Annotated in this window: 52 protein-coding genes (1 of these 52 running past the window's edge); 29 read left to right on the top strand and 23 right to left on the bottom strand. The window is 40.9% G+C overall.

The window, feature by feature from the left end; all coding sequences use genetic code 11:
- The 9 genes from CAP51_RS16775 to CAP51_RS16735 form a co-directional block, all read right to left on the bottom strand.
- Positions 1-419 carry the beginning of an HlyD family secretion protein gene (locus CAP51_RS16775; protein WP_420535133.1) on the bottom strand. Its footprint begins 712 nt before the window's first position, so the window shows 419 of its 1,131 coding nt (coding positions 1-419); the start codon lies at positions 417-419; its stop codon lies beyond the left edge, outside the window.
- Between the two features lie 14 nt (positions 420-433).
- A complete protein-coding gene (locus CAP51_RS16770; protein ID WP_087621910.1) occupies positions 434-1,933 on the bottom strand; it encodes a TolC family protein in 1,500 nt (499 codons plus the stop codon).
- Between the two features lie 162 nt (positions 1,934-2,095).
- The gene (locus CAP51_RS16765; protein ID WP_087621909.1) at positions 2,096-2,686 is read right to left on the bottom strand and encodes a tetratricopeptide repeat protein; all 591 of its coding nucleotides are present in this window, start codon (positions 2,684-2,686) and stop codon (positions 2,096-2,098) included.
- Positions 2,683-3,276 (bottom strand): methionine biosynthesis protein MetW, encoded by a 594-nt coding sequence (gene metW, locus CAP51_RS16760; RefSeq protein WP_087621908.1) that lies wholly within the window; start codon positions 3,274-3,276, stop codon positions 2,683-2,685. The genes CAP51_RS16765 and metW overlap by 4 nt, the downstream gene beginning before the upstream one ends.
- A 3-nt stretch (positions 3,277-3,279) precedes the next feature.
- Positions 3,280-4,434, bottom strand: coding sequence for a homoserine O-succinyltransferase MetX (gene metX, locus CAP51_RS16755; RefSeq protein ID WP_087621907.1), 1,155 nt, complete (start codon positions 4,432-4,434; stop codon positions 3,280-3,282).
- A gap of 86 nt (positions 4,435-4,520) precedes the next feature.
- Positions 4,521-6,215 carry a 2-isopropylmalate synthase gene (gene leuA / locus CAP51_RS16750; protein ID WP_087621906.1) on the bottom strand — a complete coding sequence of 565 codons (1,695 nt, stop codon included), beginning with the start codon at positions 6,213-6,215 and terminating at the stop codon, positions 4,521-4,523.
- A 345-nt stretch (positions 6,216-6,560) separates the two neighbouring features.
- On the bottom strand, positions 6,561-7,661 hold the full coding sequence (locus tag CAP51_RS16745) for an alpha-hydroxy acid oxidase (RefSeq protein ID WP_087621905.1): 1,101 nt from the start codon (positions 7,659-7,661) through the stop codon (positions 6,561-6,563).
- A gap of 2 nt (positions 7,662-7,663) precedes the next feature.
- The gene (locus tag CAP51_RS16740; RefSeq protein ID WP_087621904.1) at positions 7,664-8,347 is read right to left on the bottom strand and encodes a Fe2+-dependent dioxygenase; all 684 of its coding nucleotides are present in this window, start codon (positions 8,345-8,347) and stop codon (positions 7,664-7,666) included.
- Positions 8,348-8,419: 72 nt separating this feature from the next.
- Positions 8,420-10,660, bottom strand: a complete 2,241-nt coding sequence (locus tag CAP51_RS16735) for a TonB-dependent receptor (protein ID WP_087621903.1) — start codon at positions 10,658-10,660, stop codon at positions 8,420-8,422.
- A gap of 783 nt (positions 10,661-11,443) precedes the next feature.
- On the opposite strand from CAP51_RS16735, the gene tig reads away from it, so the two are divergent.
- From tig to CAP51_RS16715, 4 genes are all read left to right on the top strand, one after another.
- Entirely contained in the window at positions 11,444-12,778 is a 1,335-nt protein-coding gene (gene tig, locus CAP51_RS16730) for a trigger factor (RefSeq protein ID WP_087621902.1), read from the top strand.
- Between the two features lie 206 nt (positions 12,779-12,984).
- Entirely contained in the window at positions 12,985-13,590 is a 606-nt protein-coding gene (gene clpP, locus CAP51_RS16725; RefSeq protein ID WP_087621901.1) for an ATP-dependent Clp endopeptidase proteolytic subunit ClpP, read from the top strand.
- A 28-nt stretch (positions 13,591-13,618) separates the two neighbouring features.
- On the top strand, positions 13,619-14,932 hold the full coding sequence (clpX, locus tag CAP51_RS16720; protein WP_087621900.1) for an ATP-dependent protease ATP-binding subunit ClpX: 1,314 nt from the start codon (positions 13,619-13,621) through the stop codon (positions 14,930-14,932).
- A 142-nt stretch (positions 14,933-15,074) separates the two neighbouring features.
- Positions 15,075-15,869: a DUF2846 domain-containing protein gene (locus CAP51_RS16715; RefSeq protein WP_087621899.1), complete on the top strand. Its 795-nt coding sequence runs from the start codon at positions 15,075-15,077 to the stop codon at positions 15,867-15,869.
- Between the two features lie 75 nt (positions 15,870-15,944).
- Here CAP51_RS16715 and CAP51_RS16710 read toward each other — a convergent pair whose 3' ends face one another.
- On the bottom strand, positions 15,945-17,471 hold the full coding sequence (locus CAP51_RS16710) for a fumarate hydratase (RefSeq protein WP_087621898.1): 1,527 nt from the start codon (positions 17,469-17,471) through the stop codon (positions 15,945-15,947).
- Between the two features lie 158 nt (positions 17,472-17,629).
- Between CAP51_RS16710 and CAP51_RS16705 the strand changes: the two genes are divergently transcribed.
- The 3 genes from CAP51_RS16705 (at position 17,630) to CAP51_RS16695 (ending at position 20,253) form a co-directional block, all read left to right on the top strand.
- Positions 17,630-18,271, top strand: coding sequence for a class I SAM-dependent methyltransferase (locus CAP51_RS16705; protein WP_087621897.1), 642 nt, complete (start codon positions 17,630-17,632; stop codon positions 18,269-18,271).
- Entirely contained in the window at positions 18,268-18,963 is a 696-nt protein-coding gene (locus tag CAP51_RS16700) for a glutamine amidotransferase (protein WP_087621896.1), read from the top strand. The genes CAP51_RS16705 and CAP51_RS16700 overlap by 4 nt, the downstream gene beginning before the upstream one ends.
- 201 nt (positions 18,964-19,164) lie before the next feature.
- Positions 19,165-20,253, top strand: coding sequence for a DUF475 domain-containing protein (locus CAP51_RS16695; RefSeq protein WP_087621895.1), 1,089 nt, complete (start codon positions 19,165-19,167; stop codon positions 20,251-20,253).
- Between the two features lie 142 nt (positions 20,254-20,395).
- Here the strand turns inward: CAP51_RS16695 and CAP51_RS16690 are convergent, their stop codons facing one another.
- From CAP51_RS16690 to CAP51_RS16675, 4 genes are all read right to left on the bottom strand, one after another.
- Positions 20,396-21,172, bottom strand: coding sequence for a hydroxypyruvate isomerase family protein (locus CAP51_RS16690; protein ID WP_087621894.1), 777 nt, complete (start codon positions 21,170-21,172; stop codon positions 20,396-20,398).
- Between the two features lie 58 nt (positions 21,173-21,230).
- Complete coding sequence (locus tag CAP51_RS16685; protein ID WP_087621893.1) at positions 21,231-22,097, bottom strand: NAD(P)-dependent oxidoreductase; 867 nt, start codon at positions 22,095-22,097, stop codon at positions 21,231-21,233.
- A gap of 85 nt (positions 22,098-22,182) precedes the next feature.
- Positions 22,183-22,977: a crotonase/enoyl-CoA hydratase family protein gene (locus CAP51_RS16680; protein WP_087621892.1), complete on the bottom strand. Its 795-nt coding sequence runs from the start codon at positions 22,975-22,977 to the stop codon at positions 22,183-22,185.
- Between the two features lie 132 nt (positions 22,978-23,109).
- A complete protein-coding gene (locus CAP51_RS16675; RefSeq protein WP_087621891.1) occupies positions 23,110-25,923 on the bottom strand; it encodes a response regulator in 2,814 nt (937 codons plus the stop codon).
- Positions 25,924-26,100: 177 nt separating this feature from the next.
- Between CAP51_RS16675 and cysM the strand changes: the two genes are divergently transcribed.
- The 4 genes from cysM to CAP51_RS16655 are packed head-to-tail and all read left to right on the top strand — an operon-like array spanning position 26,101 to position 31,643.
- On the top strand, positions 26,101-27,024 hold the full coding sequence (cysM, locus tag CAP51_RS16670; protein ID WP_087621890.1) for a cysteine synthase CysM: 924 nt from the start codon (positions 26,101-26,103) through the stop codon (positions 27,022-27,024).
- Positions 27,025-27,052: 28 nt separating this feature from the next.
- Complete coding sequence (locus CAP51_RS16665) at positions 27,053-27,874, top strand: 3'-5' exonuclease (protein WP_425426836.1); 822 nt, start codon at positions 27,053-27,055, stop codon at positions 27,872-27,874.
- Positions 27,875-27,909: 35 nt separating this feature from the next.
- Positions 27,910-29,304: a 23S rRNA (uracil(1939)-C(5))-methyltransferase RlmD gene (gene rlmD / locus CAP51_RS16660; RefSeq protein ID WP_087621889.1), complete on the top strand. Its 1,395-nt coding sequence runs from the start codon at positions 27,910-27,912 to the stop codon at positions 29,302-29,304.
- Positions 29,305-29,330: 26 nt separating this feature from the next.
- Entirely contained in the window at positions 29,331-31,643 is a 2,313-nt protein-coding gene (locus CAP51_RS16655; protein WP_087621888.1) for a RelA/SpoT family protein, read from the top strand.
- A gap of 383 nt (positions 31,644-32,026) precedes the next feature.
- On the opposite strand, the gene CAP51_RS16650 is transcribed toward CAP51_RS16655, so the two are convergent.
- The gene (locus CAP51_RS16650) at positions 32,027-32,797 is read right to left on the bottom strand and encodes an SDR family oxidoreductase (RefSeq protein WP_087621887.1); all 771 of its coding nucleotides are present in this window, start codon (positions 32,795-32,797) and stop codon (positions 32,027-32,029) included.
- A 74-nt stretch (positions 32,798-32,871) separates the two neighbouring features.
- On the opposite strand from CAP51_RS16650, the gene mazG reads away from it, so the two are divergent.
- From mazG to yjgA, 9 genes are all read left to right on the top strand, one after another.
- Positions 32,872-33,654: a nucleoside triphosphate pyrophosphohydrolase gene (gene mazG / locus CAP51_RS16645; RefSeq protein WP_087621886.1), complete on the top strand. Its 783-nt coding sequence runs from the start codon at positions 32,872-32,874 to the stop codon at positions 33,652-33,654.
- Positions 33,626-34,084, top strand: a complete 459-nt coding sequence (locus tag CAP51_RS16640; RefSeq protein ID WP_087621885.1) for a ComEA family DNA-binding protein — start codon at positions 33,626-33,628, stop codon at positions 34,082-34,084. Before mazG ends, CAP51_RS16640 begins: the two co-directional genes overlap by 29 nt.
- A 101-nt stretch (positions 34,085-34,185) precedes the next feature.
- On the top strand, positions 34,186-35,646 hold the full coding sequence (gene pcnB, locus CAP51_RS16635; protein WP_087621884.1) for a polynucleotide adenylyltransferase PcnB: 1,461 nt from the start codon (positions 34,186-34,188) through the stop codon (positions 35,644-35,646).
- Between the two features lie 5 nt (positions 35,647-35,651).
- A complete protein-coding gene (gene folK / locus CAP51_RS16630) occupies positions 35,652-36,143 on the top strand; it encodes a 2-amino-4-hydroxy-6-hydroxymethyldihydropteridine diphosphokinase (protein ID WP_087621935.1) in 492 nt (163 codons plus the stop codon).
- Between the two features lie 63 nt (positions 36,144-36,206).
- Positions 36,207-37,013, top strand: a complete 807-nt coding sequence (gene panB, locus CAP51_RS16625) for a 3-methyl-2-oxobutanoate hydroxymethyltransferase (protein ID WP_087621883.1) — start codon at positions 36,207-36,209, stop codon at positions 37,011-37,013.
- A gap of 2 nt (positions 37,014-37,015) precedes the next feature.
- Positions 37,016-37,861, top strand: coding sequence for a pantoate--beta-alanine ligase (gene panC, locus CAP51_RS16620; RefSeq protein WP_087621882.1), 846 nt, complete (start codon positions 37,016-37,018; stop codon positions 37,859-37,861).
- Between the two features lie 30 nt (positions 37,862-37,891).
- Entirely contained in the window at positions 37,892-38,743 is an 852-nt protein-coding gene (rapZ, locus tag CAP51_RS16615) for an RNase adapter RapZ (protein ID WP_087621881.1), read from the top strand.
- Positions 38,740-39,009 (top strand): HPr family phosphocarrier protein, encoded by a 270-nt coding sequence (locus CAP51_RS16610; RefSeq protein ID WP_087621880.1) that lies wholly within the window; start codon positions 38,740-38,742, stop codon positions 39,007-39,009. The genes rapZ and CAP51_RS16610 overlap by 4 nt, the downstream gene beginning before the upstream one ends.
- Positions 39,010-39,012: 3 nt before the next feature.
- Positions 39,013-39,546, top strand: a complete 534-nt coding sequence (gene yjgA / locus CAP51_RS16605) for a ribosome biogenesis factor YjgA (RefSeq protein ID WP_087621879.1) — start codon at positions 39,013-39,015, stop codon at positions 39,544-39,546.
- A gap of 184 nt (positions 39,547-39,730) precedes the next feature.
- On the opposite strand, the gene CAP51_RS16600 is transcribed toward yjgA, so the two are convergent.
- A complete protein-coding gene (locus CAP51_RS16600; RefSeq protein WP_087621878.1) occupies positions 39,731-41,383 on the bottom strand; it encodes an acyl-CoA synthetase in 1,653 nt (550 codons plus the stop codon).
- 320 nt (positions 41,384-41,703) lie between these two features.
- Here CAP51_RS16600 and CAP51_RS16595 point away from each other — a divergent pair, with 320 nt between their 5' ends.
- From CAP51_RS16595 to infC, 3 genes are all read left to right on the top strand, one after another.
- A complete protein-coding gene (locus tag CAP51_RS16595) occupies positions 41,704-42,297 on the top strand; it encodes a LysE family translocator (protein WP_087621877.1) in 594 nt (197 codons plus the stop codon).
- A 228-nt stretch (positions 42,298-42,525) separates the two neighbouring features.
- Entirely contained in the window at positions 42,526-44,448 is a 1,923-nt protein-coding gene (thrS, locus tag CAP51_RS16590; protein WP_087621876.1) for a threonine--tRNA ligase, read from the top strand.
- Positions 44,449-44,453: 5 nt separating this feature from the next.
- On the top strand, positions 44,454-45,005 hold the full coding sequence (infC, locus tag CAP51_RS16585; protein WP_087621875.1) for a translation initiation factor IF-3: 552 nt from the start codon (positions 44,454-44,456) through the stop codon (positions 45,003-45,005).
- Positions 45,006-45,132: 127 nt separating this feature from the next.
- On the opposite strand, the gene CAP51_RS16580 is transcribed toward infC, so the two are convergent.
- Positions 45,133-45,597 (bottom strand): Hsp20 family protein, encoded by a 465-nt coding sequence (locus CAP51_RS16580; protein WP_087621874.1) that lies wholly within the window; start codon positions 45,595-45,597, stop codon positions 45,133-45,135.
- Positions 45,598-45,855: 258 nt separating this feature from the next.
- Positions 45,856-46,326, bottom strand: a complete 471-nt coding sequence (locus tag CAP51_RS16575) for a hypothetical protein (RefSeq protein WP_087621873.1) — start codon at positions 46,324-46,326, stop codon at positions 45,856-45,858.
- 133 nt (positions 46,327-46,459) lie between these two features.
- Here CAP51_RS16575 and CAP51_RS16570 point away from each other — a divergent pair, with 133 nt between their 5' ends.
- The 4 genes from CAP51_RS16570 to rplT all read left to right on the top strand — a co-directional run bounded on the left by CAP51_RS16570 (position 46,460) and on the right by rplT (position 48,203).
- Entirely contained in the window at positions 46,460-46,789 is a 330-nt protein-coding gene (locus CAP51_RS16570; protein ID WP_087621872.1) for a helix-turn-helix domain-containing protein, read from the top strand.
- Between the two features lie 103 nt (positions 46,790-46,892).
- The gene (locus CAP51_RS16565; RefSeq protein WP_087621871.1) at positions 46,893-47,510 is read left to right on the top strand and encodes a glutathione S-transferase N-terminal domain-containing protein; all 618 of its coding nucleotides are present in this window, start codon (positions 46,893-46,895) and stop codon (positions 47,508-47,510) included.
- Between the two features lie 124 nt (positions 47,511-47,634).
- Positions 47,635-47,832, top strand: a complete 198-nt coding sequence (gene rpmI / locus CAP51_RS16560) for a 50S ribosomal protein L35 (RefSeq protein ID WP_087621934.1) — start codon at positions 47,635-47,637, stop codon at positions 47,830-47,832.
- Positions 47,833-47,843: 11 nt separating this feature from the next.
- Positions 47,844-48,203, top strand: a complete 360-nt coding sequence (gene rplT, locus CAP51_RS16555) for a 50S ribosomal protein L20 (protein ID WP_087621870.1) — start codon at positions 47,844-47,846, stop codon at positions 48,201-48,203.
- A gap of 41 nt (positions 48,204-48,244) precedes the next feature.
- Here rplT and CAP51_RS16550 read toward each other — a convergent pair whose 3' ends face one another.
- From CAP51_RS16550 to CAP51_RS16540, 3 genes are all read right to left on the bottom strand, one after another.
- On the bottom strand, positions 48,245-49,402 hold the full coding sequence (locus CAP51_RS16550; protein ID WP_087621869.1) for a hypothetical protein: 1,158 nt from the start codon (positions 49,400-49,402) through the stop codon (positions 48,245-48,247).
- A gap of 181 nt (positions 49,403-49,583) precedes the next feature.
- Entirely contained in the window at positions 49,584-50,798 is a 1,215-nt protein-coding gene (locus tag CAP51_RS16545; RefSeq protein WP_087621868.1) for an Mrp/NBP35 family ATP-binding protein, read from the bottom strand.
- Positions 50,799-51,211: 413 nt separating this feature from the next.
- Positions 51,212-51,676: a hypothetical protein gene (locus CAP51_RS16540; RefSeq protein WP_087621867.1), complete on the bottom strand. Its 465-nt coding sequence runs from the start codon at positions 51,674-51,676 to the stop codon at positions 51,212-51,214.
- Positions 51,677-51,997: 321 nt separating this feature from the next.
- Between CAP51_RS16540 and metG the strand changes: the two genes are divergently transcribed.
- A complete protein-coding gene (metG, locus tag CAP51_RS16535; RefSeq protein WP_087621866.1) occupies positions 51,998-54,055 on the top strand; it encodes a methionine--tRNA ligase in 2,058 nt (685 codons plus the stop codon).
- 64 nt (positions 54,056-54,119) lie between these two features.
- Here metG and CAP51_RS16530 read toward each other — a convergent pair whose 3' ends face one another.
- Complete coding sequence (locus CAP51_RS16530; RefSeq protein ID WP_087621865.1) at positions 54,120-55,193, bottom strand: NAD(P)-dependent alcohol dehydrogenase; 1,074 nt, start codon at positions 55,191-55,193, stop codon at positions 54,120-54,122.
- Positions 55,194-55,364: 171 nt separating this feature from the next.
- Here CAP51_RS16530 and CAP51_RS16525 point away from each other — a divergent pair, with 171 nt between their 5' ends.
- Positions 55,365-56,309, top strand: coding sequence for an AraC family transcriptional regulator (locus CAP51_RS16525; RefSeq protein WP_087621864.1), 945 nt, complete (start codon positions 55,365-55,367; stop codon positions 56,307-56,309).
- A gap of 149 nt (positions 56,310-56,458) precedes the next feature.
- Here the strand turns inward: CAP51_RS16525 and CAP51_RS16520 are convergent, their stop codons facing one another.
- A complete protein-coding gene (locus CAP51_RS16520; protein ID WP_087621863.1) occupies positions 56,459-57,082 on the bottom strand; it encodes a LysE family translocator in 624 nt (207 codons plus the stop codon).
- Between the last annotated feature and the right edge of the window lie 589 nt (positions 57,083-57,671).

Raw genomic sequence — 57,671 nt, 5'->3', positions numbered from 1 at the left:
TGCAAAGCTGCTTGTGCCTGTTGTTTTTTTGCTTCAATTTCAGGACTACTGAGTTTAATCAGTAATTGTCCTTGTTTGATGGGTTGACCTTCCTGAACATAGATGGCTTCGATACGGCTTGGTACTTTGGTGCTGATATGAATGGTATCGGCTTCGACACGACCTTGCAGACTCACAGTTTTGGGCTGATAACTTTTCCAGAGACCAAAGGCAATCAGACCGAGCAATGCGATCAATAAAATCGCCAGTGCGATTTTTATCTTGGTGTTTTTCTGTGGATTGTCGGAATTGTTATCCTGCTCATTCGATGTTTCAGCTTTCTGTTGTGATGTTGCATCATGGTTCTGATCTGCATGCGATGCATTATCAGATGATGGCGGATTGAGATGTTTGGAATCAGGGGTGTTGGGATCAGTCATCATGCTTCCTCATCTTAATTGCCAATATAGTCGGTATTATTTTGTTGAACATAGGTTTTAAACTGGGTAATTGAACCGTTGCTTTGCAGTAATGTGGCCAAAGACATGACATATTTATAGGCATTTAATGCGATTTCACTTTTAAGGGTGTGAATCATGTTTTCCGCATCAATGACCTGTGTGGCTGTACCCATATCTTCCTGAAAGGAAAGGGTTTGTATGCGCAGATTTTCTTGGGCAGCGAGCATATTTTCCATGAGTAACTGATGGGATTGCTGAGAATCCTGTAACTCGCTATAGGCTTTATAAATGATATTGGACATTTCCTGCTTGGTTTTTTCGGTCAATAGTTCGGTGGCATAGCGTTGTAATTCGGCAGCCTGTACCTGTTTACTTTTATTGATACCGGAAAACAGATTGTAGCTGGCAACAACGCCAACGATCCAGTTATGTTTGTCATCCAGACCATATTCACCAAAGGCAAAAATTTTCGGTTTTTGACTGGCACTCTGTACTTTGACTTTTTCATTGGCCAGTTCGGTGTCCATGCGTAATTTCTGGATCAGCGGAGATTGATCGGCAAAACTCGCCAACAGGCTATCGAGTTGATGACTTTGTGTTTTATTAACAAATAAAGGTGTACTCAAGGCACTAATATTTTCATCCTGTAACAGGTTTTTCAGTTGGAAATAACTGGCAGCATAGTTACTTTGTGTGGTTTGAAATAGTCGTGCGGCATTATTACGTGCCACATTAAATTGCATACGCTGACCTTTGCTGATAAAGCCTTGTTGCTCGAATTTGATGGCATTATCCAGATGCCGTTGCATGGCATTTAGATTTTCCTGGCTGGCAAGTAAAAGTTGTTGTTGCAGTTGCGTATAGAAATAACTTTGAACCAGTTCAAAACGCTGTACATCCTGCTGCTGGGTAGTACTTAACGCACTGCGTCGGGCATTAATCTGCGTAACCTGTTTGGCACTCTGGGTTAAACCACCGGTATAGATTGGCATGGTCATGGAAATGGTTGGACGAAAGACTTCATCGTCTAGGGTTAAATTGGCATAGTTGGGCAGTTGGCCAATGCCGTCATGAATAATATTATTAATGCCAGATTCTACCGGATCCAGAATATCGGATGGGACACCGATATTTTCCAGTTCGGACATACGGTCACTTAAACGCTGCGATAATTGATCTTCTATGCTTTGTTTAAAATTATCCAGTGGTACATCCGTCTGGCTATGAAATTTATAAGCACGTGCGTTTAGGTCTATGCGTGGTAAGCCCAAACCCTTAACCGCTTCGGCTTCGAGTTGTGCGGCCTGTTGTAGGGCAGTATTTGCCTGAGCTGTATAGGAATGCTGGAGAATCTGCTGTTCTGCCTGAGCATAGCTATACTCCTGAGCATAAGCAGCCGGATAGATGAGCAGTCCGATGCACAACCCCAGTAAAGTCGGTAGTCGATGTTGCAGGTTTGGCCGATGTTGTTGCTTTTTTTCTTCAATAAACATATACATTGCTCACCAAAAACATAGTGATGAGTATAGTTGAACTAGGCTAAAAGTTCTGTAAATTCTGCTTACTAGTGGGACAAAAAAGTCATAAAACATCATTAAAAAAGCCGGTTATCTGTAGTAACCGGCTTTTGATCAAGCAATTTTAAGTCATCAGACTTAGTCGTCAGATTGAATCCAGCGATCAGAACGCTCACGGGCCAGACGCATCTCATTGGTATTGAGGTTGGCTGCCAGTTGTACGATTTTTTTCTCGGACATATCTTTAACCCGGAAATCGAGCATGCCATCGCGAGTAGATAGTTCATACCATTGATAGGCATTTACATAATTTTTGGCGCGTTCTTCAAGCACAGCAAGATTATAGCTGGCACGGTTGTCACCTAGTTTGGCTGCTTTCATCAAATAGGTTTTTGCCGCATTTAAGTCCTGTTTGACACCAACACCGCTGGCATACATTTGTCCAACATTCAACTGAGCAGAGGGAATGCCCTGATCAGCAGCTTTTTTGAACCATGCAAACGCTTGTGACTGATCCTGCTTTACACCCTGACCATTTTTATAACGGTTACCCAGAAAGAATTGTGCAGAACCCTGACCAGATTGAGCAGCTTTTGCCAATTGATCAATCGGCATGGTGGCATATTGTGCAACGGTGGTACTGCTTGATGGTTGTTGATTAATTAATTCTGCATGCGCAGAAACAGCAAAAACACTCATCAATACGGTACTTATGGCTAGTTTTTTCATAAGGCACTTACTCGATAAATAGCAATTTCACCAAAAAGATTTGGGATATATTTCATCATTAAGCTGGCTTCCTGATTATCGTTTACAGCCAGTCGATTAATGATACGAATTTGATTATCTTTGCATAACGCTTCAAAGTCTTTGAAGGTACACAGATGAATATTTGGCGTATCATACCACATATAGGGTAATGCGTCTGAAACAGGCATTTTACCCCGTAACGCAAGATAGGATCTTGTTTTCCAGTGTGCAAAATTTGGAAATGTAATAATTGCTTCACGCCCAACTCGCACCATATCACGCAATAAAACGTCCGGTGCATCTACAGCTTGCAAAGCTTGTGCCATTACTACATAGTCGAAACTCTGATCGGCAAACTGTTTTAGCCCTAGATTAAGGTCTTGTTGAATAATATTCAAGCCCCGACCAATCGCAATTGCAATTTTTTCTTGATCAATCTCGAGTCCATAAGCATGAACATTATGTTTACGCTGCATATGTGACAACAATTCACCATTGCCACAGCCAAGATCCAGCACACGGGAATTGGGTTTAATCCATTTTTCTGCAAGTTGTTGATCTATACGCATGGTTTAAACCTCGCTCGCAGTATTTGGTTGCAGGGTACTGGTCAAAAAGTTATGTAAAGTTTTGACATACAAGGGAATTGGAAACAAAAAGGAGTCGTGCCCCTGTTCTGCTTCGATATCCATATAACTCACTGGTTTATGATTGGAAATCAATGCATTGACGATTTCTTGTGAGCGTGAAGGGGAGAAGCGCCAATCGGTGGTAAAGGAAATCACCAGAAAACGACATTTGGTTTGTGCCAATGCTTCAGGTAAATTTCCATCAAATTCACGCGCAGGATCAAAATAATCCAGTGCTTTGGTCATAATTAAATAGGTATTGGCATCAAAATTTCGACTAAATTGCTCACCCTGATAGCGCAAATAACTTTCAACTTGAAACTCGACATCAAAACCGTACATAAATTTGCCCGATTTTAGGTCACGACCAAATTTTTGTTTCATGGCTTCTTCGGACAAATAGGTAATATGTCCAACCATACGGGCTAGAATTAAGCCTCGTTTTGGATAACTGTCATGTTCCAGATAACGACCATGATAAAAATCCGGATCTGACAGGATCGACTGGCGTGCGACTTCGTTAAATGCAATATTTTGTGCAGTTAGTTTTGGGGCACTGGCAATGACTACACAATTTTTTAATGCATCGGGATAATCTACAGCCCACTGCTGTGCCTGCATACCACCGAGTGAACCACCGACCACGGCATGCCAGACATCGATTTCCAAGCGTTCGGATAGCATTTTTTGGGTTTTAACCCAGTCCCGTACAGTCACCAGAGGGAAGTCTGGACCATAGGGTCGGTTGTCATTTTCGGGATTGGGTGAAATAGGACCAGTCGAACCATTACAGCCACCAATATTATTTAGTGCCACCACATAAAAAATGTTGGTATCAATGGCTTTACCCGGCCCGATACAGGCATCCCACCAGCCTGGTTTTTTATCATCAGCATGATGAAAACCCGCCGCATGGTGATGTCCAGATAATGCATGACAGATTAAAATTGCATTGGAGTGATCGGAATTTAACGTTCCGTAAGTTTCCACCATGAGTTCAAAACGTGGCAGTATTCGTCCACATTCCAGTTGTAATGGCTGCTCAAATGTAAATTTTTGTGGAGTCACAACACCCACAGAGTCTGCTGCAAAGCTCAACGCTCACCCTTACCTTATTTCTGAATAGCGAAAGGATACCAACAAGTGACATCCGTTGGTATCCTTTCAGATAGCAAAAGCGAAAATTAAACGGCTTTTGCGATGTGTTCTGCTTCCAAAGCACCTTTGATAATCAAACGATTGACACAAGCCAGAATCGCTTCAATCGATGCAGTGACAATATTGTCATGAATACCGACACCAAAACCGCTGATAGCCTGTCCCTGAACCTGTAATTCAATCATGGCCAATGCTTTGGCATTTGCCCCATTACCAATACTTTTCTCTTCATAGTTTAACACATCTATCGGCAGAGCGATGGCATTTAAAATGGCAGAAATCGGACCGTTGCCTTCGCCAGTTAAATGACGGATTTCATCACCAGCTTTAACTTCAAACTGCACCGTTTGCTTGCCATTATGATCAGCCAGACGATAATTTTTGACCTGATAATAGTTTTGACCGGTATAGACATAACTTTGGGTAAACAAATCCCAGATATGTTCTGCACTGATTTCTGTGCCGTTGGCATCGGTATATTGCTGTACCACCTGACTAAATTCGATCTGCAAACGACGTGGCAAGACCACACCATAATTGGCTTCTAGTAAGTAGGCAATGCCACCTTTACCGGATTGGCTATTGACCCGAATCACAGCATCATAGCTACGGCCCAGATCTTTGGGATCAATCGGCAAGTAGGGCATATCCCAAACTTCCTGATCTTTTTGGAATTCAAAGCCTTTTTTGATTGCATCCTGATGCGAACCGGAGAATGCGGTAAATACCAGATCGCCTGCATATGGATGACGTGGATGCACAGGCAAGCCGGTACATTCTTCAACAGTGGCAATGATTTCATTGATATTGGAAAAATCCAGATGCGGTGCTACACCTTGGGTATACATATTCAGGGCAACAGCTGCCACATCAACGTTACCAGTACGTTCGCCATTACCGAACACACAACCTTCAACCCGATCAGCACCGGCCATGATCGCCAGTTCTGCTGCGGCAATACCACAGCCGCGGTCATTATGCGGATGCACTGAGATAATCACACCGTCACGACGCTCAAGATTGCGGTGCATCCATTCGATCTGATCGGCATAGACGTTCGGGCTGGCAACTTCAACTGTTGCAGGCAGATTTAAAATCACTTTTTTCTCTGGACGTGCATCCCAGATTTCAGTCACTGCATCACAGATTTCTTTGGCGACTTCCATTTCCGTCGCGGTAAAACATTCTGGGCTATACTGGAAGATCCAGTCGGTTTGCGGATACTGTGCTGCATATTCCTTAACTTTTTCTGCCGCATTCACAGCCAGTGCTTTTGCTCCGGCAATATCGACATTTAAGACTTTATTACGGAAGGTTGGGGAGTTGGCATTATAAATATGCACAATGGCACGTTTTGCACCAATTAATGACTCGAATGTGCGTGCGATCAAATGATCCCGCGCCTGTACCAAAACCTCAATATAGACATCATCTGGAATATGATTTTCTTCAATCAATTTGCGGGTAAAATCAAAATCGATCTGCGATGCTGAAGGAAAACCAATTTCGATATGTTTAAAACCGATTTTAACCAACATTTGAAACATTTTGAATTTCTGTTCAATATCCATCGGTTCGAAAATCGCCTGATTGCCGTCACGTAAATCGGTGCTCATCCAGATCGGTGCTTCGGTAATTTCTTTATCTGGCCACTGGCGATCAGGCAAGTTGACGCGCTGGTACATGCGGCGGTATTTGGTGCTTGGATCTTGTAACATCATGAGAATTGCTCCGTGTCCCCTCCGTATGCAAATTGTCGAAGGTAACATATATCTTTATAAAAGGGTTAAAATATAAAACTGATTATCAAGGGTGCTTTAAAAGCCAATCAATAGTGTTATATGCGCGCAATGCGCAGCATAAGCAGATCCTGCTGTGCTGTAGATGTGTTGGCGGAATAATATAATTTTTTCATCATGCACCCTGTAAAATAAGATGAGTTCAGTAGATACAAGCAACGTATCTTCACTGGGAATAGCATAAATTCTAGTGGAACCAGAAAGGAAATGTTTTCCTAATATTTGCATATTTTTTTGCAGATATGAAAGAATTTTCCGTATATTTTTCTATTTAAGATAAATATAGTCTTGGTTGATCTCATTTATGCTTGCAGTTCCCATCAATGCCATGGTTACTTCAAATTCTTCTTTGAGTGTGCGGATCACATGTGCCACGCCTAATGCGCCCGCAGTTGCCAGACCATAAATATACGGTCTGCCAATCAGTACAGCGCTTGCGCCTAAAGCCAGTGCCTTAAATACATCTGTACCACGACGAATGCCGCCATCTAGTAAAAGCGGATAATCAGCTGGTACGATTTTTTTAATGGTTTGTAATGCGTCGATAGGGCAAATGGTGGTGTCTAATACCCGGCCACCATGATTGGAAATAATCAGACCTGCGACACCCATTGCGAATGCTTTCTTTGCATCGGCAGGATGTAATACACCTTTTAAAATAACGGGAAGCTGCGTCGTTTCGATTAACCAGCGGATATCATCCCATTGCGGTGCAATTTGCATCAGTCCCTGAAATAACTGGCTTTCTGTTGGAGATACTTGTGGAAAGCTGATATGCGTTGGCGTATGTGGATGCTGCATACCTTCGGGTAGCTGGAAAAATGCTTTGCGTTCACGATCACGGATGCCGACGTGCGGTGCATCAATGGTGACAACAATTGCCCGAAATCCGCAATGTTCGGCCTGCTGAATTAAAGGCAAGGAAAGTTCTCTACAACCTTGCCAGTATAATTGAAACCATTTAAACGGATAGTCCTGATTGACTTGCGTCATGGCGGTGTTGCTAAACGTGCTTAAAACATAATTTGCCTGTACAGCTTCTGCTGCCAATGCTGTTGCAGCTTCACCCTGTGGATGAAAAAGTTGTTGATGACCAATCGGTGCCAGAAAAATGGGATGGGGAAATATTTGTCCGAATAAATGTATTTGCGTATTGCCATGCGTTAAATCATTTAAATGCCGTGGAATAAGCTGAATATCCTGAAACTGTAAAATATTTTGTTGGACGCTGATTTCATGCATTGCTCCACCATTGAGATAGCTCCATGTTGCTGCATTAAGATGTTTTTGTGCCTCAATCTGATAATCGGGCAGTGTTTGCAAGTCGGCTGGAATCTGCGTTAAAGGCGCAAGAATTGGATCTGGCATGCTTATAAATCTCCCCATTGACGTAGCAGATTATGATAAATCCCGGTCAGGGAAATGACGCTTTCATGTGTGCTGGTTAATTGGGTTGTGAGTTTTTGAATATTTTGATCCAGTTCAAAAAGCAATCGGCGCTGTTCATCAGATGCAATAAAACTTTGTACCCAAAAGAAAGATGCAACACGCGCACCTTGCGTGACAGGATTGACTTTATGCAGACTGGTAGAAGGATATAAAATTGCATATCCGGCAGCCAGCTTAACTGCTTGTGTCCCAAAGGTATCCTGAATAATTAATTCTCCGCCTTCATATTCTTCTGGATTGGTAAAAAACACAGTACATGACACATCGGTACGCAATGGCTGCTGTGTATCGGGGTGTTTGCGAATTGCATTATCAACATGCGTGCCAAACGTGCCACCATTTTGATAGCAATTAAACATGGGTGGATAAATTGTACGGGGTAAAGCTGCACTAAAGAATAAAGGATGATTGAGCGCAGTTTGACTGATGAGTTGACTCATTTCTTTTGCCGTGGGATCGCTTTCGCCCAACTGTAAATTGTTTTTTAAATGTGCAGATTGATGTCCGGTGGTTCCTTTGCCATCAATCCACTGGGCTTTTTGTAAAAGTTGACGACAATGATTGACCTGATCTAGCGTTAATAAATTGGGGATTTGTATAATCATGTTCGCCTCTATAGATGGATAAAAGCACCTGAATCAAATTCAGATGCCTTTATTTTTTTATCTTAGCTACAATTAGAATTTGTAGTTGATATTAAATACCGCACTTCGTTCTGCACCGACAGTTGACCAGCCACTGTTACGAATATTGGTAAAATATTTCTCATTGGATAAGTTTTTACCAATCAGGTTAAAACTTAAATCCTGATTATAAGTATAGGTTACAGATGCATTATGCAATAAATAATCGTCTGATTCCCCACGAACCGTACTTGTGGCACTCACATCACTTAAATATGTTTTACCCTGATAAGTTAGACCATAACCAATCTTCCATGCCGGATTAAGGGCATAGGTTGTCCATAAACTGCCGGATACTTTCGGAATATTGGTCATTTCCGTGCCTTCTTTATAGTCGGCATCATTGACCGAATCGGCGATGGATTGATCATATTCTCCTTTCATATAGGCGACACTGGCAGAAATATCCCATTGTGGCAGGATTTTTCCAACCGCACCTAGCTCGACACCATCAACATGATTTTTGCCATCCAAGGCGTAAGTTGTGGTATTACTTGGGTCCGAGACACGGACTTTATTTTGTTCATTACGGAAAATGGCGGCGCTTAATAAAATATCCGGATTGGCTTGCCATTTTGCACCGACTTCATAGTTTACCGCTTCTTCTGGATCTACATCACATGTAGTACCTGTTGCACATGTGGCCGATGCAGCATAACTTGTGGGTTTTTGTGCATTGCTGTAGGCAATATAGAGGCTTGAATTTTCAGTCGGTTTAAAAGTTAATCCAGCATTGTAGGATACAAGGTTGTCCTTTTGATCAGAAGTGGTTCGATTTGCCAGAACTTCTGCACCAGTGGTGGTTGAATAACTAAAACTTTTATATTTTGCATCGGTATGGTCATAACGGACGCCTAGATTGAATAACCATTGCGGACCAAATTTCATGGTATCCAGAACATAAGCGGAATAAATATTTAAAGTACCATCGGTAACACCCGTTTTACGAAAATTGGTTGCGCCATGCCAGTAATTGTCTGGATTATACACATCCATATTCGGTTTGCTTAAAGCGTTGCCATTACTATCATATAAATAGCCACCGGATGTTAAGGTATAGTCTTCCTGGGTAAATCCAATACCTGTGACCAGAGCATGTTCGATTAGACCCGTATTAAATTGACTGACTAAGTTGGTATCATTGGTCCATTGTTTGGTTTCGGTATCCCGATACGAACCGCGTGGTCCACTAACAACATATTGACCCGGTGTTGTACAGGAAACACCGGCCGCAGTTAAACCACTGGATAGACAATAAGTACCTTGAGGTGCGGATATGGTGGTTTCTTGATCTATATCACTATAGCGCGTGATAGAGTTTAATTTTAACTTATCGTTGATCTGGCTTTCGATATTAATGGTGGCGATATCGGCGGTAATTTTCTGGTTGTCCAGATTTCGATATCCATAACGATTGCTGGTGGAAATGCCGGAGATAAATTTACCCATATAGTTTGGAATACCATACATGGGGTCATTATCATCTTCCTGATGGAAATAGGAGAAAGTTGTTTTCGTGGCATCATTTATACCAAAAGTAATAGAAGGTGCAATACCCCAGCGTTTCGCTTCTTCTGGACCGCCCGGATACTGGTTTTTATGTCCCATTACATTTAAGCGAGCCGCAACGCTATCATTCACAACGGTATTAAAATCCCCTGTAAAACGCGTGTAATCATCTGTGCCGACACCAACATTGATTTCATTGGCATCTACATTCTTGGGTTTTTTACTGACCAGATTAACCCCACCACTGACCTGACCGGCACCATTTTCGGCAGAATTTGCTCCTTTGGTAATTTCAACTGCTTCATAATTGAATAAATCACTGCGTGTATACAGTGCAGGATCACGTAAACCATCAATTGTTGTGTTATAGCTGGCATCATAGCCACGAAGATTAATTTTATCCCCATAACCACCGCCACCTTCTCCAGCGCCAAAGGTAATTCCCGGTGTTGTCGCAAGTGCATCCTGTAATGAAAGTAGATTTTGCTGTTTTAATGATTCTGCTGTAATGATCTGCGTTGTTTTTGCAGTATTAAGCAAAGATTCTGTTCTTTTTGTTGATGAGGCTTCCTTTTGTAAATAAGGGCTTGTACTTCCTTCTGCTTGTACATCAAGTGTGGGCAATGACACGACATCATCGGTTGCTGCAAATGCTAAATTGGGGAGGGCAATTGCCAAAGCAACAGTCTGGACGGCTTTATTATTGCGAATTTTAGATTTGGCCATGTTGAATACCTTAATAAGGATTGTAGGTGGAAATATTTCATTTTTGTTGCGAAATATTTCGCTTGTATTCTAAATGTTAATGATTTTTGTTTGCAATGTTATTTATATTTAAAGTGGATTAGAAGGTAAGGATAATTTTGTTTGAAAGTAAATTTTTAATTTGAGAAAGCGATTGATATTGACGGAATAAGCGATCTAATTTTTTATCTATATGAATTAAAATACTAAATTTATTGTACTGAAGTTTGCTTTGCCGAATATATCAATAAACTAATCGCTCTAACTTATTTATGCGCATATCTGTTAGAGATCAAATGTAAAATTTTTTATGGGTCAGTTTGGGGCATTTAAGGAGGAAATTTTTATTGTATAAAAGCATCATGTTCGGGTGTTTTATTAGAAACAAGATCAAGAATGAGAACTTCTGACTTTGTTCTGGGCATATGAGTGATCTGATTCAAAATTTGAGAGAGGGCATAAAGCTAAGATACAGCGATGCCAAACAGGGGAATTTATATATAGTAAAAGGTTAGGGTTGAATTAAATTTTTCCTGTGTTGTTACGATGATGAACCAAAATAATAAATATCTGAATATCAATAGAAAACTCTATATGGCGAATAAAAAGAGTATGACAAAATACCATGATCTTTTATAAACAAAGCATGATCGCAATAAAATTTTGCAAGGAAATTTAAGCAAATTTTGTATATCTTGCGATGTTGGCATATAATGTGGCACTTTTTTATTAATACTAACTTTTTGAACATATATAGAGGAAGCCATGCAAGTAACGACTGAAGCGGTTTCGGGCGTTGCCCGTCGTTTAAATGTGTCTGTACCGACGAGCCGTATTAATGAGCAATTTGAAGCTCGTTTAAAACGCACTGCCAAAACTGTAAAGATCAATGGCTTCCGTCCAGGTAAAGTACCATTGAACGTTGTGCGCCGTGAATATGGTGCCGGTATCTATCAGGAAGTGGTCAACGATATTATTCGTGATACAGTTTTTGAAGCAATTCAGCAAGAAAAAATCAATGCTGTCGGTATGCCAAATATCGAAAAAGTTGAAAATAAAGAGGATGCTTTAGTTTATGAAGCAACTGTTGAAATCTATCCTGAAGTAGACGTGAAAGGTTTTGGCGATCTTGAAATCGAACGTCAAACCACAGCGATTACCGATGCCGACGTTGATGTTATGCTTGAAAACCTGCAAAAACAGCGTCAAACATGGGTAGAAACCAAAGGCATGGCGAAAAAAGACATGCAAGTGACTTTCGACTTTGAAGGTTCAATTGACGGTGAAACTTTTGAAGGTGGTTCTGCACAGGATTTTAGTCTTGTCTTAGGTTCTGGTCGTATGATTCCGGGCTTTGAAGACGGCATTATCGGCATGAAAAAAGGCGAAGAGAAAGTGATTGATGTAACTTTCCCGGAAGACTATCAAGCCGAGAATCTTGCAGGTAAACAAGCGCAATTCAAAATCACTGTTAAAAAAGTTGAAAAAGCACAATTGCCTGAAATTGATGCCGAATTCTTACAAATCTTTGGTATCTCCGAGGAAGATGGCGTAGAGAAGTTAAAAGCTGACGTTCGTAAAAATATGGAACGTGAAGTGAAAAATGGTCTGCGTAATCAAGTGAAACAGGCCGCATTTGATGCGCTTGTTGCAGCCAATGAGATTGAAGTACCAGCTGCAATGGTTGCTCAGGAAATTGATCGTCAACGTCAACAAATGGTTCAACAATTTACCCAACAGTTTGGTGCACAAGGTGCCAAAGCATTTGATTCAAGTGTGTTACCGGACGAATTGTTCAAGGAACAAGCTGAAAAATCAGTAAAACTGGGTGTGCTGGTGTCTAAAGTCTTGCAAGATGCAAAACTTGAAGCAGATCAAGAACGTGTAAAAGCGTATATTGAAGATATGGCTTCTTCTTATGAAGATCCACAAGAAGTGATTGAATACTTCAGTAACGACAAGCAACAACGTGCGCAAATCGAAGCTGTGGTACTAGAAGATCAAGTGGTTGATCATATCCTTGATGCGGCAAAAGTCATTGAAAAAGAAGTGACTTATCAAGATTTGTTGAAAGAACAGCAAGCACGTCAACAGCGTTAATTCTGCGTTGAAAAGAAAGAGGTGCAGCAATTGCACCTTTTTTTATGTTGAGAAAATGCTACATCGTTCATGTTTTTTCATGAATATTGTTGTTCTACGCTTGCTGATCAATCTATTCAAAGTTATATTGCAAGACTAATTAGCCGGATGTGGTTTGATGGACTATTGTAGTCATCTGTTAATAATTCTAAGGAAATAATACACTCATGTTGATTCCAGAAATTCAAAATGCCTTAGTTCCAGTCGTTGTTGAGCAATCTTCCCGTGGTGAACGTTCATTTGATATTTTCTCCCGTTTATTACGCGAGCGAGTCATTTTTCTCAGTGGCGAAGTTGAAGACAACATGGCAAATTTAATTGTTGCGCAAATGTTGTTTCTGGAAGCAGAGAATCCAGATAAAGATATCCATGTTTATATCAATTCACCGGGCGGTTCCGTGACAGCGGGTATGGCAATTTATGATACCATGCAGTTTATCAAGCCGGATGTAGTGACCTATTGTATGGGACAGGCCGCTTCAATGGGAGCTTTTCTGTTAAATGCAGGCGCACCAGGTAAGCGTTACTGTTTGGAAAATGCCCGAGTGATGATCCATCAACCTTTGGGTGGATTCCGTGGACAGGCATCAGATATCGAAATTCATGCACGTGAAATTTTGTTTATCAAAGAACGATTGAACCGATTGATGGCACAACATAGTGGTCAGGATTATGAAACAGTGGCACGAGATACCGATCGTGATAACTTCCTGACTGCACAGGCTGCCAAAGAATATGGTCTTGTGGATCACGTTTTGTCAAAACGTCCATAACCCTTAATTATCAAGATTTGGAGTATCTATGTCCGAACCAACCAAAGGACAGAAATGTTGTTCTTTTTGCGGTAAAACTCAATCTGAGGTCGGTAAGCTGATTGCTGGTGAAGATGCATATATCTGTAACGAATGTGTCGATGTCTGTTTAGATCTGGTACAAACCAGCCAGCAAGTCGAATCCGGTGATTGGGCAGCACGTCCGTTACCAAAGCCACATGAAATTCGTGAGGCACTGGATCAGTATGTGATTGGTCAAGACTGGGCAAAAAAAACATTATCCGTTGCTGTATATAACCATTATAAGCGATTAAAACTTGCGCATGGTTCAAAGTCCAAAGATGGTATTGAACTGGCAAAAAGTAATATTTTGCTGATTGGACCGACCGGTTCTGGTAAAACCCTGCTTGCACAAACACTGGCACGCTTGCTGGATGTACCTTTTGCCATGGCGGATGCCACCACTTTGACCGAAGCCGGTTATGTGGGTGAAGATGTAGAAAATATTGTCCAGAAACTTTTACAAAAAGCTGATTACGATGTTGATAAGGCACAAAAGGGCATTATCTACATTGACGAAATTGATAAGATCACCCGCAAGTCGGAAAATCCATCCATTACACGAGATGTATCGGGTGAAGGTGTACAGCAAGCATTATTGAAAATGATTGAAGGTACCGTCGCATCGATTCCGCCACAAGGTGGTCGTAAACATCCACAACAGGAATTTATTCAGGTCGATACTTCAAATATTCTGTTTATTTGTGGTGGTGCATTCTCCGGTCTGGAAAAAATTGTACAGCAACGCCATGAAAAAGGCGGGATCGGTTTTACTGCGGAAGTGAAGAAAAAAGACGAAGCCAAGAAATTGGGTGAGTTGTTCCGTGAAGTTGAACCAGAAGATCTGATCAAGTTCGGTTTAATTCCAGAGTTTATCGGTCGTTTACCAGTGATTGCTACACTGGAAGAACTGGATGAAGAAGCATTGGTACAGATTTTAACTGAACCAAAAAATGCTCTGACTCGCCAATATCAATATCTGTTTGAGATGGAAGATGTTGATCTGGTCTTCGAACCTGAAGCATTACGTGCAGTGGCGAAAAAAGCCCTTGAACGTAAAACCGGCGCACGTGGTTTGCGTTCGATTCTGGAAAATATCCTACTGGATACCATGTACGATTTGCCAAGCAAAAAAGATATTGGTCAGGTTACCATTACCGAAAAGGTGATTACAGAACATGCTGCACCATTGCTAGGTGCCGAGCGATTGCCACAAACCGACGCTCAACATGATGATAAACATGCAGATTTGAAAATTGTAAACAATCAACAATCTGCATAATATTGATTGAGTAAGAAAACGCATGATCCGTTCATGCGTTTTTTATTTGCAAATTATTAATGAAATGTTAATCTCTAACCAATCCACATTGATTGTGGGAATAAAAATACGCTAGAAAAATAGCAACGCTTTGAGGGATGTCATGCGTTATTTAATGATTTTAATCTGCTGTACAGCATTTACTGGCTGTGCCACAACAGGCGATCAGCAAAAAAGTCTATGGTCAGGCTGGTTTAAACATAAAGACACAGTCAAGGAAAAAGTTGAAAATCACTCGACTTTGGCGTCAGTCGATATGCGTAAAGAACCTGGCTTTATGCAGCAATATCATGTGGGTAAATTTTCTGTCGGTGCCTGGGTAAACCAGACGCCCGGACAGCTTTTTCAGCCGGTAAATATTCAGCATCCGGATTCGGCACTGGTATATTTTTATCGGTTGAACAGTCGCTGGAATCAACAGGAAATCATTGCCCCCAATTTTTTTCTCAATGGTGAACGCATTCCCAGTTTATTGAATAATCATTACTACTGGATGGAGTTGCCAGCGGGAAGTTATCGGTTGACCACCAGCCGACCATTAGGTGTCATTCATTTTCAGAAACCTAAAGTTGCCGATTTTTCTGTAGAGGCAGGAAAGACCTATTATTTGAAATATGAAGAACAGTCCTTTAGAGGGTCGCCTGATCCGGCACTAAACTTATTGCATGTCGGACCATTGATGCAAATGCCAACCAAACAGGGTTTACAGGAAATACGCACTACACAACTGAAAACACCAGGTCTAAGTTTTGTCAAATATGATGATCTGAAAAATACATTCTTAACGGAAAGTATTCATGGCAGTACATTGCAGTCGGTCAGTAAAACGCAATTATCCGATAAAGCCCAACCAGTTTTGCAAAAGCCATTTAAATTATGGAATCCGCTGACTTGGTAGATGCGTTATCGGATGCAAGCGCCATAAAAAAGAAAAGCACAATCGAAATTGTGCTTTATCTTCAAGAAAACAGGCTTAAACCGATGCTGCATCCACCACAGCAATTCTTGCGATTTTTTCTTGCCAGATTTTAGGTGCAATGGCGTGAATGGAAGTACCATTGACATCGACGGCAACAGAAACCGGCATATCTTCTACCACAAATTTATAGATGGCTTCCATACCAAGATCAGCAAAAGCCACTACTTCGGCTTCACGTACTGCTTTAGAAACCAGATAAGCTGCACCACCAACGGCCATCAGATAAGTGGCTTTATTGTCCTTGATCGCCTCAACCGCAGTTGGGCCACGATCTGCCTTACCGATCATGCCAAATAAACCTGTATGTTCCAAGACTTTACGGGTGAATTTATCCATACGTGTCGCAGTTGTCGGTCCAGCTGGCCCTACGACTTCATCACCGACCGGATCGACCGGACCGACGTAATAGATGAATTTACCTTTAAGATCAACTGGTAATTCTTCACCTTTATCAATCATATCGACCATGCGTTTATGCGCTGCATCACGGCCGGTATACATGGTACCGCTAAGCAATAAGGTATCGCCCGGTTGCCATGAGTTCATTTCTTCTTGGGTAATGGTGTCTAAATTCACACGTTTGGCGCTGGAAACATCCCAAGTCACGGATGGATAGTCTTCAAGTTTTGGTGCTTGAATATGTGCAACACCTGAACCATCTAACTGGAAGTGAGCATGGCGTGTTGCAGCACAGTTTGGAATCATGCCAACCGGTTTACCAGCTGCATGACAAGGATAATCCTTGATTTTGATATCCAGTACTGTGGTTAAGCCGCCAAGACCTTGTGCGCCAATACCCAGTGCATTCACTTTTTCAAAAATTTCGATACGCAGTTCTTCAATCTTGTTTTGTGGACCACGACGGAGTAATTCATCCATATCGAGTTCTTCCATTAATGCTTCTTTGGCAAGCATCATGGCTTTTTCTGCGGTACCACCAATTCCGATACCCAGCATACCCGGTGGACACCAGCCAGCACCCATGGTTGGGACAGTTTTTAATACCCAGTCGACAATCGAATCTGATGGATTAAGCATGGCAAGTTTAGACTTGTTTTCTGAGCCGCCACCTTTTGCTGCAACGGTAATATCGACTTTATTCCCCGGCACAAGTTTATAGTGAATGACAGCAGGGGTATTGTCTTTGGTGTTTTTACGGCCAAATGCAGGATCGGCAAGAACCGAAGCACGTAGAACATTGGAGTTTTCCAGATAACCCTGACGTACACCTTCATTGACGGCATCGTCCAGACTCATGGTTAAATCGAATTTTACATCCAGTCCAACTTCGAGAAAAACATTGACAATACCTGTATCCTGACAGATTGGGCGGTGGCCCTCTGCACACATACGAGAGTTAATGAGGATTTGTGCAATGGCATCTTTTGCCGCCTGATTTTGTTCACGGTCATAAGCACGGCTCATGGCTTGAATAAAATCTTGCGGATGGTAATAGGAAATAAATTGCAGGGCATCTTTGATCGAAGTGATCAAATCATCTTGTTTGATAATCGTCGTCATATTAAAAAAATCTCTTGTGCGGGCAGATAGCTAGCAGTAGCGATTATACGAGAAATCGATGTAATTGTGGGGGATTTCGTCTATATTTAAGCGAAGGTCTAATAGTGTCATGATGCGATCAACCGAATGCTTTCAGCAACAGCAAAGGATAAATAGCAATGTCAAAAGGTTTAGCCGATCAGGAACATTTAGCGAAAAATATCATCGAGATTTATCGTAAACATGGCCCTGCATGGACAGCATTGCGTGGCAAATTTTTATATGAAAAAGACTGGTTAGACAAGTTCCTTGCTTTATTACCCAAACGGGCGAGTATTCTTGATTTGGGCTGTGGTGCTGCAACAACTCTTGGTACGTATTTGATTGCTCAAGGGCACAATCTTACTGGCATAGACAGTGCCGAATGTATGATTGAGATGGCACAGCAAAACTTTCCTCAGCATATCTGGCTGCATCAGGATATGCGAAGTATTGAATTACATCAAACATTTGATGGCATACTGGCATGGGACAGTTTTTTCCATTTAACACCGGCTGATCAGGAAACAATGTTTGGTCGTTTTGCCAGACATGCCAAGGTCGGTACGGTATTGATGTTCACCAGTGGTACTTCGCATGGTGAAGCAATTGGGGATATGTTTGGCGATGCTTTATATCACGCCAGTCTGGCGCCAGATGAATATGAGGGATTACTTAATCATTATGGTTTTGAAGTGATTAATAGGGTCGCAGAAGATGCAAACTGTGCCGGACATACCGTCTGGTTGGCACAACGATTTGAAATCAGGGGAGAAGAATGAGTACACAATATATCAATGTCATTCAACATTTGGCATTTGAAGATTTAGGTAGTTTTGAACAGGTGTTTCAACAATTGGGATTTGAAATTCGTTATTTTCATGCCGGTGTGAATATTCCTACAGAGATTTATCTTGATCCGGCAATTCTGATTGTTTTAGGTGGCCCAATAGGTGTTTATGAAACAGATATCTATCCCTATCTTCAGGACGAAATTGAGGGTTTAAAGCAACGTATTGCCAAAGATTTTGCAACTTTGGGGATTTGTTTAGGGGCACAATTAATTGCTGCTGCATGTGGTGCAAAAGTTTTCGGTGGGCACTATAAGGAAATTGGTTTTAGCCGGTTGAATTTAAGCGATGCAGGCTTTGCCAGTCCCTTAAAATATCTGGATGGAGTATATGTACTGCATTGGCATGGTGATACCTTTGACTTACCTGATCAGGCACGACATCTTGCCAGTTCAATTTATTATAAACAGCAGGCTTTTGCGATTGGACGCAAAATATTGGCTTTACAATTTCATGTGGAATTGAATCCGGCAAACTTTGAACAGTGGCTGATCGGGCATTGCTGCGAACTGAATCATGCCAAGATTGATATTTTGGCATTACGTGAGGAAAACGTGCGTTATGGTAAAGACTTGGTTGTTGCAGCAGAGAAATTATTAAAGGACTGGCTGGCAAATGTGTAAGTGAATGGACAGTATTGTTTCATCCGCACACACATTTACATTTGTCTCTTATTTTTATCGGTGCGGTGCTTGTATCGCATCATTTTATTGTAGAGCTGTCGCGGGAATAACCAATGAAACTGAAATCATTAGATTGAATGGAGTATGACGTGTATCATGCAAACAAATTTAATTGATAAATTATTCATAGGTTAAAACGCAATGAAACATTTTCGTTTTTCAATTGTCTTTACCATTGTCTGTCTTGGACTTTCGGCATATTGGGGCTATACCCACGGTTTAGATGCTGGTCTATCGACCATGTTTAAAGCATTACTGATTACCGGGATTTTGGCGGTGATGGAGGTGTCATTATCGTTTGATAATGCGGTAGTCAATGCATCGGTGCTTAAAAACTGGGATCCATTCTGGAAAATGCTGTTTTTGACTGTCGGTATTCTGGTTGCAGTTTTTGGTATGCGTTTGATTTTTCCACTGTTAATTGTTGCTGTAACGGCAGATATGGGCATGATTGAAGTGGCCAAGCTGGCGCTGAATGATCCTAAACAGTATTCTGAGCGGTTGATGGCACATCATGCTGAAATTGCAGCCTTTGGTGGTATGTTCCTGTTGTTGGTGTTTTTAAACTTTATGTTTGATGATGAAAAAGATACCCACTGGTTTAAATGGCTGGAAAAAACTTCGGCACATTTTGGTAGTGTTCCTGCAATTTCCGTATTTATTGCCTTGATTGCTTTATTGGTAATGGCTGCAAATGTTGCTGAGGCAGATCGTCTGGTGGTCACTATGGCAGGAATATGGGGCATTGTGGTTTATGTCGGGGTACAAGTACTTGGACATCTACTGGAAGGTTCACAAAAGAATGCAGATGAAGACAGTGATGAACCGACCGCAGCACAAGGCAATGCCGAAGTTGCCAAAGCGGTAATGAAAGGCGGTGTAGGTGGTTTTATTTATCTGGAAGTGTTGGATGCCTCATTCAGCTTTGATGGTGTAATCGGCGCTTTTGCGATTACCAATGATGTGGTGATCATCATGTTGGGTCTGGCAATTGGTGCGATGTTTGTGCGTTCCATGACCATCTATCTGGTTGATAAAGGTACGCTGGATGCCTATATCTATCTTGAGCATGGTGCACATTATGCAATTGGTGCGCTGGCAATCATTATGCTGGGTAGTGGTACTGGTTTACATGTTCCGGAAGTGGTCACAGGCTTGATTGGTATCGTCTTTATCGTCTGGGCGGTGATTTCGTCGATTGCATATCGACGCCGTGAACAAGCAGGATGATGATAAGTTCAGCTTATACATAACTGTATTGTGGATAACTGCTGAGTTATTCACAAACAAGTTAGAATAAGAAAACGCTACGTGCTTCTTGTGCTCGTAGCGTTTTTTTATTGGCATATTCTATTGTGTTAAAAATAGTGGTTTAGATATAACTCTTTAACCAGTCAAAACTATCCTGAGAGTGCTGGCTAGGTTTGTATTCTGCTGCACAATATCCCAGATAGGTACTTTGCTGAATCCAGTCAAAAATTTTAGGATAATTGATTCTGCCAGTGGAGGGTTCATGTCGGTTTGGATAATCCGCAAATTGAATATGGGCAATATGCTGGATATTTTCCTGTAAACCTTCGAGTACATTTTCTCCCATCATTGCCATATGATAACAATCGTATTGCAGCTTAAGTGCAGGATGATTGACCACTTCCAGCATCTCTTGACCTTGAGCAAGATTTTGAATCAAAAACCTTGGCATATCGATATCGTTGATCATTTCGATGGCTGGGGTGATATTTTCATCCTGAAAGGCATCACAAGCGAATTTTAAATTTTCCGCTAGGGTTTGTAGACATGGCAGCAAATCTGCATCTAGCGGTTGTTTACCTGCCAGAATATTAACTGTAGGTACTTTTAGGCTAGATGCATATTCCATGGCATGTTTGACCGCAAGGGCAAATTCGATTTCTTTACCGGGAATTCCCGCTAGACCATTGCCGCCTTGCATCAGATCACCAGCCGGAACATTAATCAGGACCAGATCAAGATCATGCTGATCAAGTTGTTGCTGGATTTGCTCAATGCTTAATTCATAAGGAAATTGAATTTCTACTGCATGAAAGCCTTGCTGTTTTGCCAGTGCAAAACGCTCAATCAGTGGAACTTCGGTAAAGATCATTGAAAGATTGACAGCGAGATTTAACATGAGATTTTCCCTAAGCATTTATGAATTATTTTATTGCAGCAATACAATATCATAAACGCTAGATCGTACTTTTGATACTTAAGATTAACGTAGAAAGATCTTTTTCGGCAAATCCTTGTTGTTGGTGTTGTTGTAACTGGCTTAGGGCATGCGCTGCCATAGGCAAGTTCAAACCTACTTGATCTGCCAGATTAACCGCATTGTTGAGGTCTTTACTGAGCGTTTGTACTTTCCACTGTACCGGTTCAAAATTTTGGCTGGCCATACGCGGTGATAAGATTTGAAAGGGTTTTGAGTCTGCAAAACCGCCGGCCAGTGCAGGTGCGAGCAGATTAGCATCGACACCAGCATTTTGTGCCAGTGCCACAGCTTCGGCAATGAGGGTGCTGCTGGCAGCAACAATTAACTGATTACAGATTTTGGTGGCTTGTCCCGTTCCAGTAGCGCCCATACAGGTGACTCGCTGTGCAAGAGGAGCATATACAGGATGTAATGCTTGAATAAGTTTGGCATCACCTCCAGCAAAGATCACCAGCGTGCCTTGTTCTGCCCCTGCAATGCCACCTGAGACAGGGGAATCAATCCAGTTGACCTGTTTTTCTGATACTTTTTTTGCCAGTTGTGTGGTTGCAGAAACTGATAAACTGGAAAAATCAATACAGATCTGATTTTCTTGCAGGTCGGGCAGAATGTGTTCCACCACGGTCGTGACCGCGGTATCATCAGCAAGACACAACATGACAATTGGATATTGTCCGATATTCTTCAGTTCCAGCGCTTCTGCCCCATAGGCAATGATCGGTTCGCAAGCACTGGCTGTACGATTCCACACTGCTACCTTAAAGCCAACATCAATCAACCGCTTGCTCATGCGACTGCCCATCAGGCCCATACCCAAAAATGCAATTGCTTTATCTGTATTCATGCGTGATTTCACTTTGATTTAATCACTTAATAATGCCATAAAAAACATCACTTAAAGTGATTGAGTCAAGATCATGAGGTAAAAATTAGCCACGATATTGTCGAGGTAAAAAAGTGGTATCTGGTTGTTTATCTTTTTTACGTGCCAGTTGGCTGTTTTTACCTAGTAGCAGACGTAATTGCCAGATTTTTTCAAGACGCAGGGATTTTTGCGGTTGATGTTCCATGGCCTGTAATACTCGTTTTGCTGCAAGTAAGGCATCTGGCGAGCGTTGCAGTAATTCTTCTGCCAAAGTTTGTGCCTGTTGTAAGGGCTGCGGGTTGATATGAGTGACCAGTCCAATGTCTTTGGCATATTGTCCATCAAAAATTCGGGCGGTCATGGTCAATTCCTTGGCCAGATCCAGTGCAATCAAACCTTTTAATGAACGGGTAAGTCCCATATCTGGCACCAGTCCCCAACGGCTTTCCATGATTGACATTTTGGTATCGGGATGACTAATGCGTATATCGGCTGCAAGTGCCAACTGCATGCCTGCACCAAAACAATAGCCTTCAATTGCGGCAATCACCGGTACAGGTAAATCCTGCCAGACCAAAAATGCCTTCTGAAATAGACTTTGTCCCGGCTTTACTAATTCCCAAACTGCATAGGCGCTATTCTTGGGATTATTCAGGTCGCTTAAATCGATGCCTGAACTAAAGATCTGATTGTTTCCAGTGAGAATGACACAACGTACTTTTTTATTTTTTTTCAGTTGTTGTGCTGTTTTGATCAGTTGCCGCAGTAAGGCAAAGCTCATGGCATTGCGTTTTTCTGGTCGGTTTAATGATACGATTGCAATTCCATTGTCTTGAATATTCACGGTAACGATTGACATCATGCCTCCATCAAATCATTATGATTTTTGAATGATGAATCAGCATAGCATGTCTGGATATCAAGGAAATCATGAAATCTGACGCATGGTTCATGGTCTGCTTTTATTGCTCCAGTTCTTTTGTTCCTTGATTTAGTCCTCGGAAAGATAAGGTTGTGCTGCCAGTTTAATTTGTTCCATGGCTTCCAGTAATAGGGCAAAACGCTGTGCGACTTGTTCGATAAATATGTCATCAGCAACTTTTTTCTGTTTACGAAGTTGTGAAACAAATTGTTCAAATTCGCCCGAAATTTCCTGTAGTTTGGGCACACCAATATACCGACTTGCGCCATACAGGCGATGTAGATTGTGTTCAAGTTGCGGGAAATCTTCATCATCAATCAGTTGTTGCATTTCTTGTTGTTCTTTGTCAAAACTTTTGATCAACATTTTTAACAGGTCTTTTGCCAGATCTACTTTATTGGCCGAGAGTTCTATACTCTTCTTCCAGTCTAAAATCATGTCATGTTCATTGGTGTCTATTGCAACCACTTGCGTTGTTGGCTCATGTTCGAGACGGTATTCTTTTTGATTAACATTGGTCCATGTGGTGAAGATCTGGATGAGTTGTTCAAGTTGAATCGGTTTTGTGACATAGTCATTCATCCCAGCTTTTAATAATTTTTCTTTTTCATCTGCCATAGCATGTGCAGTCAGGGCAATGATTGGTAAGGTCGTATGCCGTTCAAGAGAATATTCCAATGCACGAATGGCTTGTGTGGTTTCTATTCCAGACATTACCGGCATTTGGATATCCATAAAAATAAGATCATAGAGCGGTAAATTATGATCGACACATTCCTGAATACGATTTAATGCCATTTGTCCGCTAATGGCTGTCGTAACTTCGATATTGAGCTCATTCAGCAAGGCTTCCAGTACAATCAGATTAGGTAAATGATCATCAACGGCAAGCACATGTAAGCCGCGACCATCAAAGGGTTCGACATAGGTTTTATTCTGATCGGAATAGAAAATCTTTAACAGATTGCTGCGGCTAATCGGTTGATTCAGTGCAATGGCATGATATTTCTGCAATAGGCTTGGATCTAGCAACATTTGATAGCCATAAATCGCGAGATTGCCACTATAACGACTGCGTAATTCCTGTAGCAATGCTTCGGTATCGCCTGAATGATCGACAAATACCCAGCCTTTTTCATCATATTGATTGAATTGTTTAATCCGGCTAAATAAGTCCAGAATAGAACCTGCTTCACTATGTTGCGCACCATATCCTTCCAGATAATGCTTGAGAATATTGGCTGTGGCAGGATGGGAAATATAGCTTAGGATATGGAATTGTGAGAGATCTTGTAGCTGGAGCGGTTGTTCCTGTGGCAATTCCAGTTGTGCAGTAAACCAGAAGGTTGCGCCTTTTTCGGTCGGGTTACGTTCCTGATTATCTTCAAAACCAATTTGTCCATGCATTAAATGCACCAGCTGTTTGGAGATGGCAAGCCCCAGACCTGTACCACCAAATTGGCGTGTAACGGAAGTATCACCTTGTGAGAATGAGGCAAATAATTTTTTACGATCTGTGCCACTTAAACCGATGCCGCTGTCCTGAACGCTACAATGCACAGTAATACGGTTAAATTCATCCTGTTCCAGACGAGTACGTACAATAATGTCACCTTCCGGAGTGAATTTGATGGCATTTGAGACCAGATTGGTCAGAATTTGCTTAAAGCGCAAGACATCGCCAAGTACCGAGATGGGCAAAGCTTCATCATAATAAATGGCCATGTCGATGCGTTTTTCACAGGCAAGTGGGGAGAGCATGTCCATGACATCAAAAATGGCTTCTTCCAGATTAAACTGTGCAACTTCTAGTTCCAGCTTACCTGCATCAATTTTGGAGAAATCCAGTACATCATTGATCAATGCCAGAAGATGGGCTGAAGATTTACGAATGGTTTGCACATACATCAGATTTTCATCATTCAAATGACCACGCCGCAACATCAAATGAATAAAACCATCAATGCTATTCAGTGGTGTGCGTAGTTCATGACTGATGTTTGCCAAAAATACGGATTTGGCTTGATTGGAAGAAATGGCCTGATCGCGTGCCTGTTTATAAGTAATGTTCTGGACTTCCAACGTATCTAGTGTTTTGCGTAAATCATCTTCTGTCTGTTCGGTATGTTCTTTTAATTCCAGAAAACTAAAATGCAAACGTTTTAAGAGTTTGGCGATGTCTTTTTGCAATAATCCCAGTTCACCCGAACTTTTGGTCTGAAAAGGTTTGCCCAGATTGTCCGCGTTCATACGCTGCAATTGCAGACGGATTTCGTACATCGGGGCAATCCAGCGACGGGAATAAAAATTAAGACATAATAAGAGTAATAATAAGGTTAATAATCCGGTAATACTCAGTGCTAGCCATACCCGATAGCGAGCAATAGTCAGTGACTGATTATTCAGTTCGATCAGTAACCAGATGGGGCCATCTTCACTATAGCCGATGCGCATACCATAAATATTGCCATCATTAATATGGATTGGACCGAAGACATTGCTAGTAATCGGAAATTGCGGCCAAGGCAGATGGTGTTTATAGCCCACATAAAGACGGGTGTTGTCATGCATATCAACCAAAGCTGCGCGCATCAGATCGGGTTCATTCAAAATATACTGCAAAATGGCTTGCGCTTGCGGGTATTGATTTGGATGATGTTGAATTAAATCCAGTAAGGTAGAAGAGGTCTTATGATAACGGGTTAAGATGGCTGACGCTGCTGAAACCTGCTGGGCTTGAATCGAGCGAGAGGTTTCTTTTAACACCAGAATTGCACCTGTACATGCCAAAATCATGATCGGCACAAAAATAAGTGCAATCAATTGCCCATAAGCATTTGTTATTTTAAAGCGATGCCAGAAGGTTTCAGATTGTCGTTGCATGGTGCAATATCAACATCATAGAAGCAATAAATGTGAGAATACTAGCACGTATTTCACTTGATCAAGCAAAATCTATTGCAGATGTGGGTATAAATTTCTAAGCGGATTGATGCAGTACGGGGCGTTTTTCTCTACAATAGACAAACTTTTCAGATCGGCAACAATTAAGAGCCAAAAATGAGTAATACATATCCTTTTCAAAACGAGCAATACACCCTTGATTATTACGTCGGTAAAACACCGTTGGTGCGATTACAGCGTTTAAATCAATGTTCGGCGACGGTATTGGCAAAGTTGGAAGGGAATAATCCGGCTGGTTCTGTCAAAGATCGTCCCGCATATAATATGATTATACAGGCTGAACGCCGTGGTCAGATTAAACCCGGCGATACCTTGATCGAAGCCACCAGTGGTAATACAGGTATTGCTTTGGCAATGGTGGCAGCAATGCGTGGTTACCGCATGAAATTGATCATGCCGGACAATATGAGTCAAGAACGTAAAGACGCGATGTTGGCATATGGCGCAGAGTTGATTGAAGTCACTAAGGAACAGGGCATGGAAGGTGCCCGTGATCTGGCTTTACAGATGCAGGCTGACGGTCTTGGACTGGTGTTAAACCAGTTTGGTAATCAGGATAATTCGGAAGCGCATTACCTCACCACAGGACCAGAAATCTGGGAACAAACAGAGGGGAAAATCACCCATTTTGTCAGTTCGATGGGAACCACAGGGACCATTATGGGGGTATCTAAATATCTAAAAGAAAAAAATCCAGATATTCAGATTATTGGTTTACAACCTTCCGAAGGTTCGAGCATTGCCGGGATTCGCCGCTGGCCCAAAGAATATCTTCCAACAATTTTTGATCCGTCCCGTGTCGATCAGGTGATGGATATTGATCAAAAAGATGCCGAAGTGACCATGCGCCAACTCGCCCGTCATGAAGGCATCTGTGCCGGAACCTCATCCGGTGGTGCAGTATGGGCCGCATTGCAAGTGGCAAAACAAAATCCCGATGCCGTGATTGTTTGTATCATTTGTGATCGTGGCGATCGCTATCTTTCTACAGGCCTGTTTTCTGTAAAAGATGAACTGTAAAGACGGCATGTAAAAATCGAGAGATAATATGATGATGTTTGGCTACCCTGTTTTAGTCTTTGATATCGAAACAGTGACTGATGTAAAAGCGGGTAGTCAACTGTATGGGCTGGATTTGCCGCTTGATGATGCACAGCAAGCCTTAAATAAACTGCGTCGGCAAGAGGCTGGCACCGAGTTTCCTCGCACGCCTTTACACGAAATTGTCTGTATTTCCGGTCTTTGGATTGATCAGGATAAATTTCAGTTATTCTCGTGGACCAGAGAAAATTTTTCCGAAATAGAGATCCTGCAAAAGTTTGTCGGGATTTTTGAGAAAAAATCGCCGATTCTAGTGAGCTGGAATGGCGGTCAGTTTGATTTGCCGGTGATTATGTACCGCTGTTTATATCATGGTGTAACCGCGGCCAATCTATTTGAGCAGGGCGACTGGAATCCTCAGAAACGCCATAATAATTACCAGAATCGTTATCATGCCAGACACACCGATTTAATGGATGTGCTGGCGAGTTTTAATATTCGTAATTTTCAGAAACTTGATGATGTGGCACAAATTCTGGGTTATCCCGGCAAACGTGGGTTATCAGGTTATCATGTGGCAGACTATGTAAAACAGCAGCAATGGCTGGATTTAAGCTCTTATTGTGAAGGTGATGTGCTGAATACCTGGCTGATTTATTTGCGCTGGTTGTTGTTACGTGGATTTATCCAGCAGGCACAGCATCAGGACTGGATTCGTCATACGATTTTATATCTACAGCAACAGCCGCAACATGCCGAATTTCTGGAAATCTGGCAACAGACTTGTTTAAGTACGGTATTTACACAATCTGATTTTAACGGAATCTGAATTAAGCTCTTCAATCATTTATTTGGAATATCGCTTTGAAAAAGCATTTACGTTCACAGCCAGCTTTGCAGCCAGTGACGTTATCAATTGAAAATTTATCGCATGAAGGTCGTGGCATTGCTTTATATGGTGCCGAGCAGTCTGATCAAAGCAAAGAGGGTAAAAAAGTTTTTGTACGCTTTGCCTTGCCGCAAGAAACTGTACTGGCCAAAATCACCAGACAGCATAAACGCTTTGAGGAAGCAGATGCGATTGAGGTGCTTAGTGAACCATCACCCGATCGTGTTCAGCCAATTTGTAAACATTTTGGGGTGTGTGGTGGCTGTTCAATTCAGCATATTGCATTAGATAAACAAATTGCATTTAAGCAGGATGTCTTAAAGTCACATTTGCAGCATATTGCGGGCATTGCACCGGATCACTGGTTAGCACCGATTCGTTCCTTAAAAACCGATTATCGTCGTCGTGCACGTTTGGGTGTTCGTTGGCGTGCAAAACAGCAGCAGATGATTGTTGGTTTTCGTGAAAGTAAGTCTAATTATTTGGTGGCAATTGAATACTGTCCAATTTTGGATGAGCGGGTCTCTTCTCAACTTTTAGCCCTGACCGATTGTTTAAAACAGCTAGAAAATAAACAGGCAATTACCCATCTGGAATTTGCGCTTGGTGATGAGGAAGTTGCCTTACTTATTCGACATATTAATAAGCTGTCGCAGCAAGATATTGAAAAATTGTTAGATTTTGTAAAAAAATGCACTTGGCAGCTGTATTTGTTGCCAGATCGATACCAAACGCTACAGCGTATTGATACAGAAACTGCTACAATGCGTTTGCATTATCAATTGCCAGCGTTTGATTTAAAACTGGCATTTTCACCTGTCGATTTTACGCAGGTGAACGCAACTGTAAATCAACAAATGGTGCAGTTGGCATGTCAGTTGCTTGATTTGCAAAAAGGTGAAAGAGTTTTGGATTTGTTCTGTGGTCTGGGAAATTTCTCTTTTGCTTTGGCAAAATGCGTGGGAGAAACTGGACAGGTCGTGGCGGTAGAAGGCGTCGAAGAAATGGTTTTACGTGGTGAGGAAAACGCCAAGTTGAACCAGATCAGCAATGTCAAATTCTATCAGCAGGATTTAGCACAGGATTTCTCGGATCAGGCATGGGCAACACAGGGATTTGATGCACTGCTCATTGATCCACCTCGTGCAGGTGCGGAACAAGTCATGCAATATGTGGTGAATTTTGCTGCAAAAAGAATTGTATATGTATCTTGTGATCCGGCAACATTGGCAAGAGATGCAGGTATTTTAACTCGGCAAGGCTATCGATTGGTTCAGGCCGGTGTGATGGATATGTTTACCCATACCGAGCACGTCGAATCGATTACTTTGTTCGAAAAAATTGTATCCAATGGGTGCAATGAAGTTTAATTGAGCATAACGATAGGGAGGATGGTATGGTCACAGTGCGGGAAGAACTGCCAGGAAGACTAAATCAGCTTTCTGTAGTGACGACTGGGGAACATGCCGCCGAAACGCAGATAGATTTGGTGGCTTGGCTGGATCGTTTAAAACATAATAATGATTTTCAAGATCTGGATTTATTAGAACAAGCATGTCATCTTGCTTTAGAACATGAAATCATTAGTACCATAAAACATCGTAGCAATACTTTTGCGATGGGAATTGGTATGGCTGATATTCTCGCGCATCTAAATGTTGATCAGGAAACACTGGTTGCAGCGGTATTATATCGAAGTGTGCGGGAGGGGCTGACCACACTCGAAGAAGTCGAAAAAGATTTTGGACATCAGGTGTTCCAATTGGTCAAGGGTACTTTGGCCATGGGGAAACTCTCTGATCTGATTGAACAGAACAAGCATCTGGAAGATCATTTTAATAATAATCAGCGCGAGCACCTCACCGGCATCTATAAAATGCTGATTGCGGTGACTGAAGATGTGCGTGTGGTATTGATTAAACTTGCCGAACGTACGTATGTCCTAAGACAATTGCATGATGCACCAAAAGATCGTCAGGAACGGGTGGCGCGGGAAATTTTAACCATTTATGCACCACTGGCGCATCGTTTGGGTATTGCACAGCTCAAATGGGAACTGGAAGATCTCGCCTTTCGTTATCTTTCACCCGATCGCTATAAAGAAATTGCGACTTTACTCAATGAGAAGCGTACCGAGCGTGAACATTATATCCAGACGGTGATTCAGGAAATCAAAACCGAACTGGAAAAAAATGATATTCATGCCGAGATTACGGGTCGGGTAAAACATATTTATTCGATTTATCGCAAAATGCGTAGCAAGAATCTGAGTTTTGATCAGCTCTATGATATTCGTGCGCTACGAATACTGGTGGATTCGGTGCCGGAGTGTTATCACTCGCTCGGTATCGTTCATCAATTATGGCATCATATTCCGCATCAGTTTGATGACTATATCACTAATCCCAAAGCCAATGGTTACCGTTCCTTGCATACGGCAGTGATTGCTGAAAATAAATCGCTGGAAATTCAGATCCGTACCAAAGATATGCATCAGGAAGCCGAGCTAGGAGTATGTTCTCATTTTAATTATAAAGAAGGTGAGAAACGTACAGATCATTCCTTTAACCATCGCTTGCATTCCTTGCGTTCTGTGCTTGAGCTATATCAGGAACGTAAAGATGCACAACCGATCAATACTTCGGATGAGGACGATCACGAAAACATTGAATCTTTACAGGATTTTGAAGAATTTGAAAAGATTTATGTATTTAGCCGTGATGGGGATATCAAGGAGTTACCGCGGGGGTCTACCGCACTGGATTTTGCCTACCATGTACATACCGAAGTGGGTAATCACTGCTATGCAGCACGGGTAAATCAACGCTATGTACCTCTGACTTATGTACTTAAAACCGGTGAGCAGGTTGAAATTTTAACCAAAAAGGATCGTGAGCCAAATCGTGACTGGCTGGTGCATTCATTAGGTTATATCAAAACGGCTAGAGCCAGAGATAAGCTCAGACACTGGTTTAGACAACAGGACCGCAGTAAAAATCTGGAAATTGGGCGTGAAATTCTCAACAAGGAATTGACACGTTTGGCGATTCATCCCAAAAGTATTGATCTGAATGATTATTGCAATACATTCAATGCCAAAACTGGGGAAGATATTTTAATTGGATTGGTAGCCGGTGATATTAGCCTGCATCAACTGATGAATCAGGTCAATCGTCAGATGCATCTAGATGCAGATGAACCGGAACTGGTGCTTAAGCCGGCATTAAATCCACGTGCCAGCCATACCTTATCCGCACATGGCATTCTAATTGATGGACTGGATAATGTGGAATTACACATTGCCAAATGCTGTCAGCCTGTACATGGCGAAGGCATTGGTGGCTATATTACCCTGAATCGTGGGGTGAGTATCCATAAAATTGCATGTCCAGATTATCTACGCATGATTGAAAATGAGCCTGAGCGTGCCGTTGAAGCCGATTGGGAAATGCAACCAACTCGTGGTCAGAGTGTGCAGATTGTGGTTGAAGCTTATGATCGTCGTGGTCTGCTAAAAGATCTGACTCAGGTGATTTTTGCCGATCATGTCAATATTCGTCAGGTCAATACCATTTCGGACAACGATGGCATTGCCAATATGAAACTGTTGATTGAAGTCAAGGGATTGGCGCAGTTGTCCCGCCTCTTGGCAAGACTGGAACAACAACCCGGTATTATTAGTGCAAGACGTTTGGTGCAGGGTAGTTAAATCCTAATCACGCTTCATATTGATGATCACCCACTATATTAACGTGAGTTCGGGATAAGATGAGTAGAGGTAGTCGATTTCGTAGCCACGTCCGCTGCTTGTTCGAGGTGAGCAAATTATTTGTAAGATAATGTTTTTCAATTAATTTGTTCTTTAGCGGTATTTGACCGAGTTTGCAGCGGACAAATGGTTTTGCCTACTTTTCCCGAAAGAAAAGTAGGTCGAACCGAAGGTTAATCCTAAAATATGCCTAATCTTGTAAGACTCCGTCGTGATTCTTTCATTGAAATTAATTTCATTTATACAAAACAATACTTTTATACCGAACTGATGATATATTCGTGGGTGATCTGGTTTTTATCTTTACAGTTTTTCTAATTAATTTATTTACGGCTTAAAAATATATTTGCCCAACGATTGACACATTGCGGGCTGAACTGACTTAAATGAAACATTAGTCGGGTGGAGAAACCGACTGGATGATGCGTTGCCAACAATGGCCATTGACTGGTTGCAGTTTGCCATACGGCTTGAGCCACATCACCTGCCTGTAGATGGACGCCCATATTTTTAATTGTTCCGGCATCCATATTGCTCACCATATCCGTATTCACAAATAATGGCATGACATCGAGAACTCGAATACCATATTTTGCCCATTCAATATCCAACCCTTCCGTAATCCCCCTGACAGCAAATTTACTACTGGAATATGACACCAGATCAGGTTGGCCATAAATGGCCGAGGCGGATGAAAGATTGATAATGCGTGCATGCGCTTGCTGTTTTAAGTAGGGCAAGGCAGCGTGGCAACCATTGAGTACACCTTTCACATTGACATCAATGGTACGATGATGATGGTCAATGTCGGTTGCTTCAAAATCACCTGAATATAAGATTCCGGCATTATTCACCAGAATGTCCAGACCACCTGCCCAATTTACAAAGTCCTGTAATACAGTTTGCCATTGTTGATAATCGCTGACATCAAGATGGCCTGCTTTGGCATTTTCGCCCAGTTCATTGGCAAGTGTATGCGCCTTTGTCTGATGAATGTCGTAAATGCCTACGCGATAACCTTTTTGATAAAATAAGCGGGCAATTGCGGCACCAATGCCTTGTGCTGCACCTGATATAAAAATCCGTTTTGTCATGTGTGATCTCACTTGATCTTTTTATGTAAATCGACCTAGCATAACCCTATATCATGGTCAAAGGTTGAATGTAAATGCAGCAGTTATTACAAATTATGCAAAAATTGCGGGCAGAGTGTCCGTGGGATCGGGCACAAACCCCGCAAAGTTTGACCAGATATGCCATAGAAGAAGCCTATGAAGTCGAAGATGCAATCCGGGAAGGGGATGTGCAACATATCAAGGAAGAATTAGGAGACTTGTTATTACAAGTGGTTTTTCAATCGCAGATGTATGCCGAACAGGACGCATTTAACTTTCACGATGTGGTGGAGGTTTTAAAAGAAAAACTGATTCGTCGCCATCCGCATGTATTTGATGAAAATTTTTCCGCATTGACCGAACAGGAGGTCAATCGCATTTGGCAAAACATCAAACAACAGGAAAAAGCAGCCAGAGGTGAAAAATTTAACAGTAAGCTGGATAAAATTAAGCTTGGGGCAAGTATTACGCAAGCACAAAAATTACAGGACTATGCAGCAAGCTTAAATTTTGACTGGGATCATGTCGATGGTGCCTGGCAGAAATTACAGGAAGAATTACAGGAATTGCAGCAGGCGATTCAAAACAATGACCGGGAAAATATGCATGAGGAATTGGGTGATTGCCTATTTTCTTTGATTAATGTGGGACGTAAACTCAATCAGGATTGTGATTCGGCTTTATTGGCAACCATTTCTAAATTTAGAACACGCTTTGCCTATATTGAACAAAAACTGGCAGAACAGGGGCTTACACCGGAACAATGTAAGCTGGTGCAATTAGATCGTTTGTGGGATCAGGCTAAAAATGATGAAAAACATAGGCAGAATCCTTAATTATTTGCTCTGTATATTGCTTGGTTTGGGGTATGGCGCAAATGGTTTTGCAGATAATAATAGTCGTTATAGTGATTTCGAGGCATGGAAAGCCCGTCAGCAACAGCATGATGACCGGCTAAAACAGGCGGGATCAGTCGCTATCTTGCAGCCAAGGGTGGTTCAGGTACAACCTGTTCAGCCTTTACGCAGTGATAAAACGGTGACAGTACAGCAGTTGGGGACACAGCTAAAATTAAATATTAATACTGCCTCAAGCGATGAAATCGTTGCCAAACTAGAAGGCATTGGACGCAAAAAAGCCCAGGCAATTATTGATTATCGCAACCAGCATGGTGCATTTAAAAAAGTGGATGAGGTCTTAAATGTAAAAGGAATTGGCCCGAAAACACTGGAGAAAAATCGTGACAGAATTCAATTAAGCGACTAGTGTGAATGGTCAAATTGCATAAACAAATTGCCCTTTAGCACAGATAGAGCTATGATTAAGCCATTCTTTCTTAGCTAAATTCCAACCTGGAGCCAGCTTCTTTGCAAACCTTGCGTGCCTCAAAATGTGGATTGTCCATATCCTTACTTCCACCTTCAATATTAGACATTATCGATAGCCTGACCAAAGCAGGATATGATGCATATATCGTTGGCGGCGGTGTCCGTGATTTGATTTTAGGTGAAAATCCTAAAGATTTTGATGCAGTGACCAATGCAACACCTGCACAGATTAAACAGGTATTTGGACGACGTTGCCGTATTATCGGACGCCGTTTTGAGTTGGCACATGTACATTCTGGCCGGGAAATGATTGAAGTTGCCACCTTTCGTGCGCCACCGAAAAAAGCTGTAACCAGTGTTACAGGTATGGTGTTGCGCGATAACAATTGGGGCACCATCGAACAGGATTTTGCCCGCCGCGATTTCAGTATCAACACATTATATTATCAGCCCCGCAAAGGTGTGGTGCTGGATTTTTGTGATGCTTATAAAGATATAAAAAGTAAAAAATTACGCTTACTCGGTGATGCCAAGCAACGTTTTGATGAAGATCCGGTACGTATGCTGCGTACCTTGAGATTTGCGGCAAAGCTCAACTTTAATATTGATCAGGCGATTCTGGATATCTGGAATGTAGAGTGTGCGGCACAGTTGCGCGAAGTGTCACCACATCGGCTCTATGATGAATCGCAAAAAATGTTTTCCATGGGTAAACTGGAAAAATTATTGCCGATGCTTATCCAGTTTAATATCTGGAAGCAGGTACTTGCCGATGTGAAACCTGAAATTACTCCTCTGATTCAACGCGCAGCACAAAATACCGATCAACGTATTGCACAGGGTAAAAGCATTAATTCTGCATTCTTTTATGCAGTGCTGTTATGGCAGCCTTATCTGGAACGTATCGAATTTTATCGCAGTAAAGGTGTAATTGAAGCCGAAGCACGGGCACAGGCAGGGATTGATGTATTAAAACGTCAGGCTACCTGTACCATTATTCCGCGTTTTGCCGAAACTTTTATCCGTGAAGTGTGGGAGATGCAGATTCGCCTGATCTCACCAAAACCGCAACATATTGTTCAGCTTGCCAATCATGCCCGTTTTCGGGCAGGTTTTGACTTTTTGTTATTGCGTGAGCAATCTGGTGATCAAAGCACTCAAGGCATGGGGCAATGGTGGGAAAGTTTTCAGGAATTAGGTAACGATCAGAAAGAAAAAGCCATTGCTGACTATCGACGTCAACAACAAAAAAATCGCCGTAAAGTACCCGATGAGCAAAATGAAGCATTTGTGCCACTGGTTTTGGAAACTCAGGTCAATACGCGTGCAGCACGACGTGCCAAGCAGAAAAATGAAGCTCGGGCGCAAAAGTCAAATCAGCAAAAAACTGTCGCTAACGCTGTGGAGCAGACTTCTGGCGTGACTTCAGATCATCCGATTCTAAAGCGTCGACGTGTACAACGTGACTTGTCTCATGTGGTTTTTGGGCCGACGCAATGACTGAGATGATGCATACCTGCTACATTGGTATGGGCAGTAATCTGGGCGACAGTCGAAAAATTTTACAGGAAGCGATTCGGCAATTGCAAAAACTAGGGACAGTTAAGGTTTCACGCTTATATGCAAGTCCCCCTATGGGGCCACAGGATCAGCCTGATTATCTAAATGCTGTGGTTTCTTTGCAAACCCAGCTAGAACCCTTGTCATTACTTGATGAACTACAACGCATTGAACATGATTCGGGACGTGTACGCTTACGTCATTGGGGAGAGCGTACTTTAGATCTTGATTTGCTACTTTATGATGCGCAAAATATTCAACATCCACGTTTGACTGTACCCCATGCAGGATTGATGCAGCGGGATTTTGTGATTTTACCCTTACTGGATCTGGTGGCAGATTTGCAAGTCAATGGTATTGTGTTAAAGCAACTGGATTGCATCAAACATGCCAGCGCACAAGCGATTGCAGCATCAGACTGGTATGACCCTATCTAAAACAATGTATTTAAACTGCGTAATCAAAATCGCCATTTCTGGCATATTTTAGAGGAAGGCTGCATGATTAGTCTTACAGATCTAAGAAAATTTAAAAGCGAAGGACGCAAATTTTCTTGTCTGACTTGTTACGATGCAAGTTTTGCCAAAGCATTACAACAGGCTGAAATTGATACAATTCTGGTTGGCGATTCTTTAGGAATGACCATTCAGGGACACGATTCGACTTTACCTGTCAGTGTCGAAGATATGGTTTACCATACCCGAGCTGTGGCGCGTAGTAATTCCTATGCCTTGATCATGACTGATTTACCCTTTATGAGTTATGCCACATTGGATGATGCCTTGCAGCATTCCAGACAGGTAATGCAGGCTGGTGCGCATGTGGTGAAAATCGAAGGTGGTGCGTGGTTGGTCGATACAGTACAGGCATTGACCCGTAATGGTGTCCCTGTATGTGTACATTTGGGGTTGACGCCACAGTCGGTTCATGTGTTTGGCGGTTATAAGTTACAAGCCAGAACCCGGCATGCTGCAGATCAGTTACTGGCCGATTGTCAGGCCGTGGTTGAAGCTGGTGCAGCTTTACTCTTACTGGAATGTGTGCCTGCTGCGCTTGCCAAGGAAGTCACGGAAAGATTCGGTGTGCCGGTAATCGGTATCGGGGCAGGTGTTGATACCGATGGTCAAGTGCTTGTCATACAAGATATGTTAGGATTGACCTTTGGTAAAGTCGCGCGTTTTGTGCGTAATTTCATGCAGGAACAGTCAGGGGAACATGCTATTGTAGATGCGATCAAGGCATATCATGCTGCGGTATTGGATCAGACATTTCCTGCCCAAGAACATACATTTCAAGTTGAGCTATAACAATGAAGACTGAAACGACAATACAAGGTTTAAATGCTGCTTTGGCGCCTGCACGTATAGCTCGTAAAACAATTGGTTTTGTGGCGACCATGGGGAATTTGCATCAGGGACATTTGAATCTGGTGCGGGAAGCTAAGAAACTATGCGATCTGGTGGTGGTGAGTATTTTTGTTAATCCAATCCAGTTTGGTCCAAATGAAGATTTTGACAATTATCCGCGTACACTAGAAGCAGATAGCCATTTATTGGCAGATGTCGGTTGTGATGTATTATTTGCGCCAACCATACAACAAATGTATGGTGATCATGAGCGAAAAACCACTGTGAGTGTACACGGGATCACTGATATTTTATGTGGTCAATCTCGTCCCGGACATTTTGATGGTGTTGCGACTGTAGTTACCAAATTATTTAATATTGTGCAACCCAATACTGCATTCTTTGGACAAAAAGACTGGCAACAACTGGCAATTATTCGTGCCATGACCCGTGATTTAAACTTCTCTATTGATATTGTTGGTGTACCGATTACCCGTGCAGAAGACGGTTTGGCACTGAGTTCACGTAATGCATATTTGACGGCCGAACAACGTCAGACTGCACCCGTGATTTATCAGGCATTAACCACTGCACAGCAGCAATTACAGCAACATACAGATTTGCAACAGGTCTTGGCTCAGATTGATTTAACATTGGTTAATGCAGGTTTTGTGGTGGATTATGTCAAGGCATATACACCGGATTTATTGCCTGTGACACAGTTTGATCAAGATATTGTATTATTTATTGCAGCAAAATTAGGTTCTACACGATTAATCGACAATTTACTGGTAAAATTTTCTGACTAAAACAGCGTTGACCATCGGTTTGGTAGCAAAATGAAAAAAATTCTCGTCGTTGCAGGACGTTCTGGCTCGGGGAAAACCTCGGCTTTACAGGTGCTTGAGGATTTGGGTTTTTATATCATTGATAACCTGCCACTGGTACTGGTACCGGAAATCGTTGCAAAACTGAGTAATGACAACGCCATGGAGCTGCTAGCACTTGGTGTTGATATTCGAAGCCTGAATATTGATCAGGTCTCGATTGATGATGTATTAAATGAACTGGAACGGCATGGTGCAGTTGAAGTGGTTTATCTCACTGCTCGTGAGGAAGTACTGGTTTCACGTTATGCATCTTCTCGTCGTCCACATCCGCTTGCCAATAAGTATGAATCTTTAACCGAATGTATTCGGGTTGAGGAGCAGCTACTTTATCCAGTTTATCGCCGTGCAACCTTGACTATTGATACCAGCAGCAAAACCGTACATGAGTTAAAACACACGCTCTCAGTCAAATTAGGACAGGGTGATAACCTCATCGTGATTTTACAGTCTTTTGGCTTTAAACATGGTATTCCGCTTGATGCTGATTATGTGTTTGACCTAAGACATCTGGTCAATCCACACTGGATTAATGAATTACGTCGTTATACTGGTCTGGATCCGCAGATTAAGGAATTTTTGGCTGCCGATGCCATGGTGAATGATATGTACGCGGACATTTATCAATTTGTGGATAAATGGTTGCCGGTTTTTAGTCAGGGGCATCGCCATTTTGTAACGATTTCATTGGGTTGTACTGGTGGTCAGCATCGCTCAGTCTATTTTGTCGATAGACTTGCAGAAGACCTTAAGGCAAAATGGTCGGTACAAGTTTTACATCGGGAAATGAAACACTGGTCATGATTGACACTACTGTAGATGTTATTAATAAATTGGGATTGCATGCGAGAGCTTCGGGAAAACTCATCGAAGTGACCAGTAGATACCGTTCAAATATTCAACTGGGTAAAGGTAAAGAATTGATTGATGCAAAAAATATTATGTCTTTACTCATGCTAGGTGCAGGTAAAGGTACAACTTTGCGCTTAATTATAGAAGGTCCGGATGAGCAAAAAGCTTGTGACGAGATTCTGGCATTATTTGCCGCACGTTTTTATGAGGCTGAATAAATAATGGCTCGTCGTCCCCGTCCTTATAGTGAACAAGATTTTGAAGATGTACAAGATGGTCGTGCCAGTAAGTCTGAACAAAAGCGTCATGTTCAGCGTATGGCTGCACTGGCTGAACAGCTGGCAGCATTACCCAAAAAACAGATTCAGAAATTACCTGTTGATGAACGTTTGATCGATGCGTTTTTAGAACTGGAAAGTATCAGTTCTTTTGAAGCACGCCGTCGTCAGTTTCAGCGTATTGGTAAATTGCTGCGTACAGAAGATGAAACCATGCTGTTAAGTTTTCTGGTGCCAAAACAGGGTGCGAAGAAACAGGCACAATTGTTACGTTGGGTAGACCGTGTGATTGAACAAGGTGATCCGGCAATTAATGAATTCTGTAAACTTTATCAAGCAGCAGATCGGCACACTTTAAGACAGCATGTCCTGCGTTATCAACGAGATACGCAGAAACAGATAGATGAAGAAGAGCTGGCAAAATTACGCCAGAATATTGTGAATTATGTACAGCAAGTGGCACTGATTTCGGAATAAGGTTGCCATATTCCCAATATATCAAATTGAGCTTAATAAAATGGCTGGCTTCACTTGGTGTTATGTCGCTCAAAAACAAGTAACAGCATAGTTTTACTGCAAGATCGCAGGCTTATTTTTTAAGTATATAAGCCTGCGATCAATTTATGCTGAAGTATTTATCTTTGGCTGGACTATACGATATTTAACTGGCTGCAATTGATTCCTGTTCGGCACGTTGCTTGGCCCAATCTCGCAAGATAAATTTTTGTAATTTCCCGGTTGACGTTTTGGGAATTTCGGTAATGATGACATCTTTAGGGACTTTAAAACGGGCAAGCTCCTGACGACAATGTTCAATAATTTCATCTGCTGTGGCATTCATCCCCTGTTTTAATTCAATAAAGGCACAGGGTACTTCTTGCCAGCGTGGATCGGGTTTTGCGACGACAGCTGCCGTTAAAATTGCAGGATGGCGATACAACACTTCTTCTACTTCTAACGATGAGATATTTTCCCCGCCGGAAATAATCACATCTTTGGCACGGTCAGTAATCTTGGCATAGCCGTCAGGCTGGCAAACTGCCAGATCGCCGGTATGAAACCAGCCGCCTTTAAAGGCTTCATCAGTTGCAGCTTTGTTTTTTAGATAACCTTTCATGACAATATTGCCCCGGAACATGATTTCCCCCATGGTCTCACCATCCTTGGGCACAGGTTGCATGGTCTCCGGATCCAGTACTTTCATGCCATCCTGTAATGGATAAGGTACGCCTTGACGTGAATGTAAATGGGCCTGTTCCTCAATGCTTAGATCACTCCAGCCAGCTTGTGAAGCACATAGTGCAGAAGGACCATAGGTTTCTGTCAGACCATAGACATGGGTGACATTAATCCCGATTTTACGCATACCTTCAATAATTGCTGCCGGTGGTGCTGCACCTGCAACCATCACTTCAACCCGGTGATCAAATGCAATTTGTTGTTGTTTTGGCGTATTGATCAGCATCGACAGTACAATTGGTGCGCCGCAGAAGTAATCTACTTTATGTTGGGCAATCAGTTTAAAAATCAGCTCGGGATCGACTTTACGCAAGCAAATATTGGTTCCGCCATTGGCTGCCATGGTCCATGCAAAGCACCAGCCATTACAGTGAAAAAGTGGCAATGTCCATAAATAGGTTGCGCGTGGTGTCATGCCACAGGCAATGATATTGCTGGCTGCATTAATATAGGCGCCACGATGATGATATACCACGCCTTTGGGATTGCCTGTGGTTCCCGAGGTATAGTTTAAGCTGATGGCGTCCCATTCATCCTGAGGTAAATGCCATTCAAAGTCTGGATCACCTTGTTTCAACCATGATTCATATTCATAATCGCCTATCGCAATCTGTTCGCCATCAAATTCTTCATCAAAGACGTCAATCACGATGATGTCTTGCTGGGGAATCAGTTTTAGTGCCTCTAGTGCGACCTGACGAAATTCTGGATCAACCAATAGCACTTTGGATTCGGCATGTTCCAGCATAAATGCAATCGTTTTGGCATCCAGACGGGTATTTAAGGTATTGAGTACTGCACCCGCCATTGGCACGGCAAAATGTGCCTCAATCATCGCTGGAACATTGGCCAATAAAACCGAAACCGTATCGTTTTTGGCAATTCCTAGTTGCTGTAACTGATGGGCAAACTGGCGGCAACGCTGATATTTCTCCCGCCAACTGATATGACGACTGCCATGGATAATCGCGTCCTGATTTGGATAAATATAAGCTGCCCGTTCTAAATAACGTAATGGCGATAATGCAACAAAATTTGCTGCTGTACGCGGTAATTCATCATAGGCACTGACCATGTGCAATACTCCCTGTATTATAATTTGCGATAATGATAAATATCTTTTTAAGCATGGAATCTAGTTAAAGCTAGTCTAATTCTAAGCGAATTGCTTTAATGCTTTAGTCGCAAATTTGTACAAAACAGCGCTTTTAAGTCATTCATTTGGTCTAAAACAGCATCAGCATATCACGCCTGTATTTTAAAAATTATAATTTAACTCAATGAATAATAAATAAATATTTTTTGCAATAAAAAATTTGGTTACAACTGATAATTCGACAGACTACAATGTGCTGTGCGATATTTGGCACATCTTCTTTTTAGGGATAATAATTTATGGTATCGATTTTGTTTATTGGACTTGTTGTTACCATTCTCTTGACCCCGGGGCCAACCAATACATTATTGGCATCTTCGGGGATTCAAATTGGTGTCAAACGTTCATTAAGACTTATCCCAGCCGAAGTGCTAGGTTACCTTATTGCAATTACCACATGGGGATACTTGATTGAGTTAATCTCACATAGCTTGCCTTGGTTACCTTCTGTTTTAAAATTAATCAGTGCTGGATATATTATTTTTCTTGCCATTAAACTCTGGAAAAAATCTCTGGAGCAGGGCAATCTAGATCAACCAACTATTACACCTAAAGCATTATTCTGTGCGACTTTGCTGAATCCAAAAGGATTGTTATTTGCTTCTGCTATTTTTCCACCAGAAACATGGAATGGAATGCAGCAATATTTGATGCACATGGGGACATTTTTAGCGTTAATTATTCCAATTGCTTTTTTATGGATTGCATTTGGTGCAGCACTTATTTCTAATCAGGTGAAATGGTTGAATCAGGCAAATCTACAACGTACAGCGTCGATTATTCTGGTTACTTTCTCTCTGCCTTTAAGCTATTCAGCCATTACATCCTTTTAATTTTTGATCAATTTATCCCTGCAATAGGGATAAAATCTTGGCATGCCCTGATTTGACTCATTTCCATTGCTTAAATTGTTGATTCAGGGCGCTAAAGGTTTTCTAATTGGCTAAAGGCGTGTAAAATAACCGCTCTAATTTTTATACACCTGACTGATATTTTCTTTTATATCAATCTCGCGGTGACATGCTCCTTGGTGTGGGGCATCACTCCTTAAGGATTACATTATGCCAATTATCACTTTGCCAAATGGCGATCAAAAACAATTCGACCATCCTGTATCGGTAATGGAGGTTGCACAAAGCATTGGACCGGGACTTGCCAAAAATACGGTGGCAGGACGAGTCAACAACAAACTTGTTGATGCCAGTGACTTGATTACCGATGATGCAACCCTACAAATTATCACTCCCAAGGATGAAGATGGTTTAGAAATTATTCGCCATTCCTGTGCACATCTGGTTGGACATGCTGTTAAGCAGTTGTTCCCTGAAGCAAAAATGGTCATTGGTCCGGTGATTGAAGAAGGGTTTTATTACGATATTTTTACGCCAAAACCTTTTACTTTAGAAGATATGGATGCGATCGAGCAGCGTATGAAACAGCTGATCGATCAGGATTATGATGTTATTAAAAAAATGACGCCGCGCGATGAAGTGATTAAAACCTTTACCGAACGTGGTGAAATTTATAAATTGCGTCTGATTGATGATATGCCTGACGAACAGCAAATGGGCTTATATTATCATCAGGAATATGTTGACATGTGTCGTGGTCCGCATGTTCCCAATACAAAATTTTTAAAATCCTTCAAACTGACTAAAATTTCTGGTGCTTACTGGCGTGGTGATGCCAAAAATGAACAGTTACAACGGATTTATGGTACAGCTTGGGCGGATAAAAAACAGCTTGCTGCCTATGTAAAACGGATTGAAGAAGCTGAGAAGCGTGATCACCGTAAAATCGGTAAAGCGCTTGATCTATTTCATATGCAGGAAGAAGCACCAGGTATGGTGTTCTGGCATGCCAATGGTTGGACCATTTATCAGGTACTTGAGCAATATATGCGTAAAGTCCAGCAAGATAATGGTTATGAAGAAGTGCGTACACCGCAGATTGTTGATTTTACCTTGTGGGAAAAGTCTGGACATGCGGCAAACTATGCCGAGAACATGTTTACCACGCATTCGGAAAACCGCAACTATGCGGTCAAACCAATGAACTGCCCTTGTCACGTACAAATTTTTAATCAAGGTTTAAAATCTTACCGTGACTTACCAATTCGTCTGGCTGAATTTGGTTCCTGTCATCGTAATGAACCATCGGGTTCCTTGCACGGGATTATGCGGGTACGTGGTTTTACTCAAGATGATGCGCATATCTTCTGTACCAAAGAGCAAATCGGACAGGAAGTTGCCGATTTTATTAAATTGACGTTAGATGTTTATAAAGATTTTGGCTTTGAAGATGTTCAGATGAAATTGTCTACTCGCCCGGAAAAACGTGTGGGTGACGATTTACTTTGGGATATGGCGGAAAAATCTCTGGCAGATGCACTTGATGCAGCGGGTCTGGAATGGGAGTTGCAACCGGGTGAAGGTGCCTTCTATGGTCCAAAAATCGAGTTCTCTTTAAAAGACTGCTTGGGTCGAGTCTGGCAATGCGGTACAATCCAGTGCGATTTTAATTTGCCAGCACGATTAGATGCCTCATTTGTGACAGAAGACAATGATCGTGACCAGCCAGTGATGTTGCATCGTGCAATTCTTGGTAGTTTTGAACGATTTATTGGTATACTTATTGAACATTATGCCGGTTTTATGCCACCATGGTTAACCCCTGTACAAGCATGTGTGATGAACATTACCGATGCACAAAGCGAAGCATGCGGACAAGTTGTGGCAAAACTCAAGGAAAATGGTCTGCGGGCAATTTCAGACTTGAGAAATGAAAAAATCGGCTTTAAGATTCGTGAACGTACTTTAGAGCGTATTCCTTATCTACTGGTATTGGGTGATCGGGAAGTCGAAGAAGGTACAGTCAATGTTCGTACCCGTACAGGAAAAAATTTAGGTACTATGTCAATTGATGCTTTCATTGACCTAGTGAAATCTGCCGTCGCCGAACGTGGCCGGTATATAGTGGAGTAATAGCGATTAAACAGCCTGACCGTAACCAACAACAAGGTGCAAAAAGTAACCGTCCTGCCATCAATGACGAAATTCGAGCAAAAGAAGTTCGTCTTGTTGCTGCAGATGGTGAGCAACGAGGAATTGTTTCTTTAACTGAAGCATTAAAAGCTGCCGAAGATGCTGATCTTGATCTTGTTGAAATTGTGGCAAATGCTGAGCCACCTGTTTGTAAGATTATGGATTATAACAAGCACTTGTTTGATCTAAAACAAAAGCAGAAAGATGCCAAGAAAAAGCAGCATCAGGTGCAAGTGAAAGAGATTAAATTGCGTCCTGCAACAGATGTTGGTGATTACCAAGTGAAATTGCGTGCAATTTTAAAATTCCTTGAAGAAGGAAACAAAGTTAAAATTACTTTGCGTTTCCGTGGTCGTGAAATGGCGCATCAGGATTTGGGTCTAGTGCAATTGCAAAAAGTTGAGGCAGATGTTGCCGAATTTGGTGTAATTGAACAACCACCTAAAATGGAAGGTCGCCAGATGGGTATGTTGATTGGTCCGAAGAAAAGAAAATAATTCTTTGGATTAAGTAAAAGTAACGCTGTCTTTGGGCAGCGTTTTTTATTGAATAAAAAGTCTTATTGATACAGCAATAAAAAAATCGCAGTCTCATGACTGCGATTTTTAACTCATCATGTGTTGTCTAGGCTGTTACAGCATCTTGTTGTGCAATTTGTTCAGCAACCACCTTTTTGCCAATCGGAATTTGGCGAGGCAATTTTTCCTCTGGAATGATCCGCTGTAAATCAATCATCAACAAGCCATTTTGATAATCGGCATGCTGTACTTCGATATGCTCATCCAGACGCAATGACAATTTAAATGCACGATGCGCAATACCTTTATGTAAATATTCTGCGGTTTCATCTTTATTTTCTTCAGGTTTACCTAAAATAGACAGCACCTGATTTTCCAGATTGATTGCTAGCTCTTCTTGTTTAAAGCCTGCGGTTGCGACAATAATGCGATAATCATTATCCCCATGTTTTTCAATGTTATAGGGTGGATAATTCGGTGTATCGGCTTGCATCGCATAATCAAATAAATCATTTAATCGATCAAAACCAATACTACGACGGAATAATGGACTTAAACTAACACTACTCATTGATATAACCTCCTGATGTGTTCAGCAAAGTTTTATAAATAAGACCGTTACTGTTATGCCTAGCGCATCAACAGTAGTTGTCAGTCAATCATCATGTGAATACTGACAATAGATATATAAGTTCTGCTTAAAATTTTTCAAGAGAGCGTTTCAGAGGAAAAATTTAACTCGGTTGCGATAACACATACTCTCTGATTTTTAATTAAATATCATGATATTGCTGATTATTCTGCTAACTAAACTCTAAATCATGAATCCTTAATCAGGTTTTTTAGTCGCTTCAGAGTAAATGGTAACAGACTGAATGTGTTGTCTGGAGTGTTGAAGAATATGTCGAATGGTCATGTTGAGTAGAATGATATTCATATTGCGATGGAATTGAGGATCAACAGATTGATCACTTAAAACATAAGCAATTTGCATGAGGGGATCGGCACCGGAGGGTGTTGTTCGCCTGTGCAATGCAAGTGTTAGGTAATATTGATAAACCTCTTGTCTCAATTGAAAAGTCGCGGCATTGTACAAATCATATTTTTGTTGCATGAGCGACATAAATCGTAGATCAAAATGCTCGGTATGGTGTCCGGTTTCCTTGCTCAATGCAGTCATAAGACAAAAACAAAAATAATCGAGTTCTTCGGGGGGATTCAGTTTTAAACCAATACCTTCTAACTGCATTCTGGCTAATAAACTGATTTGCTTAAATATGTTATCAAAATTTGTTGTCATTTCCAGGAGGCCTGATCATTCTATTTTAAATTTTACAGTATTACAAAACCTTAGTATTGCATAACAATATATTTTTAACAATTAAAACAGTATTGCAATATCTGGTTGTAGTGATGTTTTATACCATCAGAACATGAATATAGGTCAAGCAGTACGCTATTTGAGAAAGAAAAAAGGTTGGACTCAGCAGCAGTTGGCCGATTACTCAAATACATCGAAAAGTAATATTTCCAATCTTGAGAATGGTAATCAAGGGTACAGTCCTGCAATACTTGAATATTTGGCGCGTGCATTTCATTGTTCGGTAGCACAGCTATTTTTACTTGCTGAATATCTGGATGAAGAAGGAAAAGTCACCAAGGACTGGCAGCATATGCCGATTGATACTTTGTTTATGCAATTACCAAAAGATGTACAGGACAATTTGCGTCAATTGATACATTTATTGCTTAAACCCGAGTAATGATAAATTTCAGTGCCGAGCAGAATTATTTTTGAGTAATGGTTATTTTTTATGATTAATCATTATATGATGCTTTTAATATCATTTTAATGTGTTAAAGATAATGATTGATCTCTATTATTGGGGGACACCCAATGGACATAAAATTTCAATTGCCTTAGAAGAAATGCAATTGGATTATCAGCTATTTCCCATCAATATTTCAAAAAATGATCAGTTTCAACCTGAGTTTTTAAAGATTTCTCCAAACAATAAAATCCCTGCCATTGTTGATCACGATACTTTTGATGGTCAGCCAATTGCGATATTTGAGTCTGGTGCGATTTTGCAATATTTGGGACGTAAAACAGGATTGTTCTATCCAAGTGCAGAACGTCAGCGTATTGAAGTGGAACAATGGTTGATGTGGCAAATGGGCGGATTTGGTCCGATGTTAGGGCAGAATCATCATTTTTCCCGTTTTGCACCTGAACGACTGGCGTATCCTACCAAGCGCTATCAGGATGAAACCAAACGCTTATATGGTGTTTTGGATCATCGCCTACAGGATCGTGATTATGTCGCGGGAGAATATTCCATTGCCGACATGGCGATTTTTCCATGGATGCTGCGTTATGACTGGCAAAGTATTGATTTGAATGATTTCCCAAATGCCAAATTGTATTTTGAGCGTATGCAACAGCGTGAAGCTGTTAAAAAGGCATTGGCGATTCAGGTTTAATGAATGCTCTCTGCGAAAAAAGACTTTTAAAATTTAAAAAACATCTATAGAATATCGCATCCCTTACCTGCAAGTCGTATTGCAATGGTGCAAACGTGCTGAACAGGTGCATAAAGAGGTTGTTATGGCAGTTAAATTAAAAACTCGCCGTGGTGCAGCTAAACGCTTTAAAGCGACTGCAAACGGTTTTAAACGTAAGCAAGCATTCAAACGCCACATTTTGACCAAAAAATCTGCGAAACGTATCCGTCAATTGCGCGGCTGTGTAATGGTTCACGTAAGTGATGTTGCTTCAGTTCGTCGTATGTGCCCATACATCTAAGGAGATTTTAAATGGCTCGTGTAAAACGTGGTGTAGTGGCTCATCGTCGTCACAAAAAAATTCTTGCTCGCGCAAAAGGTTATTATGGTGCTCGTTCACGTGTTTATCGTGTAGCGTTCCAGGCAGTAATCAAAGCTGGTCAATATGCTTACCGTGACCGTCGTCAGAAAAAACGTCAATTCCGCGCATTGTGGATTGCACGTATCAATGCTGGTGCACGTCAAAATGGTTTGTCTTATAGCCGCATGATTGATGGCCTGAAAAAAGCACAAGTCATCATTGACCGTCGTGTATTGGCTGATATTGCTTATCATGATGCGGTTGCATTTGCTGCTTTGGCTGAAAAAGCGAAATCTGCATTGGCTGCCTAAGTCATTAGGATGAAAAAAGGACCGCATATTTGCGGTCTTTTTTATTTACGGGCCACAATGGCAAGAAAGGCAATTACGGTCATCACAACCAATAAAAAACGGATAAATGCAAACTGTTCACTTAATAAGAAAATACCATACATTACTGCGAAAACTACAGCAAGGAAGAGTATGAGACTGAATAGACTCTTTATTACGCTTGGTTTATCTTCAGATAAATCGTCAGGTTCTTGGGGGATTGGAGGCGAGGGGATTTTACCAGTAATACTTTCGACAGGTAAGTTTTTGCAAGGAAGTGTCAAGCTTGTTTTATTGGTCATACCCGCTTGTGGATAGTCATTTGCAGCTCTACAAATCAGACTTATCAATTCCGTACCTAATGTTGTCTGATATTCATTAAACAATTTATATTCTTCATCGGACAATAGATGATAAGGACTACTGTCATTTTTAGGATGACAATAACTTTCTAAATCTAAAAATACACTTTGCATTTGTTTAATTAAGGAAAATGCTAAATTGTCACTTAAGGCTTGGTCTTGAATTAGAGGGGTGTCGTATCCATCCTGATAGAGATAAAGATTATTGGTCGCTTGTAATGGTTTTGCTTCATAGGGATAGTACTGAGCTGAGAACATTATATCCTGTAAGTTTTGCGCATAATTTTGCCATTCAATAGGTTGTACAAATGCTTTGACAGATTCTACTTGCGCTATACTAAGTCGGTATAATGTAAATAATGCATACGGGGAATGATTTTGATCACTTTCAAAACCCAAAAAATCTCGTGGATCACAATTTGAAGGTACTGTGATTTCGGTTTTAATTTTTTCAATACACGGTAATAGGGCATAGGTTTCTGAATTTTTGAAACTTAAAATAAGAATAGCCTGATTGCGTTGCTGGAAATGATTTAAACAGGGGAAATCTAAAATAGGATGATGAAAGGGCTGGGATTCAAAGAGTTCCACCAATGGAACAAGGTGTACTGTAGCAAGTTCTTGCTGGGATAAATGCACCGTAAAATGTTCGGTAGAATCATAGATTAGATCGCCTGTATTAAAATCTCTGACCAGAAAGATTGTCCCCAATCTCTTGATCCATGCATGTTCGATATAGGGATAATAAGTATCATGCCTTAAATAAGCATTTATTTGTTGATGAAGGGCAAAAATGAAATGCCAGGATTGATCATACATAGTTGGATTATTCTTCTGTGAAAGCTTGGCTTAATTTCGAGTTACTTTTGATTTTAAATAATAATGTGATATTTATTTAAAAATTGATGTATAGATTTGTATAGGGGTTAAAAATATTTGTTTTTTTGGTCCCCATGCGACATGAGGACCAAAGCAATATATTTTTGTTTGGTTAATAGTATTAGAAAATCCGCTTGTCATCCTGACGTTTAGGCAATTGATCGATACAGTGTTTTAGTTTTGCAGCAATTTCCATATAACTTTCATAGGCTGCATCCTGTACTGCAACACTCGGTTTACCTTTATCTGCATTTTCCCGAATGGAGGCATTGAGTGGTAAACGACCAAGCAAGGGAATATGATAGGCTTGTGCCAGTTTATCGCCACCGCCTACACCAAAAATCTGCTCTTCAAATCCGCAATTTGAACAGATATGCGTCGACATATTTTCGACTACACCCAATACTTTAATATTTACCTTATTAAATAGCTCAATGCCTTTTTGTGCATCCAGCAAGGCAACATTTTGAGGTGTGGTCACAATCACTGCGCCGGATACAGGAATGCGTTGTGCCAGCGTAAGCTGAATATCTCCTGTACCGGGTGGCATATCAATGAGTAGCACATCAAGCGTTGGCCAGAGGGTCTGGTTAAACAATTGCATTAAAGCCCCGGTTGCTTTCGGACCACGCCATGCGACAGGTGTTCGGCCATTTCCTGTCAAATGACCTATGGATAAGACTGGCATACCATAAGCTTCGAGTGGTACAAACTGTTCATTTTCAATTAACGGACTTTGTCCTTCATTGCCAAGCATGGTTGGAATGCTGGGACCATAAATATCGGCGTCGAGTACACCCACTTTTAACCCTAATTTTTGTAGTGCCAATGCTAAATTGACAGTGGTGGTGGACTTACCGACACCGCCTTTACCAGAGGCAACCACAATCACATGCTGGATATGTGGATGAGGTTTTAGTTGTGCTTGAGTTGGTGCAGCTTTTTGAATTGGCGCTTCACTTTGTTGCGGCTGATAATTTGCTTGCGCTTGTGCCAAATGCGCCTGACTAGCCGAAGCATCAACGACAGGTGGAACAGGGCTTTTACTGGTTTCTTTCTTTTTTTGTATGACATGCAGATTCAGTGTGTGGACGCCTGCCTGTGCAAGTTGAGCACTTAAATCATCATGAATTTTTTGTAAATGATCAACTTCATCTTCATAAACAAAGATGCTCAGTTGTAAGGTATTTTGTTCAACATTTAGTTGGGTAATACGTTCTTGTAGTGTGGTATTGGTATTTGGAAAGCTAAACTGCTCCAGACAAGCTTGAATTTTGGTTTCATCAATCTCTTGATCAGGGCTAAATTTTGCTTTTAACGCAGAAAACCAAGACATCTTAAACTCCAAGCAAATTTTACATTATCATCATGATGGTAGTTTACCTGTAATATAGGATAAGGTTAAGTACAATTAGGGTTTATTGAGATTTGATAAATAGGTTGCGTTGTAGGCTAAAATTTCTTTAAACAAGGCATGAAACGTAGGCAATGGTTATTTCCTTGTCAAGTTTCATAACGAAGTTTAGGGGGATTTTAGCCACAACCCTTTGGGACTAGGGTATTTTTTGACGCTACTGCGTTATGAATAGTTCATTTAGAATCACTAAATCTCACCATCCATGCCTTGTATCGCCTAAAAAATACCCGTTGTCGCAACCATAGATTAATTCTCAACAGACCCTAAAAAGCCGATTTAAATTTATGATGAAATTTAAATCGGCTTCGGCTTAACGTGTGTGCGTAAATAAATTAGCCTTTAAATTTATTTTTTAATTCATCAAATTTTTCAGTCGCTTGCGTTTTTAAATCACCAAATTTTTCAGTGGCTTGTGCTTTCAAGTCTTCAAATTTATGGGTTGCTTCTTCTTTAAGTTCAGCAGCCTTTTGTTTGGCTTCTTCCAGTTTTTGATTGGCTTCGGTTTTTAGATGCTCAAACTGATCTTTGGCTTTTGCTTTGGTATCATCAAGTTTGGCTTTCGCTTCGTCAACTTTTGCCTCTACCGCAGCTTTGTCTTCAGCATGATGTTCTTGAACATCTTTTTTTAGATCATCTAACTTTTTTTCACCTTCAAGTTTGGCTTCTTTTGCCGAATGCTTTAAATCATCTACAGTTTTTTCGGCCTGCAATTGGGCTTCTTTGGCTTTGTGTTTGATGTCATCACCAAGTTCGCTGGCTTTTGCTTTTAGGTCATCTATTTTATTTTCAGTTGTCATCGGGTTTACCTCATTTTATCGTATCAAGATTCTGGAGCATCTACTTTATGCTATTCACAGGCATTAAGTTTATAACTATTTCTTATTTATACATCATTTCATAAAGATAAGTTGATTTTGCTGCAATTTGATACAAAGTAAATACACAATCCATAAAGCGATCTGTTTTTATTAAGGATGCTTTTTATGGCATTGATTATGGCATTGATCAGTAGGGTGAAAATTTAAATTGTTGTGAAAAGATTTCAGTGAATCCATTATGCAACTCATGGTCAAGTCATGTAAAATCAAGGCCGTCAAATTTTTTAGTGAATGAGCGTTATGTCTGCACGTAAAATCCTGGTCACCAATGCTTTACCCTATGCCAATGGTCCTATTCATATGGGACATTTGCTTGGTTATATCCAAGCAGATATTTGGGTTCGGGCAATGCGTGCGATGGGACATGATGTAATTTACGTCTGTGCAGATGATGCGCATGGTACAGCGATCATGTTGCGTGCCGAAGCCAATGGCATTACACCAGAACAGCAAATTGCCAATGTGCAAAAAGAACATGAACGTGATTTTGCTGGATTTGGCATTAGTTTTGACCATTATGATTCAACCCATAGCGAAACCAACAAATTGCGTTCCGAAGATATTTATATCAAGAACCGTGATGTCGGTAATATTGTTGTGCGTCCTGTGACACAGTTATTCGATCCGGAAAAACAGATGTTTTTATCAGATCGTTTTATTAAAGGCACCTGCCCAAAATGTGATGCAGAAGATCAGTATGGTGATTCCTGTGAAGTTTGTGGAACCACGTATAACGCGACGGAACTTAAAAATCCACGTTCAACCTTAAGTGGTGCTACACCGATTGAAAAATCATCTGATCATTATTTCTTTAAATTGCCTAATTTTTCGCAGTATCTGCAACAATGGACACGAGATTCAGGTCGATTGCCAGTATCGATTGCCAATAAACTTGATGAATGGTTTGAAGCAGGATTAACTGATTGGGATATTTCCCGTGATGCGCCGTATTTTGGCTTTGAAATTCCCGATGCGCCGAATAAATATTTCTATGTTTGGGTCGATGCGCCAATTGGTTATATGTCTAGTTTTGAAAACTATATTAAGGCTCAACGTCCAGAATTAAGTTTTGATGAGTACTGGAATAAAGACAGTAAACATGAGGTTTATCATTTTATTGGTAAAGATATCGTTTATTTCCATGCTTTATTCTGGCCAGCGATGCTAGATGGTGCTGGTTATCGCACCCCAACCGGTTTATTTGTTAATGGCTTTCTGACAGTCAACGGTCAGAAAATGTCAAAATCTCGTGGTACGTTTATCAAGGCGGAAACGTATCTTGAGCATTTAAATCCTGAATATTTACGCTATTATTTTGCTTCTAAACTGTCCGATAAAGTTGAGGATTCGGATTTAAATCTGGATGACTTTATCCAGAAAGTAAATTCTGATCTGGTGGGCAAAGTGGTCAATATTGCCAGTCGTTGTGCCAAATTTATCAATAAAGATTTTAATAATACCTTATCGGAAAATTGTGCAGAACCTGGATTGGTACAAAGCTTTATTGATGCAAGAGTTTCAATCAGTAAAGCCTATGAAGATCGCGAGTTTAGTGCCGCAATCCGTGAGATTATGGCTTTGGCAGATCGTGCTAACCAGTATATTGATGAGAAAAAACCGTGGGCATTGGCCAAAGTTGCTGGCAATGAGCAACAAGTTCACGAAGTTTGTTCGGTTGGTATTAATTTATTCCGTCAACTGGCGGTGTATTTGTCGCCAGTAATACCAAAATTGGCCAATGAAGTTCAGACTTTCCTGAAACTGGAACAGTTTGATTTTGCCTCTGCCCAAACCATTTTGGTCAATCATCAGATTGCACAATTCCAGCCATTAATGCAACGTGTCGACAAAAAAGCAGTTGATGCCATGGTCGATGCGTCCAAAGATTCCTTGGCAGTAGAAGCACCGAAGGTTGAAAAGAAAAAGGCTAAAGTGGTTGAACAAAAGGTCGAGCTAAAAGCAGGCGAGGCCGACCCGATTACAATTGATGATTTTGTGAAAATTGATTTGCGTGTAGCACAAGTATTACAGGCTGATTTTGTTGAAGGTTCAGATAAGTTATTACAACTGACTTTAGATGTTGGTGAAACTGAATCTCGCAATGTATTTAGTGGTATTCGCAGTCAGTATGCACCAGAAGATTTGATTGGTAAATTGGTGGTCATGGTGGCCAATCTTGCCCCTCGCAAAATGCGTTTTGGGATTTCCAATGGCATGGTGTTATGTGCGGGAAATGATCAGGGTTTATATATTATCTCCCCTGAAAGTGGTGCCAAACCGGGTGATAAGGTATCTTGACCCTCAAATAAAAAAAGCGGCTGATTGATTAGATGCCGCTTTTTTTATTTTTGACATAATGAAATTAAGCTGTTGCAGTTGCTTTCAGGCTCTGCATATCAATCACAAAGCGATATTTGACATCACTTTTTTCCATGCGGTTAAACGCGTCGTGAATATCTTGAATGTTAATAAGTTCGATTTCTGCGGTGATATTATGTTCGGAGCAGAAATCAAGCATTTCTTGTGTTTCTAGTAAACCACCTACAGCTGAACCTACTAGACTACGTCGACCAAGTTGTAAAGACAAGCCAACGTTTTTGATGTGAATCCCTTCTGGGGGAATACCTACACAAATATGTATACCATCAAGTTTGAGTAAGGATAGATAAAAGTCAAAGTCATGTTTAGCACTAACTGTATCTAAAATAAAATCGAATGATGATTTTACTTTCTCGACTTGTTCAGGGTTAGTGGTTAAAATAAAATTGTGTGCCCCTAATTTTTTTGCATCAGATTCTTTACTTGGGGAAGTACTTAATACAGTAACTTCTGCACCTAAAGCTACACCAAATTTGACAGCCATATGACCTAATCCACCTAAACCTAATACAGCTAATTTGTGACCTTTACCTACTTTCCAGTGTTTTAATGGTGAATATGTAGTGATTCCTGCACAAAGCAAAGGTGCAGTTGCTGCAAGGTTTAGATTTTGAGGAATATGTAAGGTAAACTGTTCATTGCTAACAATAGTATTTGAATAGCCACCATAGGTTGGTAAGTTATCTTGATATTTATCCAAATTATTATAGGTTGCTACTACACCGTGTTCGCAATATACTTCTAGACTTTTATGACAATTTGTACAATGGCGACAAGAGTTTATTAGTGTTCCGACACCAGCAAGATCGCCTACCTTGAAATTTTTAACGTGTTGACCAACATCTACTACACGACCAACGATTTCATGTCCTGGTACCATTGGGAAAATGCCTTCAAACCATTCATTATTGATTTGGGCCAAATCTGAGTGACAAACTCCACAATATAAAATTTCTATTTGTACATCATGTGGTCCTACATCACGGCGTTCGAATGACCATGGTTTAAGTGTATCGTTTGCCTGATGCGCTGCATAACCTAATACTTGAATTGACATAGTTTTTCCATACTTGTTGTAAATGATAGCGCTATTCTAGAAAGAGTTGGGTAAAACGAATATGCAATTACTATGAGATTCTTGCCCATTTCTCCAAATTATATTTCAAAACGTCGTGTGTAAAATTCTAAACTGTTAAAATTACTGCTCTATATTTTTGTATTAATAGCTATGCCAGCATTCAAATTTCTAACTCAGCAACAACAACTTGCTCGCCATATTTTATTTTGGACAGAAAATAAGTTGCAATATGATATTCCTGAACTTGATATAAAATTATTTCGTCGTGATTCTCCGACAGAACCTGTAAGTTCTATGCAAGCTGCGAGTTTATGCGTAATTGCACAGGGTAAAAAGCAGGTTATTCTTGAAAATGAAAAATATATTTATGATTCAAAACATTTTTTAATTACTGCAATTGATTTACCAATTGTGGGTACAGTGATTGAAGCTTCCCCAGAACAACCTTATTTGGGACTAATGCTTGGCTTAGACTTATCGGTAATTACACAGATTTTAATTGACTTTCCACAACTTGAAAGACAATACAATCACTTAAACCAACAGCATTTAGAAAATAAAAATACAAGCAAAATGGGGATTGCAATAGGTCAAAATAATGGTCAACTTACAGAGGCTCTTTGTCGTTTACTCAATTTGATTAATCCTACAAACAATAATATACAGCAGGATTTAGTTTTTCTTGCGCCTTTAATTAAAAAAGAAATTTATTATTATCTCCTGTGTAGTGAACAAGGACAAAGACTGAGACAATTTGTATCTCGAGAAGCACATGGATACCGAATTCTAAGAAGTATTCAATGGTTACGAGAAAATTTCCCACAACAATTTAAAATTGAAGATCTTGCTAAATCCATTGGCATGAGTGTTTCAAGTTTTCATCAACATTTTCGAGAAGCAACTTCAATGAGCCCATTACAGTATCAAAAAAAATTGCGTTTAAATGAGGCTCGAAAACTTATCATGACTGAAAACTTAGATATTTCTGTGGCAGCTATGCAAGTCGGTTATGAAAGTTCTTCTCAATTTTCGCGGGAATATCATCGATACTTTGGTATAGCTCCCTCTTTTGATTTAAAACAGCATAAACTTTAAGATAAACAATAATCTATCTTAAAGAACTTAAATTAATCAATAGATGCCTGCAATCTTGTTATATATCCATGTGTTGTTCATTTAATTTGCTAGATTTATTGAGCTTGTAAACTGATAGGACTGGAAGCATCAGATATAAAATGAAATAATTATTTCATACCAAAAATTAATTTAATCCCCAATATCCCCAAAATTCCACCAGCCAAGCGATCAAAGACTTTTTTACTGCGTAAATAAACTTGTCGCGGTTTTTGTGAAGATAGAATCACTGAAACAAATGCATACCAGCCCGCATCAATCATAAAACAGAGTGCTGGAATAGCAATATAGTAATAACCAGGAATGTTTTTGGGCAAGAGTGCGGTAAAAATACCCGCCATTACGATAGCAGTTTTTGGATTACTCAGTTGTGTTAATAATCCCGAACGATAAGTGGTCCAATAATGAGTCTGTATGGTATGTGTTTGCTCAACGTTTAAGGGGGATTTGGCATGTTTTAAAATTTTATAAGCAAGCCAAAGTAGGTATAGACCCCCCATAAATTTAAGCAGCATATAAGCAGATGGCACAGCCAATAAAAATGCCTGTAAACCTAATACTGCTAATAATCCTAAAATTGCAGCACCTGTCCCTGTGCCTAATGCTGTCACCAGACCATGTTTCCGGGATTTCGCAATTGAATTTTGGGCGACACAAATAAAACTTGGACCGGGACTCATGGCACCAAGTATTAAAGCCATTGCGATTGACATGAGTGGAAATAAAAAATCCATGGAAACCTGATAGAAGATAACGAAAGTAAAAGTTTAACAGTTTTATTGAAAATTTTCTTGGGACAAATATATCCGCTTTATGTGGTAAACGACGGCGATTCTAATCATATAAAAATGAATTCTTAAAATTGTATAAAAAATTAACAGAAATTATGAAAAAATGGTAATAAACAGCTAGAAATGACGATAAAGTGATCATTTGGATGGGAAATCTAAAAAAAGTTAAGGAAAGGGGTTGCGTTGGTAGGGGAATACTGTAGAATGCACATCCATCGGCGGTGATGCAGATTAAAACTTGTTGAAAAACAGGGTGTTAGTTGGAACTTAAGGGTTTTTATTAATATTTGGTTTGAAGGAATAAGTTTAGAAATAATCGAAATTACTAGTTGACTTTAAAGAGATTTAGGGTAGAATAGCCGACCTAGCTTGCTGGTGACGAATCAGTAGGAAGATCATTAAGAGCATAGAAGAACAACTTGTGTGGATTTTTACTGGTTGGTTGATGAATATATTTCATTAATTAATTGGTTTAAATTACTCGAAGTTTATTTGAGAATATTTAAGTCAGTACGATTGATGAGCAAGAATT

The organism is Acinetobacter populi, from assembly GCF_002174125.1.
GTDB classification, from domain to species: domain Bacteria; phylum Pseudomonadota; class Gammaproteobacteria; order Pseudomonadales; family Moraxellaceae; genus Acinetobacter; species Acinetobacter populi.
This window is presented reverse-complemented; position numbering and strand designations above follow the sequence as displayed.

Excerpts from the sequence above, each read along its gene's own strand:
- CAP51_RS16690 (WP_087621894.1), bottom strand. The coding sequence starts at position 21,172 with ATGTTAAATCTCGCTGTCAATCTTTCAATGATCTTTACCGAAGTTCCA.
- rpmI (WP_087621934.1), top strand. The coding sequence starts at position 47,635 with ATGGCAGTTAAATTAAAAACTCGCCGTGGTGCAGCTAAACGCTTTAAA.
- CAP51_RS16740 (WP_087621904.1), bottom strand. The coding sequence starts at position 8,347 with ATGATTATACAAATCCCCAATTTATTAACGCTAGATCAGGTCAATCAT.
- rapZ (WP_087621881.1), top strand. The coding sequence starts at position 37,892 with ATGAAAAAAATTCTCGTCGTTGCAGGACGTTCTGGCTCGGGGAAAACC.
- CAP51_RS16685 (WP_087621893.1), bottom strand. The coding sequence starts at position 22,097 with ATGAATACAGATAAAGCAATTGCATTTTTGGGTATGGGCCTGATGGGC.
- mazG (WP_087621886.1), top strand. The coding sequence starts at position 32,872 with ATGCAGCAGTTATTACAAATTATGCAAAAATTGCGGGCAGAGTGTCCG.
- CAP51_RS16580 (WP_087621874.1), bottom strand. The coding sequence starts at position 45,597 with ATGAGTAGTGTTAGTTTAAGTCCATTATTCCGTCGTAGTATTGGTTTT.
- clpP (WP_087621901.1), top strand. The coding sequence starts at position 12,985 with ATGTTGATTCCAGAAATTCAAAATGCCTTAGTTCCAGTCGTTGTTGAG.
- tig (WP_087621902.1), top strand. The coding sequence starts at position 11,444 with ATGCAAGTAACGACTGAAGCGGTTTCGGGCGTTGCCCGTCGTTTAAAT.
- CAP51_RS16610 (WP_087621880.1), top strand. The coding sequence starts at position 38,740 with ATGATTGACACTACTGTAGATGTTATTAATAAATTGGGATTGCATGCG.
- panC (WP_087621882.1), top strand. The coding sequence starts at position 37,016 with ATGAAGACTGAAACGACAATACAAGGTTTAAATGCTGCTTTGGCGCCT.
- rplT (WP_087621870.1), top strand. The coding sequence starts at position 47,844 with ATGGCTCGTGTAAAACGTGGTGTAGTGGCTCATCGTCGTCACAAAAAA.
- CAP51_RS16700 (WP_087621896.1), top strand. The coding sequence starts at position 18,268 with ATGAGTACACAATATATCAATGTCATTCAACATTTGGCATTTGAAGAT.
- cysM (WP_087621890.1), top strand. The coding sequence starts at position 26,101 with ATGAGTAATACATATCCTTTTCAAAACGAGCAATACACCCTTGATTAT.
- CAP51_RS16675 (WP_087621891.1), bottom strand. The coding sequence starts at position 25,923 with ATGCAACGACAATCTGAAACCTTCTGGCATCGCTTTAAAATAACAAAT.
- CAP51_RS16545 (WP_087621868.1), bottom strand. The coding sequence starts at position 50,798 with ATGTCTTGGTTTTCTGCGTTAAAAGCAAAATTTAGCCCTGATCAAGAG.
- leuA (WP_087621906.1), bottom strand. The coding sequence starts at position 6,215 with ATGATGTTACAAGATCCAAGCACCAAATACCGCCGCATGTACCAGCGC.
- CAP51_RS16525 (WP_087621864.1), top strand. The coding sequence starts at position 55,365 with ATGCCAGCATTCAAATTTCTAACTCAGCAACAACAACTTGCTCGCCAT.
- CAP51_RS16600 (WP_087621878.1), bottom strand. The coding sequence starts at position 41,383 with ATGGTCAGTGCCTATGATGAATTACCGCGTACAGCAGCAAATTTTGTT.
- CAP51_RS16695 (WP_087621895.1), top strand. The coding sequence starts at position 19,165 with ATGAAACATTTTCGTTTTTCAATTGTCTTTACCATTGTCTGTCTTGGA.
- CAP51_RS16765 (WP_087621909.1), bottom strand. The coding sequence starts at position 2,686 with ATGAAAAAACTAGCCATAAGTACCGTATTGATGAGTGTTTTTGCTGTT.
- CAP51_RS16595 (WP_087621877.1), top strand. The coding sequence starts at position 41,704 with ATGGTATCGATTTTGTTTATTGGACTTGTTGTTACCATTCTCTTGACC.
- CAP51_RS16540 (WP_087621867.1), bottom strand. The coding sequence starts at position 51,676 with ATGACAACTGAAAATAAAATAGATGACCTAAAAGCAAAAGCCAGCGAA.
- clpX (WP_087621900.1), top strand. The coding sequence starts at position 13,619 with ATGTCCGAACCAACCAAAGGACAGAAATGTTGTTCTTTTTGCGGTAAA.
- CAP51_RS16705 (WP_087621897.1), top strand. The coding sequence starts at position 17,630 with ATGTCAAAAGGTTTAGCCGATCAGGAACATTTAGCGAAAAATATCATC.
- yjgA (WP_087621879.1), top strand. The coding sequence starts at position 39,013 with ATGGCTCGTCGTCCCCGTCCTTATAGTGAACAAGATTTTGAAGATGTA.
- CAP51_RS16550 (WP_087621869.1), bottom strand. The coding sequence starts at position 49,402 with ATGTATGATCAATCCTGGCATTTCATTTTTGCCCTTCATCAACAAATA.
- CAP51_RS16650 (WP_087621887.1), bottom strand. The coding sequence starts at position 32,797 with ATGACAAAACGGATTTTTATATCAGGTGCAGCACAAGGCATTGGTGCC.
- CAP51_RS16520 (WP_087621863.1), bottom strand. The coding sequence starts at position 57,082 with ATGGATTTTTTATTTCCACTCATGTCAATCGCAATGGCTTTAATACTT.
- CAP51_RS16735 (WP_087621903.1), bottom strand. The coding sequence starts at position 10,660 with ATGGCCAAATCTAAAATTCGCAATAATAAAGCCGTCCAGACTGTTGCT.
- panB (WP_087621883.1), top strand. The coding sequence starts at position 36,207 with ATGATTAGTCTTACAGATCTAAGAAAATTTAAAAGCGAAGGACGCAAA.
- metG (WP_087621866.1), top strand. The coding sequence starts at position 51,998 with ATGTCTGCACGTAAAATCCTGGTCACCAATGCTTTACCCTATGCCAAT.
- CAP51_RS16745 (WP_087621905.1), bottom strand. The coding sequence starts at position 7,661 with ATGCCAGATCCAATTCTTGCGCCTTTAACGCAGATTCCAGCCGACTTG.
- CAP51_RS16570 (WP_087621872.1), top strand. The coding sequence starts at position 46,460 with ATGAATATAGGTCAAGCAGTACGCTATTTGAGAAAGAAAAAAGGTTGG.
- CAP51_RS16715 (WP_087621899.1), top strand. The coding sequence starts at position 15,075 with ATGCGTTATTTAATGATTTTAATCTGCTGTACAGCATTTACTGGCTGT.
- CAP51_RS16530 (WP_087621865.1), bottom strand. The coding sequence starts at position 55,193 with ATGTCAATTCAAGTATTAGGTTATGCAGCGCATCAGGCAAACGATACA.
- CAP51_RS16640 (WP_087621885.1), top strand. The coding sequence starts at position 33,626 with ATGATGAAAAACATAGGCAGAATCCTTAATTATTTGCTCTGTATATTG.
- metW (WP_087621908.1), bottom strand. The coding sequence starts at position 3,276 with ATGCGTATAGATCAACAACTTGCAGAAAAATGGATTAAACCCAATTCC.
- thrS (WP_087621876.1), top strand. The coding sequence starts at position 42,526 with ATGCCAATTATCACTTTGCCAAATGGCGATCAAAAACAATTCGACCAT.
- CAP51_RS16575 (WP_087621873.1), bottom strand. The coding sequence starts at position 46,326 with ATGACAACAAATTTTGATAACATATTTAAGCAAATCAGTTTATTAGCC.
- CAP51_RS16680 (WP_087621892.1), bottom strand. The coding sequence starts at position 22,977 with ATGTCAATCGTTACCGTGAATATTCAAGACAATGGAATTGCAATCGTA.
- CAP51_RS16565 (WP_087621871.1), top strand. The coding sequence starts at position 46,893 with ATGATTGATCTCTATTATTGGGGGACACCCAATGGACATAAAATTTCA.
- CAP51_RS16710 (WP_087621898.1), bottom strand. The coding sequence starts at position 17,471 with ATGACGACGATTATCAAACAAGATGATTTGATCACTTCGATCAAAGAT.
- CAP51_RS16665 (WP_425426836.1), top strand. The coding sequence starts at position 27,053 with ATGATGATGTTTGGCTACCCTGTTTTAGTCTTTGATATCGAAACAGTG.
- CAP51_RS16655 (WP_087621888.1), top strand. The coding sequence starts at position 29,331 with ATGGTCACAGTGCGGGAAGAACTGCCAGGAAGACTAAATCAGCTTTCT.
- folK (WP_087621935.1), top strand. The coding sequence starts at position 35,652 with ATGATGCATACCTGCTACATTGGTATGGGCAGTAATCTGGGCGACAGT.
- CAP51_RS16770 (WP_087621910.1), bottom strand. The coding sequence starts at position 1,933 with ATGTTTATTGAAGAAAAAAAGCAACAACATCGGCCAAACCTGCAACAT.